Below are 43443 nucleotides of genomic sequence, written 5' to 3'. Positions count from 1 at the left end.
TCTTCGATGTCCACCACCAGCTGCTCGATCGGCTCCATGGCCTGGCCGTCGATCTGCTTGATGATCACTTCCGGGCGCGACACGGCCAGCTCGTAGCCTTCACGACGCATGTTCTCGATCAGCACCGACAGGTGCAGTTCGCCACGGCCGGAGACCAGGAACTTGTCGGCGTCTTCCAGCTGTTCGACCTTCAGGGCCACGTTGTGGACCTGCTCGCGGTCCAGGCGGTCCTTGATCTGGCGGCTGGTCAGGAACTTGCCACCGGACAGGTCCTTGTTGCCGGCGAACGGCGAGTTGTTGACCTGGAAGGTCATCGAGATGGTCGGCTCGTCGACGGTCAGTGCCGGCAGGGCTTCCGGGGTTTCCGGGTGGCACAGGGTGTCGGAGATGGTCAGCTCCGGAATACCGGAGATGGCGACGATGTCACCGGCTTCGGCGGTGTCCTGCTCGATGCGCTCCAGGCCCAGGAAGCCCAGCACCTGGGCAACCTTGCCGTTGCGCTTCTTGCCTTCACGGTCGATCACCGCGACCTGCATGTTCTTCTTCAGGGTGCCGCGCTGGATGCGGCCGATGCCGATCACGCCCACGAAGTTGTTGTAGTCCAGCTGGCTGATGCGCATCTGGAACGGACCTTCCGGGTCCACTTCCGGCTTCGGCGCGTGCTGCATGATCGCTTCGTACAGCGGGGTCATGTCGCCGTCGCGCACGGTGTCTTCCAGGCCGGCGTAGCCGTTCAGGGCCGAGGCGTAGACGATCGGGAAGTCCAGCTGCTCATTGGTGGCGCCGAGCTTGTCGAACAGGTCGAAGACCTGGTCGATCACCCACTCCGGACGCGAGCCCGGACGGTCGACCTTGTTGACCACGACGATCGGCTTGAAGCCCATCGCGAAGGCCTTCTGGGTGACGAAGCGGGTCTGCGGCATCGGGCCGTCCATCGCGTCGACCAGGATCAGCACGGTGTCGACCATCGACAGCACGCGCTCGACCTCGCCGCCGAAGTCGGCGTGTCCGGGGGTGTCGACGATGTTGATCCGGTTCTTGATACCGGTCTTCTTGTCTTCCCAGGTGATGGCGGTGTTCTTGGCCAGGATGGTGATGCCGCGTTCCTTTTCCTGGTCGTTGCTGTCCATCACGCGCTCGGCGAGGACGGTACGCTCGGACAGGGTGCCGGACTGCTTCAGCAGCTGGTCGACCAGGGTGGTCTTGCCATGGTCGACGTGAGCGACGATGGCGATGTTGCGAAGGTTTTCGATGGACATACGAAAGGGGGCCAGTCGGCGCCGGATTTGGAAAAAGAAGTCCAACATTATACGTCGAACTTGACGATTGGCGAAAACCTGGATTTCAGGACCGCTGAGGCCCCCATTCAGCCTGCCCCCCGGCGCTGCCCGTCCGCAGGCTGAAGACCCTGTCTGCGCACATGGTCGAAGCCGCCCATGCCACGGGGGAGGTGTATCCTTATGGGGCTGATTACACACCCCGCATCCCAAGGATCTGCATGTCCCTCATCGCCACTTTCGACACCACCCAGGGCCCGATCAAGGTCGAGCTGTTCGCCGACAAGGCGCCGCTGACGGTCGCCAACTTCGTGAACCTGGTCAAGCGCGGCTTCTATGACGGCCTGATCTTCCACCGCGTGATCCCCGATTTCATGATCCAGGGCGGCTGCCCGCAGGGTCGTGGCACCGGCGGCCCGGGCTACAAGTTCGAAGACGAGAAGAATGGTGTGAAGCACCAGATCGGCTCGCTGTCGATGGCCAACGCCGGCCCGAACACCAATGGCAGCCAGTTCTTCATCACCCACATCAAGACCGATTGGCTGGACGGCAAGCACACCGTGTTCGGCCAGGTCCTGGAAGGCCAGGCGATCGTTGATTCGGTCAAGCAGGGCGACGTGATCCATTCGATCACCCTGGAAGGCGACACCGACGCCGTGCTCGCCGCCCAGGCAGAGCGCGTGGGTGAGTGGAACAAGATCCTCGCCGCCTGATCCAATACCCGGACGGCCCCCTGCAGAGGGGGCCGTTTCCATGTTGCGGCCGCCCCGCCAGGCCTGTCCCCGCCCGCGCGGCCATCTCCCACAACGCTACTTAGCTTCTTAGCAGAGGAAATCCCCATGAAAGCACCTGTTCGTGTTGCCGTGACCGGCGCCGCCGGCCAGATCGGCTACGCCCTGCTGTTCCGTATCGCCTCCGGTGAAATGCTGGGCAAGGACCAGCCGGTCATCCTGCAGCTGCTGGAGCTGCCGGTCGACAAGGCCCAGGCCGCCCTGAAGGGCGTGATGATGGAGCTGGAAGACTGCGCGTTCCCGCTGCTGGCCGGCATGGTCGGTACCGACGACGCTGAAGTCGCCTTCAAGGACGCCGACATCGCCCTGCTGGTCGGCGCACGTCCGCGCGGTCCGGGCATGGAGCGCAAGGATCTGCTGCTGGAAAACGCGAAGATCTTCACCGCCCAGGGCGCCGCACTGAACAAGGTCGCCAAGCGTGACGTGAAGGTGCTGGTGGTCGGCAACCCGGCCAACACCAACGCCTACATCGCCATGAAGTCGGCGCCGGACCTGAACCCGCGCAACTTCACCGCCATGCTGCGCCTGGACCACAACCGTGCGCTGAGCCAGCTGTCGACCAAGCTCGGCAAGCCGGTCGCCGGCATGGAGAAGCTGGTGGTGTGGGGTAACCACAGCCCGACCATGTACCCGGACTACCGTTTCGCCACCGCCGATGGTGCGTCGATCGCCGATGCGATCAACGACCAGGAGTGGAATGCCAACACCTTCATCCCGACCGTCGGCAAGCGCGGCGCGGCGATCATCGAAGCCCGCGGCTCGTCCTCGGCAGCTTCGGCGGCCAACGCAGCGATCGACCACGTGCGTGACTGGGTGCTGGGCAGCAACGGCAAGTGGGTCACCATGGGCGTGCCGTCCGACGGTTCCTACGGCATTCCGGAAGGCGTGATCTTCGGCTTCGCGGTCACCACCGAGAACGGCGAGTACACCCTGGTCAAGGATCTGCCGGTCGACGACTTCAGCCAGAAGTACATCGACAAGACCCTGGCCGAGCTGGAAGAAGAGCGCGCCGGCGTCGCCCACCTGCTGGGTTGATGCGGTCGGTGCCGGCACCCTGCCGGCACCTTTCCATCAGGATAGGTACCGGCCGTTGGCCGGTACGCAGGAAACGGGGAGGCTTCGGCTTCCCCGTTTTCGTATGGAGTACCTGGCAACGATATGATCCTTCTGCATTACATCGACGACGCGCTGCTGGTGGCCGAGAAGCCGGCCGGCCTGCTGTCCGTGCCCGGCCGCTCGGCGGAGAACCAGGACTGCGTGGTCGCACGGCTGCAGGCGGTGTATGCCGATGCGCTGACCGTGCATCGCCTGGACCAGGTCACCTCTGGCCTGCTGCTGCACGCGCGCGGCAAGGACATGCAGGTAGCGCTGTCGATGCAGTTCGAGAAGCGCCAGGTGGGCAAGCGTTATGAAGCCATCGTGCAGGGGCTGCTGGAAGATGATGCCGGTGAAGTGGACCTGCCGCTGATCGTCGACTGGCCGAACCGGCCCAAGCAGATGGTCGACCACGAACGCGGCAAGCCGGCACTGACCCGATGGCGGGTACTGTCGCGTGACACCGAGGCGCAACGCACGCGCGTTGAACTGGAACCGGTCACCGGCCGCAGCCATCAGCTGCGCCTGCACATGGCCAGCCTGGGTCATCCAATCGTCGGCGACGTGCTGTATGGCGCAGAGGCCGCGCAGCGCGTGTGCCTGCATGCGCGCAAACTGCAGTTCACTCATCCGGTGACGGGCGAGGCGCTCGCGTTCGAGTCTACGACTCCGTTCTAGAAGGGTAGGGTGTTCGGCAGGGCTGCGCCCTGCACCCTGCTACGAACCGAAGCAATGTCAAAAGCCAAGGCAGCTCTGGATTTCTGCGTGTTGGGCGGGGCGGTGTGGGTTGGCAGGACACGCCGTTAACCCATCCATGGGGGCTCGATGGCGCCATCCATGGCGCCAACGGTCCTGCCAACCCGCACCGCCCCGCCTTCGGCAGATCTCCGGTGACGGAGGTCTGTCCGCGCTTTGCGTGGATCAAATCCATCGGAATCGAATATTTCGACAGTTCATCGAAAAGCATCCACGCATGGCGTGGATCTACGTGTCGACCAAGGTCGACAGCTACCAACAGCAGCCCAACAGCAGCGGGAAACTGTAGCCCAACAGCAGCGGGAAATTGTCGAAGGCGGGGTGGGTCCGGTTGCGGGGGCGTGAGCGCCATGGATGGCGCGACCGAGCCTMCATGGACGTATTCACGGCGTCCCCCGCAATCGGACCCACCCCGCCATCCCAAGGAATACTTGCTGTTGCTGTTGCGGTTGCGGTTGCCGTTGCTTCGGCGGGTGCAGGGCGCAGCCCTGCCGGCAACACACCCCCTACCAAGGTAGGGCGGCCCACGCGCCAGCGCCGGACTATGCTCGAAGCCATGACTTTGTCTGGGAGGGCTGCGTCATGAACTACGAGGAAACCTACCGCCGTTCGATCGACGAGCCGGAGGCATTCTGGGGCGAGGAAGCCAAGCGCATCCATTGGCACACGCCGCCGCAACAGGTGCTCGACTACAGCAACCCGCCGTTCCGGCGCTGGTTCGTGGGTGGTGAAACCAACCTCTGCTACAACGCCGTCGACCGGCATCTGGCCGACCGCCCGGACCAGCTCGCACTGGTCGCCATCTCCACCGAAACCAACAGCACCCGCGAAATCACCTATCGCCAGTTGTATCGCGAAGTGAACGACTTCGCCGCCGTGCTGAAGCACCTCGGCGTCGGCCACGGCGACCGCGTGGTGATCTACATGCCGAACATGGCCGAGGCCGTGTTCGCCATGCTTGCCTGTGCACGTATCGGTGCGGTGCACTCGGTGGTGTTCGGTGGCTTCGCTGCGCACAACCTCGCGCTGCGCATCGACGATGCCAAGCCGAAGCTGCTGATCGCTGCCGATGCCGGCATGCGTGGCGGCAAGCTCATTCCGTACAAGACGATGGTCGATGCCGCCTGCGCCGAAGCCAGCAGTCCGCCGCCGCACGTGCTGATCGTTTCGCGCGGGCTGGACCCGGCCGAGCCACGCATCGAAGGGCGCGACGTCGAGTACGCCACCCTGCGTGCGCAGATCGGGCAGACCGATGTGCCGGTGCAATGGCTGGAATCGAGCGAGCCCAGCTACCTGCTGTACACCTCCGGCACCACCGGCAAGCCGAAGGGCGTGCAGCGCGATGTCGGTGGCTATGCGGTGGCGATGGCGCAGTCGATGCAGACCGTGTTCGACTGCAAGCCGGGACAGGTGATGTTCTCCACCTCCGATGTCGGCTGGGCCGTGGGCCATTCCTACAACGTGTATGGCCCGTTGATCGGCGGCTGCACCTCGCTGCTGTACGAAGGGCTGCCGACCAACCCCGATCCGGGCATCTGGTGGGCGCTGTGCGAGCAGTACAACGTGCGCACGATGTTCTCTTCGCCGACGGCGATCCGCGTGCTGAAGAAGCACGATGCCGATTTCATCCACCGCCACGACCTGGATGCGTTGAAGTATCTGTTCCTGGCCGGCGAGCCGCTGGACGAGCCGACCGCGCACTGGATCAGCGACGCGCTGGGCAAGCCGATCATTGACAACTACTGGCAGACCGAAACCGGTTGGCCGGCATTGACCCTGCTGCCTGGGCTGGACATGAAGCCGGTGCGGTTCGGCTCGCCCRGGTTCCCCAACCTCGGCTACCGGATGAAGGTGATCGACGAGAACACCGGTGAAGAGGTGGCTGCCGGGCAGAAGGGTGTGCTGGTGATGACGCCGCCGTTGCCGCCGGGCTGCATGAGCACGGTCTGGAATGACGACAGCCGCTTCCTGCAGAGCTACTTCAGCCACTTCAAGGAACTGCTGTACAGCTCGCTGGACTGGGCCATCCGCGATGACGATGGCTATACCTTCATCCTCGGCCGCACCGACGATGTGATCAACGTGGCCGGGCACCGTCTGGGCACGCGTGAGATCGAAGAGGCCATCTCCAGTCACCCGCGCGTGGCCGAGGCAGCGGTGATCGGGGTGAAGGACGAATTGAAGGGGCAGGTGCCGCTGGTGTTCGTCACCCTCAAGCAGGGGCTCGATGGCGAAGACCCGGCCGCAGTGGTGGCCGAGATGATGGCCACGGTGACCGCCTCGCTGGGTGCGGTGGCGCGACCGGCGCACATCCATGTGGTCAACGCGCTGCCCAAGACCCGTTCGGGCAAGCTGCTGCGTCGCTCGCTGCAGGCATTGGCCGAGCAGCGCGACCCCGGCGACCTGTCGACGCTGGACGACCCGGGCGCGCTGGAAGAGATCCGCCGCGCGCTGGGACGCTGATCGGGGTGGTAGCGCCGGGCCATGCCCGGCGAGCGCAAAGCGCGGAAAAGCCGCCAAGCATGGCCTGGCGCTACCCAGGCCTGCCAGGACATGCGCTAAGCTCCGCCTGTCATCGACCTGCAACACGCGTCACGCGCCGGGGAACGCGCGTGCCACCCGGGGATGGCGAACAGGGGGCGTGCCCGCAAGGGCGCGCATGCGTATCGCATCGTGGGAAGGGGGAGCTATGGCACTGCTGCATGCCAAGACGGCCGCTGGCCGCAAGGAAATCGAAGATCGTGCCCGGCGCCTGCCGGCGGCGCTGCGTTCGATCCTGTTGATGGTTGACGGCCAGCGCGATGAAAGCGAACTGCGCGGCTTGTTCGAGGGACTGCGCGCGCCGCCGGATGCGCTGCAGCAGCTGGCTGCACTGGGCCTGATCGAAGTGGTCGGCGGCAGGGCCGAACCTGTACCGCAGCGCGGGCTGTGCAGCGGCCGTGAGCAGGATCCGGCGCTGTACCAGCAGTTGTACGACGCGATGAGCGATGCCGTGCGCCGCCATCTGGGCCTGAAAGGCTACTTCATGCAGTTGAAGATCGAGCGCTGTACCGACGCGGTCGCCCTGGAAAAACTGTGCCCGGAAATGATCGCCGCGATCGGCAAGGCACGCAGCCCGGCGCTGGCCCAGCGCTGGTGGCAGGAGATCCAGATCTCGATGGCACCGGTCACTGCCGAGGTCGTGCCCGGCTGACGCGCGGGGTAAAGTGGTCCGCTCTTTTTCCGCCCAGGAGCCCCGCATGCAGGACGACACCGATACCCCCGGTTGGGATGCGATCAATGCCGCGCTGGCACCGCTGTACGCCGGCCAGGAGCCGCGTCACTTCGGTACCGCGCTGCCGTACACGCTGGGTGGCCAGGATCCGCTCGATGGCATCAGCGTGTACTGGGCGGAATCACCGGTTCCGCATTGGCACTACGTCACCTACGGCCTGTCAGAACTGTATGCAAAAGAGAGCAGTGATGCGGCCACCASTGGCTATGGTTTCGAGCTGACGTTCCGCCTGGCTGCGGACAAGGGGGAGGATGCAGGCAGCACGCCGCCTGCGTGGCCGATGAACCTGCTGCAGAATCTGGCGCGCTATGTGTTCAGCAGCGGCAATGTGTTCGAGGATGGCCACCACCTCAACGCCAATGGCCCGATCGCGCTGGAGACCGACACCCGTCTCTGCCATCTGGCATTCGTTGCCGATCCGCAGTTGCCACCGCGCGACACCGCCAATGGACATTTGCAGTTCCTTCAGGTGGTGGGGCTGACCGACGAGGAAATGGACGCGATCAAGCGCTGGTCCACGCGCGGTGTCCTGCAGGTGCTTGAGGAAGCGATGCCGCTGTGGATCACCGATCTGCATCGCGGCAATCTGCTGGACGATCCGGCGCTGGCCGCGCGGGTGGAGGCTGGCAGCGAGCGTGAGGGATCCAGTACCGGCATGTTGTTCATCGAGACGCTGGACTGGCGGCAGACGGCGGGTATCACCACGCTGGTGTTGGGGGCCGGGCAGGTCGGCAGTGTGGGTGAGCTGCTGCCACTGCGCCTGCGCCACGGCAAGGCACTGACGCTGGTCAGCCGCGAACGACAATGGGAGTTCATGCCGACCACCGATGGCGCGGTCGCGGTCGAGGACGACAACGTGCGCTGGATACTGGATGAGGCGGCGTTGCAGGCCTGGCATGACGTGCGGCCGCAACGCGGGACCTACCCGGTGTCGAATACGTTGCAGGTTGAAGTGGTGCCGACGTTCCTGCGCGATGCGAAGGGCGAAGTGATCCGCGAAATCGGCTGACCGCGCCGATGGCACCGATGGGGTCGGAGCCGCCTGCTGCGCAGACGGATCCGACCCCGATTCCATCAGGCCAGGCCTTCGGCCTTCAGCACCGCCTGCACGCCCGGATCGGCATCCATGCGCGCCTTGTAGGCGGCCAGGTTGTCCAGGCCCGACAGGTCGACCTTGGTGCCGGCCGCCCAGCGCAGGGTGATGTAGAAGTAGGGATCGGCGAAGCTGCGGAAGCCGGCCAGCCACGGCTTGTCGGCCAGCTGCCTGTCGGCGGTCTCGAACAGGGCGCGCAGGCGCTTGTGCGCGGCGGCGCGGATCGCGTCGTACTGGCCTTCATCGGCGATGAACTTGCCCGGCGCGAACAGCGGCGAGAACGCCGGGTGCACGTCGGAGTTGACGAAGGCCAGCCAGCGGGTGGCTTCAGCGCGCTGGCGTGGGCTGCCATCGCCGCCGAGACCGGCCTGCGGGTAGCTGTCGGCGATGTAGCCCATGATCGCCGCGTTCTGCACCAGCACGAAGTCGCCATCGACGATCGCCGGTACCGCGCCGGCCGGATTGATCTTGAGGAATTCCGGACCCTTCAGGGTGTCCTTGTTCAGCAGTTCAACCTCGAACGGCTGGCCGGTCCACTGCAGTGCGATGTGGTCGGCGGTGGAACAGGCACCGGGCTTGCTGTACAGCTTCATGGGAACTCCAGGCGGGGTGTGGCGGGAAACCACCACTATCCCAGAGCCCAGCCGCACGCGGCAACGCTGCCACCGGCAACGGATCGTTACGACTGCCGGGGCTTGAGGTTCTGCACTTTGTAGAAGGTGTGATCGCCGATGGTGGCCACCTGGTAGGCGTTGCGCCAGTTCGGGCTGGCGATGGCCAGCGCAGCGAAGTGGCTGGCGCCAGGCACGATCTCGCGGCGCTCGCCGGCCGGCAGCGCCCAGTTGCGCTCGGCGTCGAAGGCCACGTCCATCGCTTCACTCCACGCCGCATCGTTGCCCAGCTGGGTGCCGGGGGAGACGATGGTGGGGGCGAACTGCTTGCGCGCGGTCACCACCTGGCACATCGAGTCGCCCCACAGGCCACTGTCGAGGCGACGCAGGGCGACCTCGGCCACGGCCTGCTGGCCACGCAGGGTCTGGTCGCGGGCTTCCAGGTAAACGGTGGTGCTCAAACACAATGAATCAGCGGCCGGCTGCGGCAGCAACTGCGACAGCCAGAGAATCCAGGCCAGTTTCATATAACTCCTTGCTCCGTGTGGGACGCACCTGGCGGTTCCGGCAGCGCAGGCTGCTGGAGGCGGGGTACGACTTGGCGTCATGGGGAGGCGRCCATCGGGGCTGCCCCGTGGGCGGCCCCAAGAACACGATCGTGGATCGATCGGCGGGGTCCGCACCGGCTCACCGGAAACTGGCTGGTGAGCAGAAAGTCGGCGCAAGGTAGGGGGGCATTGCCGAACGCATCCTGAATCGTCTGGCTTGACATTCAGCTTGGGGGCCGGTGACGGAAATCACATTCCGGTCCCCATTCAGGTGCTCATCAGAGCGCGGCGGCGAGCCGGCTGCCCTGATCGATCGCACGTTTTGCATCGAGTTCGGCGGCCACGTCTGCACCACCGATCAGGTGAGAGGCGATGCCTGCTGCCTGCAGTTCGGCCTGCAGCACGCGCTGCGGTTCCTGGCCGGCACAGATCACCACGTGGTCGACCGGCAGCAGCTGTTCGCTGCCGTCCACGCGGATGCGCAGGCCCGCATCGTCCACGCCGAGGTACTCGACACCACCCAGCATGCGCACGCCCTTGGCCTTCAGCGTGGCGCGGTGGATCCAGCCGGTGGTCTTGCCCAGGCGTGCCCCGGGCTTGCCGGCACTGCGCTGCAGCAGCCACAGCCTGCGCGGCGACGCCTCCACGGYCGGGCGGGCCAGTGCACCGCGGGCCTCGAAGGTGGCATCCACGCCCCATTCGGCCATCCAGCGTTGCGGGTCCAGCGATGGCGAGGGGCCGTCATGGGCAAGGAACTCGCCGACATCGAAGCCGATGCCACCTGCGCCGATGATGGCGGCGCTGGCACCCACCTCGACCCGGCCCAGCAGCACGTCCAGGTAGTTGACCACCTTGGCGTGGTCGGCACCGGGGAAGTCGACCTTGCGCGGCAGGATGCCGGTGGCCAGTACGACCTCGTCGAAGCCGGCCAGGCTGGCCGCGTCGGCACGGGTGCCCAGGCGCAGCTGCACGCCGGTCTCGCCCAGCTTGTGGCGGAAGTAGCGCAGGGTCTCGTGGAACTCTTCCTTGCCGGGAATGCGCTTGGCCACGTTGAACTGGCCACCGATCTCCTCGCTGGCGTCGAACAGGGTGACCTGGTGGCCGCGTTCGGCAGCGACCGTAGCGCAGGCCAGGCCGGCCGGGCCGGCGCCGACCACGGCCACCCGCTTCGGTGCGGTGGTCGGGGTGTAGACCAGCTCGGTCTCGTGGGCGGCACGCGGGTTGACCAGGCAACTGGCCAGCTTGTTTTCGAACACGTGGTCCAGGCAGGCCTGGTTGCAGSCGATGCAGGTRTTGATGGCTTCGGCGCGGCCGGCGCGGGCCTTGTTCGGCCACTGCGGGTCGGCCAGCAGCGGACGGGCCAGCGACACCATGTCGGCACCGCCATCGGCGAGGATGCGTTCGGCGACCTCGGGCATGTTGATGCGGTTGGTCGCCACCAGCGGCAATGACACATGCGGCTTGAGCTTGGCGGTGACCGCGGCGAATGCGCCACGCGGTACCGACGTGGCAATGGTCGGAATGCGCGCTTCATGCCAGCCGATGCCGGAATTGAGGATCGTCGCACCGGCGGCCTCGATGGCCTGGGCCTGCTGCACGATCTCTTCCCAGTTGCTGCCGTCTTCGACCAGGTCGACCAGCGACAGGCGGTAGATGATGATGAAATCCGGGCCGCAGGCTTCGCGGATGCGGCGCACGATCTCCACCGCGAAGCGCATGCGCTGTGCGGCATCACCGCCCCAGCGATCGTTGCGCTTGTTGGTGCGCGGGGCGATGAACTCGTTGATGAGGTAACCCTCCGAGCCCATCACTTCCACGCCGTCGTAGCCGGCTTCGCGGGCCAGCTTCGCGCTGCGTGCATAGTCGGCGATGTGCCGCTCGACGCCGCTGGCCGACAAGGCGCGCGGGGTGAACGGATTGATCGGCGCCTTCAGCTTCGACGGCGCTACCGACAGCGGGTGATAGGCGTAGCGCCCGGCATGCAGCAGCTGCAGGCAGATCTTTGCGCCGTGCTGGTGCGCGGCGGCGGTCAACTGCCGATGCGGGCGCACTTCCCAAGGCCAGGACAGCTTGCCGCCGAAAGGCTTGAGCCAGCCGACCACGTTCGGCGCGAAACCACCGGTGACGATCAGGCCGACGCCACCCTCGGCGCGCTCTGCGAAGTAGGCGGCCAGGCGCGGGAAGTCGCGTGCGCGGTCCTCCAGGCCGGTATGCATCGAGCCCATCAGCACCCGGTTGCGCAGCTGGGTGAAGCCCAGGTCCAGCGGGGCGAACAGGTGGGGGTAGGCGCTTTCGTTGGCTGGCGACATGTCGATACGCTTGCGTACGGAAGCGCGAAGGGTGCCGCGAAACGGCTCCCGGGGCAAGGGCTGCTCGCGCGGTAGCGCCGGGCCATGCCCGGCCTACCGGTCAGCTCAGGGCGATTGCGGTTGCCGGCCAGCGGCCGGCACTACCGGTGTGCGGCCGATCCCGAACCAGCCAAGCGTGACCCCGCACAACGGTCCGATCAGCAACGCGAAGGCGAGCGTGCCGACGCCGACATTGCCGCCCAGCCACCACCCCAGCAGCAGCACGCTGCCTTCGATCAGGCTGCGCACCTTCCAGATCGGCCAGCCGGTGCGCGCGTGCAGTCCGGTCATCAGGCCATCGCGCGGGCCAGGGCCGAGCTTGGCGCCGATGTACAGGCCGGTGGCCAGCGCCACCAGCAGCATGCCGGCGCAGAACATCGCCACCTGCCAGCCGAGGCCGACGGCCGGGGGCAGCAGCCACAGTCCGAACTGGGCCGAAGGGCCGATCAGCATCACGTTGAGCACGGTACCGACACCTGGCTTCTGCCGCAGCGGCCACCACAGCAGCAGCACCAGCGCGCCGATCACGTTGGTGGCCAAGCCGAACGACAACGGGGTCTGTGCAGCAATGCCCTGCGACAGCACGTCCCACGGCGCGACACCGATCGCGGCGCGGATCATCAGCGAGGCGCCGAAGCCGTAGAGGAACAGGCCGATGATCAGTTGCAGCAGGCGCAGGGGCAGGGCGGAGGGCATGACGGGCTCGGGGGAGGGAAATCTGTTTCCACCCTATCCCCGAAACGGAGCGTTCAATAGATACAGATGCCGGCCAATCCACTGCGACAGGCTGTGGGCGGTGAATCAGTCGTCCCAGCCGGCCAGCGCCAGCTTGCCGATGGTGCGGCCGCCGGCCAGACGCTGATGCGCGGCATCCAGGTTGGCCGCATTGATCGGGCCCAGCACTTCGCTCAGCGTGCCGCGCAACTGGCCCGCGTCGATCATGCTGGCGGCGCGGTTGAGGATGCGGTGCTGCTCAATGCGGTCGGCGGTGGCAAAGCGCGCGCGGGCGAACATGAATTCCCAATGGATGCCGATGCACTTGGCCTTGTAGGGATCGCCGATGCGCAGCGGGCCGCGGGGTTCCACGATCAGGCCTACATGTCCCTGTGGTGCCAGCAGCTGGCCCAGTTCGTCCCAGTAGTGATCGGTGTCGGCCAGGTTGAGTGCCACCTGCACTTCGTCGAAGCCAAGCGCCTGCAGCTGCGGCAAAAGGGGCTGGCGATGGTCGATGACATGCTGGGCGCCCATCCGCCGGCACCAGTCGATCGAGGCTTCACGCGAGGCGGTGGCAATGACCTCAAACCCCGCGTGGTGGGCCAGCTGGATCGCCATCGAGCCGACGCCGCCGGCACCACCGATCACCAGCAGGCGCTGGCCGGCGTGGCGGCGATCATCAAGCTGCAGGGGCATGCGCTGGAACAGCAGTTCCCAGGCAGTAAGGGTGGTCAGCGGCAGTGCGGCCGTTTCGGCGAAATCGAGGGTGGTCGGTTTGCGTGCCACCAGCCGCTCATCCACCAGCTGATACTGTGCATTGCAGCCAGGGCGGGTGACATCTCCTGCGTAGTAGACCTCGTCACCGGAGGCGAACAGGCTGGCCTCCTCGCCCATCGCTTCGACCACCCCTGCCGCGTCCCAGCCGAGAATGCGCGGGGTATCCAGCGACGCKGCCGACGTGGCTGCACGCAGCTTCCCGTCGACGGGATTGACGGAAAGTGCTTCGACGCGGATCAGCAGGTCACGGCCACGTGGCGGCTGCGGCGGTGGCAGCACCAGATCGCGCAGGGCAGGGGCGGAGTCACGGCACAGGGCGACGGCTTTCATTGCAGCTCCAGCTCGGTTCCTGTCTGCATCATAAGGTTCCTCACCTCGATGGGCGCGCGCTGAATCGCTTTGTGACAATCAGCGTCAAAACTGTCGCATCTGGCTCTTAAACCCTTCCAAACCCTTGTGGTGTGTGGGTCTTGCGGATTTTCATCATCCTGTATAGGGTTTCAACGTCGGGCCGGTAGCCGGTCGCGCACGACGCTTCACATGTTACGGGACTGTTAACATGACCTTCACCCGCCCGAGCATAATGTTCGCGGCGGTGGCGTGCTGAATCGGCTGTCTGAACATCGACGCAGTAGTGCTGGCCCATGCCTCTACCGGTTTCATACCCCCGAAATAGGAGCTGTACTCAATGAACAAGAAGATCCTTACTGCCGCGCTGCTGGGCGGTCTGGCTTTCGCCCAGGCTGCGTCGGCGCAGGAGTTCGATGACCGCTGGTACCTGACCGGTTCGGCCGGCTTCAACTTCCAGGACAACGACCGCCTGACCAACGACGCTCCGTTCGTGACCCTGGGTCTGGGCAAGTTCATCAGCCCGAACTGGTCGCTGGATGGTGAGCTGAACTACCAGAACCCGAACTTCGACGCCAACCAGGACAAGAACTGGTCGCAGTACGGCGTGTCGTTCGATCTGCGTCGCCACTTCATCAAGGAAGGCCGCGGCTGGAACCCCTACATCGTGGGCGGCCTGGGCTACCAGAAGTCGGAAGAAGAGTACAACCCGATCGCCGGTGGCCTGGCTGACCGCAAGGACGGCAACCTGGCTGCCAAGCTCGGCGTCGGCCTGCAGACCACCTTCGACAAGCGCGTTGCTGTCCGCGCCGAAGTGGCCTACCGCGCTGACTTCGACGACCAGAGCATCGCCGCGCGCGACGAAAGCTGGTTCGGCGACGTGCTGGCTTCGGTCGGCGTCGTGATCCCGCTGGGCCCGGCCCCGGTGGCTGCTGCTCCGGCTCCGGCTCCGGTTGCCCCGAGCTGCGCCGACCTGGATGACGACGGTGACGGCGTCAACAACTGCGACGACAAGTGCCCGAACTCGCAGCCGGGTCAGACCATCGGTCCGGACGGTTGCCCGGTGCCGGTCTCGATCGACCTGAAGGGCGTGAACTTCGACTTCGACAAGTCGAACSTGCGTCCGGACGCTGTGGCCATCCTGAGCGAAGCCACCGAGATCCTGAAGCGTTACCCGGATCTGCGCGTTGAAGTTGCCGGTCACACCGACTCGAAGGGTACCGACGCTTACAACCAGAAGCTGTCGGAGCGTCGTGCTACCGCTGTGTACAACTACCTGACCAAGAACGGCGTCGACGCTGGCCGTCTGGCCGGTCCGATCGGCTACGGCGAGAGCCGTCCGATTGCGCCGAACACCAACCCGGATGGTTCGGACAATCCGGAAGGTCGCGCCAAGAACCGTCGTACCGAGCTGAACGTCCAGAACTAAGTTCTGACGCTCTGCCAGTAAGACACAGCAGGACCCGGCTTCGGCCGGGTCTTGTTGTTTGTGCGGTCCGCAATGATGAATCAGCGCTGGAATGGTGACCGTTCGTCGGTAATTTGCTTATTAAACCAATGAGTTGCCGTATTCATTGAAAGTGGCGCTTGAAAGATGACGCGGCATTGCTAAACTCGCCGCGTCACTTCCTTTCGTGGATGCCCTCATGCTGCGCTCTGCATCGGCTGCCGTTCTGGCGCTGGCCCTGGTTCCTGCTGCTCACGCTGCGGTCGATTGCTCGGTCAACACCAGCGCTTCGCCGCTGCCGTTGCCGGCCACGGCCGTCGCCCCGGTGGCCGACGAGCTGTACATCCGCAGCAGCCAGCTGGGCATGTCCAGCGGCGTGCTGGGCAGCAGCTACGATCCGTCGCAGTCGCTGGACCAGGTGCTGCAGCGCTTGCGCATCGATGGCTGCCAGAACATCGCCAAGGCGATTCCGAGCGCGCCGGCGGTGAAGCCGAATGATCCGGCCGCGTACAAGCCGCAGACCGAGTTCGACAACACGCCGTGGCGCTTCGACATGAGCCAGAACGGCAAGCGCATGACCGCCGAAGAGTTCGACGCCTGGATGAAGGCGCGCGGCGTACGCGTGGTCAAGGCGCGTCCGGTTCCGGCAGCCACCCCGGCCGCAGCCGAAGTGCCGGCTGAGACCAAGCCGGTCGACAAGAAGTAAGCGCGGCGGGGAGCAGAKGCTTGCGCACGCGCCGCCCACCTGCCGCCCCCGCTGCCCGCTCCCACGCTGCGCGTGGGCGTGCGAATCCCCCTGCGGTTTCCGCTGGCGTGCGCCATGGCCTGGCGCGCGTGCTGTCCAAGGCGGGTGTGTGCTCGCGCAGCGAGGCCGCGCGCTGGATCGCCGATGGCCGCGTTCGTGTCGCCGGGCGCATCGTCCGTGATCCGGAATTCCCGATTGCCAGCCCGGCGCCGCCGATCGAGGTCGACGGCCAGCCGATGGGCGCACCGCAACGCCTGTACGTGATGCTCAACAAGCCGCGCGGAGTGGTCACCACCGTGCAGGATGAGCGTGGCCGCGACACGGTATACCGCTGCTTCGATGGTGCCGGCCTGCCGTGGATCGCGCCGGTCGGTCGCCTGGACAAGGCCAGTGAAGGCCTGTTGCTGTTCAGCAATGATCCGCAGTGGGCTGCGCGCCTGACTGATCCGGAGACCGGCCCGCACAAGACCTACCACGTGCAGGTGGATCGCCTGCCCGACGAGGACACCCTGGCCGCGCTGCGCGCCGGTGTCGAAGACGAGGGCGAGTTCCTGCTTGCCCTGGCCGTGCGCGTGCTGCGCAGCGGCGACAAGACCGCCTGGCTGGAGGTGGTCCTCGACGAAGGCCGCAACCGCCATATCCGTCGCCTGCTGGCGGCCTTCGACCTGCAGGTGCTGCGCCTGGTCCGCGTTGCGATCGGAGAGCTCACGCTCGGCGATCTCGGCAAGGGCCAGTGGCGGGCGCTGGAGGTCAGCGACCAGCAGCGGCTGGGGGCCGCTGCACCGGGCTGAGTGATGCCCACGGCCGGCGCTCGCCGGCCACCGTTCCAGGCGTAGGGGGCGCCTGGTTGTCGAATGTCCAGAACGGAGCCTGCCATGTATCACCCGACCCTCAAGCAAACCCTGCGCTGCGCCAGCCTGTTGTTGCCGATCGTGCTGTTGACGGCCTGCGGCGGCCACAAGAAGGCGGCCAAGGCCGATCGCCCCGCCGAAACCCCGGTGGTTGAAGTGAAGACCCCGGAGCTGGATGGCCGCGGCAGCTATCGCTTCATGATGAGCAACGGCGACCAGAAGATGACCGCCGACCAGTTCGATGCCTGGATGAAAGCCAATGGCATCCGCGTTGCCAAGGGCAACGGGCAGGATGCTGTCGCCAAGCCGGTGGTGGTCGCCAGCAAGGACGAGCCCAGGGACAAGAAGAAAAAGAAGAAATAAGGCCTGGCAGGTGCCGACCTTGGTCGGCACGCCCTGATGGGTAGCGCCGGGCCCGTGCCCGGCGAGCGCATGGCGCGGCTATCGGGAACCCGCCGGGCATGGCCCGGCGTTATCCGTGGATGATCAGCCCTTGATCACGCCCAGCTCGACACCGATGCGGGTGAATGCATCGATCGCGCGGTCCAGGTGCTCGCGGCTGTGCGCGGCGCTGATCTGGGTGCGGATGCGGGCCTGGCCCTTGGGCACCACCGGGAAGAAGAAGCCGATCGCATAGATGCCTTCTTCCAGCAGCCGCTCGGCGAATTTCTGCGCCAGCGGTGCGTCGTACAGCATCACCGGGCTGATCGGATGCACGCCGGGCTTCACGTCAAAGCCGGCAGCGGTCATCTTCTCGCGGAAGTAGGTGGTGTTGGCGGCCAGGGTGCTGCGCAGGTCATCGGCCGCGGCCAGCATCTCGAACGCCTTGATGCCGGCGGCGACCACGTGCGGCGGCAGCGAGTTGGAGAACAGGTACGGGCGCGAGCGCTGGCGCAGCAGCTCGATCACTTCGGCGCTGGCGCAGGTGAAGCCACCCAGCGCGCCGCCCATGGCCTTGCCCAGGGTGCCGGTGATGATGTCGATCTTCTCCAGCACGCCCTTGACCTCGGCCGAGCCGCGGCCCGACGCGCCGAGGAAGCCGGTGGCATGGCATTCGTCGATGTGGACCAGCGCGTTGTACTTCTTCGCCAGCGCGGTGATTTCGTCCAGCGGCGCGATGAAGCCGTCCATCGAGAACACGCCGTCGGTGGTGATCAGCTTGGTCTTGCAGCCGGCCGCATCGGCGGCCTGGAGCTGCGCTTCCAGATCGGCCATGTCGCAGTTGGCGTAGCGGAAGCGCTTGGCCTTGCACAGGCGCACGCCGTCGATGATCGAGGCATGGTTCAGTGCATCGGAAATGATCGCGTCGTTCTCGCCCAGCAGCGGTTCGAACAGGCCGCCGTTGGCGTCGAAGCAGGCCGCGTACAGGATGGTGTCCTGCTTGCCGAAGAAGTCGGCGATCTGCTTCTCCAGCTGCTTGTGCAGGTCCTGGGTGCCGCAGATGAAGCGCACCGATGCCATGCCGAAACCGTGGCTGTCCAGCGCGTCCTTCGCGGCCTGGATCAGGTCAGGATGGTCGGCCAGGCCGAGGTAGTTGTTGGCACAGAAGTTCAGCACCTTGCGGCCGTCTTCCAGGGTGATCTCGGCGGACTGCGGGCTGGTGATGATCCGCTCGGACTTGAACAGGCCCTGGGCGCGGATGGCGTCCAGTTCCTCAGCATAGTGGCGGGTCAGGGCGGAGGAGTCGGTCATGGCGTGGGCACGGCTCAGCACGGGAAACCACTGATTCTACCGGGCATCGACGGCTGCGGACCGGGCCGGATGGGGCACCGCCATGGCCGGCACATGTTGCATCGCAATAGCAAACGGGTTAAAAATTCGTGAACCGGGGCTGTCTGGCTCCGGTTGCTGCGCCCGCTGCAGATCCCCGCCTTCCACGCCACCGACCCCACCGGAGACGCTCATGAAGCACGCCCGTGCCTGCCTCGCCATTGCCGCCGCCCTGACGCTCGCGCCGTTCGCCGCCAGCGCCCAGGACAACGAATCTCCGTACAGCTGGAACGTCACCGCCGTCTCGGACTACCTGTTCCGTGGTGTGTCGCAGACCGATGAGGATCCGACCCTGCAGGCCGGCTTCACCTACACCAGCCCGGTTGGCCTGTATGCCGGTGTCTGGGGTTCGGGCGTGGACTTCGGTCCGGGCGATCCGAATACCGAGGTCGACTACCTTATCGGCTACGGCGTGGACGTGACCGAGCGCGTCAACTTCGACGTGCTGTTGAACCGTTACACCTACCTCAAGGCCAGCCACCAGAACTACAACGAGCTGATCACCACCACCACGCTGGACGACACCTACAAGCTGACGGTGGCCTACAGCAACGATGTGTGGAACAGCAGCACCGACGGCTGGTACTTCGGCCTGGGTGGCAGCTGGGGCCTGCCGAAGGACTTCACGCTCAACGCCAACGTCGGCCGCAGCACCTTCGAGGACGGTATCGCCAAGGACTACACCGACTGGAACGTCGGCGTCGCCCGCCAGTTCGGCCTGTTCAATGTCGGCCTGGGTTACTACGGCACCGATGGCAACGGCCGCGACAACTCCGGCAAGCTGGCCCACAGCCGGGTGATGCTGAGCGTGGCCGTAGGCAAGTAACGCCGCAGGCGTTACGGTAGGTGCCTGGCTTGCCTGGCTTGCCTGGCACGCTTCACGAAAAAGGCGCCCAATGGGCGCCTTTTTCGATTCCGCAGCGTTCTTGATCCCATCTGGAGGAGAGCCCCCTTGTTGTTCAAGGGGGCGCGCCGACGGCGCAGGGATAAGGAAACCTGCGGGGGAATTGACCCGAAGGGTCAATTCCAGCTGAGGACCACCTTGCCGGCCTTGCCTTCTTCCATCAGGTCGAAGCCCTTCTGGAAGTCGTCGATCGGCAGCTGGTGGGTCATGACCTTGCCGAGCGGGAAGCCGGACAGCACCAACTGGGTCATCTTGTACCAGGTCTCGTACATCTTGCGGCCGTAGATGCCCTGCACGGTCAGGCCCTTGAAGATGATCTTGTCCCAGTCGCAGCCGGCACCCTTGGGCATGATGCCGAGCATGGCGATCTTGCCGCCGTGGTACATGCAGTCGAGCATGTCGTTGAACGCGCGCGGGTTGCCGCTCATTTCCAGGCCCACGTCGAAGCCCTCCATGTGCAGTTCCTTCATCACGTCCTTCAGCGACGTGTTGGCGACGTTGACCACGCGGGTGGCGCCCATGTCGGCGGCCAGCTTCAGGCGGAAGTCGTTGACGTCGGTCACCACCACGTTGCGTGCACCGATGTGCTTGCAGATGCCCGCCGCGATGATGCCGATCGGGCCGGCGCCGGTGATCAGCACGTCTTCGCCGATGACGTTGAATTCCAGCGCGCAGTGCGCGGCATTGCCGTACGGGTCGAAGAAGGCGGCCAGCTCGGAGGGGATCTGGTCGGGGATCGGCCACAGGTTGCTGGCCGGCATCACCATGTATTCGGCGAACGCACCGTTGACGTTGACGCCGATGCCGACGGTGTTCGGGCACAGGTGCGGACGACCGCCGCGGCAGTTGCGGCAGTGGCCGCAGACGATGTGGCCTTCGGCCGACACGCGCTGGCCGATCTCGTAGCCGGTCACGCCCGGGCCGATCTCTGCGATGCGGCCGACGAACTCATGGCCGATGGTCAGGCCCGGCTTGATCGTGCGCTGGCTCCATTCGTCCCACAGGTAGATATGCAGGTCGGTGCCGCAGATCGCGGTCTTTTCCAGCTTGATCAGGACCTGGTTGGGGCCCGGGGTTGGCACCGGAACCTCTTCCATCCAGATGCCCTTGGCCGCTTCGCGCTTGACCAGGGCCTTCATCGTTTGCTGCGCCATCGGGGTGGAACTCATCAGGGGGAAAGCGCGGATTATAGGGCGCCACGCAGAATTCCCATGCTGCGCTGCGGGCGCAGCGGTGGAACGAAAGCTGTGCGCAGGCGGGCGTTTCGAACAGCGCCACTGCGTTCGCCGGGCATGGCCCGACGCTACCGGCAAATCGTGCGGGTAGCGCCGGGCCATGCCCGGCGGGCCGGGGCCCATGACTTCCGGGGTTCGGGCCGGGGCAGGGCGGCGGGCTACAATCGAGGGTTCCACTACCAGGGGCCGCTCCATGCGCTCGAACCTGCTTGCATTCTCCGTCGTCGCCAGCCTTGGGCTGGTCCAGGTCGCCCATGCCGCTGAAGGCATGTGGGTGCCGCAGCAACTGCCGGAAATCGCCGGCCCGCTGCAGAAGGCCGGCCTCAAGCTGTCCCCGGAACAGCTGGCCAACCTGACCGGCGATCCGATGGGCGCGGTGGTCGCGCTGGGCGGCTGCACCGCCAGCTTCGTCTCCCCGCAGGGCCTGGTGGTCACCAACCACCACTGTGCCTATGGTGCGATCCAGCTGAACTCGACCGCACAGAAGAACCTGATCAAGGACGGCTTCAACGCGCCCAAGCTCAGCGATGAACTGAGTGCCGGCCCGAACGCCCGCGTGTTCGTGCTCGACCAGATCACCGACGTCACCGCCCAGGCCAAGGCGGCCATCGCCGGCGCCGGCAAGGACCCGCTGGCCCGCAGCCGTGCGCTGGACGCTTTCGACAAGGCCCAGGTCGCCGCGTGTGAAGCCGATGCCGGCTTCCGCTGCCGCCTGTACTCGTTCTCCGGCGGCAACACCTACCGCCTGTTCCGCAACCTGGAAATCAAGGACGTGCGCCTGGTCTATGCACCTCCGGGCAGCGTCGGCAAGTTCGGCGGTGACGTCGACAACTGGATGTGGCCGCGCCACACCGGTGATTTCTCGTTCTACCGTGCCTACGTCGGCAAGGATGGCAAGCCGGCCGCGTTCTCGGCCGACAACGTGCCCTACCAGCCCAAGCACTTCCTGAAGTTCGCCGATACGCCGCTGGGCGCCGACGACTTCGTGATGGTGGCCGGCTACCCGGGCCGCACCAACCGCTACGCGCTGGCCGGCGAGTTCAACGAGACCGCCAGCTTCACCTACCCGACCATCGCCCGCCACTACAACGCGGTGCTGAAGATGATCGCCGACGCCGGCAAGGCCGACGCCGACGTCAAGGTGAAGTACGCCGCCACCGCGGCCAGCATGAACAACGTGGCCAAGAACTACCTGGGCCAGCTGGAAGGCTTCAAGCGCATCGATGCCGCCGGCCAGAAGCAGGCCGAAGAAGCGGCGGTGCTGGCCTGGCTGAAGAAGCAGGGCGCTGCCGGCAAGCCGGCACTGGCCGCACACGCGCAGCTGCTGCAGCACCTGGATACCAGCAAGTCGACGCGCGAGCGCGACCTGTTCGTCGGCCAGTTCAACAACACCTCTGCGATGGGCGCGGCCATCACCCTGTACCGCCTGTCGATCGAGCGCAGCAAGCCCGATGCCGAGCGCGAAGCGGGTTACCAGGACCGCGACCTGACCACCATCGAGGGCAGCCTGAAGCAGATGGATCGCCGCTACGTGGCGAAGATGGACCAGCAGCTGCAGACCTACTGGCTGGACCAGTACGTGGCCCTGCCGGCCGCCCAGCGCGACAACGAGGTGCTGAACACGTGGTTGGCCGGCAGCGATGCCACTGCGGTGAAGTCGCTGGTGACCAAGCTGGGCGGCACCGGACTGGGCAGCCTGGACAACCGCCTGAAGTGGTTCAAGGCCGATCGCGCTGCGTTTGAAGCCAGCAATGATCCGGCCATCCAGTACGCGGTGGCCGTCATGCCGGCGCTGCTGAAGCAGGAAGAGCAGAAGAAGATCCGCGAGGGCGAATCGCTGACCGCTCGTCCGCTGTACCTGCAGGCCGTGGCCGACTACAAGAAGAGCCAGGGCGAGTTCGTCTATCCCGATGCCAACCTGTCGCTGCGCATCACCTTCGGCAACGTGATGGGCTATGGCAAGGACGGCGTGAAGTACACCCCGTTCACCACCCTGGAAGGTGTGGCGGCGAAGGAAACCGGTGAGGATCCGTTCGACTCGCCGAAGGCCCTGCTCGATGCGGTCAAGGCCAAGCGTTACGGCGGTCTGGAAGACAAGCGGATCGGTTCGGTACCGGTGAACTTCCTGTCCAACCTGGACATCACCGGCGGCAACTCCGGTTCGCCGGTGCTCGATGCCAACGGCAAGCTGGTCGGCCTGGCCTTCGACGGCAACTGGGAATCGGTCAGTTCCAACTGGGTGTTCGACCCGGTGATGACCCGCATGATCGCCGTCGACAGCCGCTACATGCAGTGGATCATGCAGGAAGTGGCGCCGGCGCCGCAGCTGCTGAAGGAACTGAACCTGGCGAAATAAACCGGTTGCGGTAGTGCCGGCCGCTGGCCGGCAACCTCGACCAGATAGCCGGAGTTTCTGAAACCCCGCGACGTCTGTCGCGGGGTTTTTTCATGCCCCGACCGGCCGGGTCCGCCGAACAGGTATCATCCCTGTTCCGCGCACTTCACAGGATGTGAACAATGCGCCGGAACTCCTCCCCCAAGGACCCCTTGTTCGCATGCGCATCCTGCTTGCCCGTCACGGCGAAACGCCGTGGAACGCCGAAGGCCGCTACCAGGGCCAGATCGACATCCCGCTTTCGCCCATCGGTGAGGCCCAGGCCCAGGCGCTTGGCGCCCGCCTGGCTTCGGTGGACATCACCCGCGCGGTGGCCTCGCCGCTGTCACGCGCCCAACGCACCGCGCAACTGGCCCTGGGTGCTGCACGCGCCGACATGCTGCTGACCGAGCCGGAGCTGCAGGAAATCGCCCACGGTGAGTGGGAAGGCCTGCTGGCCAGCGAAATCAACGAAAAAGACCCGTCGCGCCTGCAGGCGTGGCGCAATGAACCGGACACCGTGCTGATGCCCGGCGGCGAATCGCTGCGCCTGGTGCTGGAGCGCAGCTGGCGCGGCCTGGCCCGCGCCGCCGAAGGCCTTGGCGAACACGACACCCTGCTGGTGGTCGCCCACGATGCAGTCAACCGGGTGATCCTGTGCAAGGTGCTGGGCCTGCCGTTGTCGCGGCTGTGGACCTTCCGCCAGGCACCGACCACGCTCAACCTGCTTGAAGGCGCCGACCTGGACAGCCTGGAAGTGGTGCGCCTGAACGACTGCGCCCACCACACGCCGTTCTTCGGTGAAGCCAAGCACCGCGCACTCTGAATCTTCTGCCCTGAACCACCTGCACCTGTTGGAAGCCTTGCCGTGAAGAACACCCCGACCACTCTGGCCGAATGGCTGGACTACATTGAACGCCAGCATCCAGCCAGCATCGACATGGGACTGGAGCGCGTGCGCACCGTGGCCACCGCGATGGGCCTGGGCACGCCGGCCAGGCACACCATCGTGGTCGGTGGTACCAACGGCAAGGGTTCCACCGTCGCCTTCATCGAGGCCATCGCGCGTGCTGCGGGCTGGAAGGTCGGCGCGTACACCTCGCCGCACCTGCTGCGCTACAACGAGCGCGTGCGCATCGATGGCCAGGATGTCGATGACGCCGCACTGGTGGCCGCGTTCAACACGGTCGAGGCAGCGCGCGGTGATGTGACGCTGACCTACTTCGAGTACGGAACGCTGGCCGCGCTGCAGTTGTTCGCCGATGCCGATCTTGATCTGGCCGTGCTGGAAGTGGGCCTCGGTGGCCGCCTGGATGCGGTCAACATCGTCGACGCCGACGTGGCGGTGATCACCACCGTGGACATCGATCACGCCGAATGGCTGGGCGAGGACCGCGAGGCCATCGGTGCCGAGAAGGCCGGCATCATCCGCGGCTGGAAGCCGGTGATCCTGGGCGAGACCGATCCGCCGTCGAGCGTGCTGGCGCGCGCCTACCTGGTGGGTGCCAATGCGATCCGCGGCGGCAGCGAYTATTTCTACGAACCGATCGACGCGCAGCGTTGGCGCTGGCGCGATGTCGGCACCCGCCTGGAACTGCCGACGCCGACGCTGGCCGGGCCGATCCAGCTGGCCAACGCCGGTGCGGCGATCGCGGCGCTGCGCGCGTTGGACAAGCCGGTGCCGCGCGCGGCATGGGCCGCAGGCGTGGCAGCGGCGCGCATCGCCGGGCGCCTGCAGGCGTTCGAGCGCGATGGCGTGCAGGTTCGCGTCGATGTCGGCCACAACCCGCAGGCAGCCGGCCAGCTGGCGCGCGCGCTGAAGGCCGAGGCATCCCCCGCGCGCACCCTGGCGGTATACGCCGCGCTGCAGGACAAGGACGCCGTGGGCGTGGTGCAGGCCCTGCAGGAGGTGGTGAGCGACTGGACCCTGGCCGGGCTCGATGGCGCGCGTGGGCAGAGTGCGGCGGAACTGCAGGCACGGCTGGCAGATACTGCGGCAGCCACTGCGGCGCTGGCCGGCACGGTCGAACAGGCGATGGCGCAGGTGCTGGCCCGCGCCGAGCGCGGCGACCGGGTGCTGGTATTTGGTTCCTTCCATACCGCCGCCGCTGCGCTGCAATGGCTGCAGGCCCACGCCTGACCGCCGTTCAGCCATTACCGACGCCGTGCGGTCGCGCACCCGTATAATCGACCGCAACGTCCAGCCTGCCGCCTGCCCTACGTGGATACGCCCCTGAAACAGCGTCTGATTGGTGCCATCGTCCTGGTGGCCTTGGCCGTCATTTTCCTGCCGATGCTCGTCAAGGGCCCGGCCCCGGACAGCGGTGTCGCTTCTGTGCCGATCGCCGCGCCCGATGCGCCGGCCGATGGCCAGTTTGAAACCCGTGAACTGCCGCTGGTAGCACCGGCCGGTGGCGCCACCGGGTTGCAGAGTGGCCAGGCCCGCCCCGTCGAGGAGGCCGCCGCCCCGGCGGCACCGCCGACCGTGGACACCTCGCCAGCCGTCGCCGCAGGTAATTACGCGGTGACCTTCGGAGCCTACGGCAGCCAGGCCGACGCCGATGCAGTGATCGCCTACCTCAAGCGTTCGCAGCTTCCGGGCTTCATCGAGACCGCATCGATCAACGGTCGCCCGGCCTGGCGCGTTCGCGTTGGGCCGTATGCCGACCGTGCCCAGGCCGAAGCGGCCCGGCTGCAGGCGGTGAAGGTGCGTGCCGACGTGAAGGCAGAAGTCATCACGCTCGATGCGAAGCCCTCGACCAGCGCACCGGTGGCAAGCACGCCGACGCCCGCGCCGAGCGCCAGTACTCCCGTCGCGGCGGCCACGCCGTCGGCGACCGGCAACCCGGTGCGCAGTGAAAGCCTGCCGCCGAGTACGCCGACCGCAGCAGCGCCGCCGGCCGCCAAGCCGGAGCCGGTCAAGCCGGTGGCCAAGCCGGAACCGAAGCCCGAGCCCAAGCCGGAAGCGACCGCCAGCAAGCCGGCCACGCCGCCGAGCACGCCGGCCGCACCGGCCGCCAGCGGAGTGGGTTTTGCCGTACAGCTCGGCGCATTCGGCCAGGCCAACGATGCCAACGCCCTGCGCGACAAGGTGCGCGCGGCAGGCTTCAGCGCCTTCGTCGAGCAGGTGCGTACCGAAAAGGGCAGCCTGCACCGTGTCCGTGTCGGGCCGGTCGCCAACCGCGCCGACGCTGAACAGTTGAAGGCGCAGGTCGCCGCCAAGGTCGGCGTGGCCGGCATGGTGCGACCGCACCCATGACCTGTACGCAGCCCCGTTGCCAGCGCCGCCGAAGGAGCGGGGCGCCATGATCGACGTGGTGCTGCTGATCGTGATCGCCGCCTCCACCCTGCTTGGGTTGCTGCGCGGCTTCGTGGGCATCGTCATCGGCACCGTATCGTGGCTGGTGGCCGCCTGGGCGGCCTTCGCCTTCGGCAATGACGCCGCACGCTGGTGGGCCGCACCGGCTGCGCCCGGCGGCGAGCATTTCATCGGCGGCTACCTCAGCGTCGGCATCGGCGTGATGGTCGTGGTCGCCGTGATCGGCATGGTCATCAAGGCCATCGTCCACCGCAACATGCTGGGCAGCCTGGACCGCCTGCTGGGCGGGGTCCTCGGTGCCGTGCGTGGCGGGCTGATCGCCGCCGTGCTGCTGTTGCTGGCCGGCTTCACCCCGCTTACCGCCGAACCCTCCTGGCGCGGCTCAGCGCTGCGCCCGGTGCTGAACCCGGCCGTGGCCTGGATGAACAGCAAGCTGCCGCAGTGGCAGGTGCCGGGCACCGACCTGCTGCCCAAGGCCTTGCCGATGGACGCGCTGTCCCCATCTGCGTTGATGGAGCTGGGCAAGAGCGCCGGCTCCGGAGTGGGCAAGCCGGGGGCGACAGGCGATAATGGCGTACTCGGTCAGATAGTGGCGGGCAGCGGATGGCTGCGGCCTGCGAAGGCGGAACAGGGCGAGGCATACGATCCGGCCGAAGTGCGCCCGGACGCCCCAGCACTACCGGGCAGCATCGAGCCGGACGACCCGGCCAATGTCGACCGCAGACGCGGCGACAACTCTGGCCAGGTACGGCCACCTTCCTTGTAACTGGGCACAGCCCAGCGGAGACCTCGCATCATGTGTGGCATCGTCGGAATCGTCGGCAACCAGAACGTCGCCGGGCAGTTGTATGACGGCTTGACCGTCCTCCAGCATCGCGGCCAGGACGCGGCGGGCATCGCCACCGTCAACGGCAGCCGCCTGCGGGTGCAGAAGGCCACCGGCCTGGTCCGCGATGTGTTCGATGCACGCACCATGTCCACCCTGGAAGGCAGCGTCGGCATCGCCCATGTGCGCTATCCGACCGCCGGTTCGGAAGGCATGGACGAGGCACAGCCGTTCTACRTCAATTCGCCGTACGGCATCGCGCTGGCCCACAACGGCAACCTGATCAACACCGAGGACCTGCGCCAGCAGGTGTTCGAGCAGGACCGCCGCAACGTCAATACCGATTCGGACAGCGAAGTGCTGTTGAACGTGTTCGCCTACGAACTGGAACAGCAGCGCCAGCTCAGCCCGGAAGCCGCCATCCGCGCGGTTGCCGGCGTGCACCGCCGCTGCAAGGGCGGCTATGCGGTGGTCAGCGTCGTGCTGGGCCTGGGCCTGGTCGCTTTCCGCGATCCGCATGGCATCCGCCCGCTGGTGCTGGGCAAGCGCAGTCATGCCGAGGGTGACGAATACATYGTTGCCTCCGAGTCGGCCGCGCTGGACGTGCTGGGCTTCCAGCGCGTGCGTGACGTGCAGCCGGGCGAAGCRCTGGTGATCACCGCGCGCGGCGAGTTGTTCTCGGAAATCTGCGCCGAGCCGGCCGAACACACCCCGTGCATCTTCGAGTACGTGTATTTCGCACGCCCCGATTCGATGATCGACAACGTGTCGGTGCACAAGGCGCGCATGCGCATGGGCATCAAGCTGGGCGAGAAGATCCTGCGCCTGCGCCCGGACCACGACATCGACACCATCATCCCGATCCCGGACACCTCGCGCGATGCCGCGCTGGAGATCTCCAACGTACTCGGGGTGAAGTACCGCGAAGGCTTCATCAAGAACCGTTACATCGGCCGCACGTTCATCATGCCGGGCCAGGGCGAACGGGTGAAGTCGGTGCGCCGCAAGCTCAACCCGATACACCTGGAATTCCGCAACCGCGTGGTGCTGCTGGTGGACGACTCGATCGTGCGCGGCACCACCAGCCAGCAGATCGTGCAGATGGCGCGTGACGCCGGCGCACGCAAGGTCTACCTGGCCAGCGCCGCGCCGCCGGTGCGTTACCCGAACRTCTACGGCATCGACATGCCGGCCGCTGAAGAGCTGGTCGCGCACAACCGCAGCATCGAGGAAATCGAAGCGCACCTGGGCTGTGACTGGCTGATCTACCAGGACATCGAAGACATGGAAGCGGCGGTGAGCGAAGGCAATCCGGCGCTGCGCAACTTCGATTCCTCGTGCTTCAACGGCCATTACCCGACGGGCATCGAGCCGGGCTACTTCGAACGCATCCAGCAACTGCGTTCGGACGACGCCAAGCACAAGCGCCGCGCCTGAGGTCCATGCGGTGATCGACGTGCCTGACGTCGGCGGCAATCTGCTGCGCGCCGCGCAGCAGTGCCTGGCCGAGGCCGATCCGCTGCGCAAGGTCGCACTGACCCAGGCCTACGCTGCCGCGTTCCGCGCCGGCCGCTTGAACGTACCGGCCGATGCACCGCCGGCCGATCCGATCCGCATGCCGGGCCGGCCGCAGCAGCTGGTGATGGTGCATCCGCGTGAAGTGCCCCGGCGCGGCCTGGGCGGGGTGGAAGGGCGTGCGGCGTTCATCCATGCCATCGCCCATATCGAGCTCAATGCGATCGACCTGGCCTGGGACGCGGTGTACCGCTTCCGCGGTCTGCCGGCGGCGTTCCATGCCGACTGGGTGAGCTGCGCCGACGACGAATCGCGCCACTTCATGCTGCTGCGCGAGCGCCTGCTGGCACATGGCCATGAGTACGCCGATTTCCCGGCGCACAACGGCCTGTGGGAAATGTGCGAGAAGACCGCGCACGACGGCCTGGCGCGCATGGCGCTGGTGCCGCGCGTGCTGGAAGCGCGCGGGCTGGACGTGACGCCGGGCATGATCGACAAGCTGCGCAACGTCGGCGATGGCGAAACCGCCGACGTGCTGGAGGTGATCCTGCGCGAGGAGGTTGCACATGTTGCCGCCGGATCGCGCTGGTTCCGCTGGTACTGCGAGCGCGCCGGCGTCGAGCCACGAGCGCGTTTCAAGGAACTGCTGGTCGAGTATGCCGGTGGCTACCTGCATGGGCCGTTCAATATCGAGGCACGCCTGCTGGCGGGGTTCGATGCAGATGAGCTCGCCAACCTGGTCGAACAGGCGGGTTGAAGGAAAAGGGGACAGAGGGAATCAAGTCGTTTGTGCCACAAACGACTTGATTCCCTCTGTCCCCTTTTTGGTTCTCATGCGTTCGGCAACACCTGGCGTCTGCCATCCACCGTCGGCCGGTTGATGTAGAACAGCCCCGGCCCGGGGCGATACGGCAGCTCGCTGACACCGGCGTCGGCGGTGTAGGTCAGGGCGGTATCGCCCAGCGCATCGAAATTCCAGTGTGCGGACTGCATCAGGTAACGGCGGCGCAGCAACGCTTCCTGCGTCGGGGTCAACGGCTGGCCGGCAATCAGGCGGCGCGCGATCGGCTGCAGCGCGCTGGGCAGTTCCCAACCCGCCACCTTGGCCGCGTCGGTAGTCCAGGTCACGCCGGCATCGATGGCGTGCTGCTGCATCACCTGCAGCGCAACCAGCTGGTAGCGCCAATCGATGCGCCGGTGCAGCACCACCGCAGCGGTGACGTACAGCACCGGCGACATCAGCACGCTGCGGCTGCCCGCGCGTCGCTGCTGCTGCCACTGGTGCCAGACATCGACCCACACTTCCTTCGGGATCAACCCCAGCTGCTGCCGCCAGCGTTCGGCGTCGGCCTGTGCTTCAGCGTACGCGGTGGTCGCCTGCAGCAGTGCCAGGGGCGGTGTCTGGTAGTCCTCCACGCCAGGCCGCCGCAGTTGCCGCCGACGCGGCCGGCTGAGCAGCTTGGGCCCTTCTTCCACCTGGTCGTAGCCGCCACCGATGTTGGCGTGCACGCCGGGCAGTGCGATTTCGCGATGGGCTGGTGCCACCGTGGTCAGCGCATAGTGCTGGCGATGCTCGTCGCGCGCACTGAGCTGCAGCACGGCCTCGGCGATGCCTGCGGGCAGGGCGATGCGGGGGTGTTCGTCGGCGCGGCCGCCGTTGACGGCGACCACCGTGTCGAACAGGCCGATGAAGCGCAATATCGGCCGCGGCAGGGCGAAATCGGCGCTGCATGAAAGCCCCGCCTGCTGCAGCAGCTGCCGCCAGCGCGCGCCGTCCCATCCGCGCAGATGGTTGGCCACATCACGCGCGGAGGCCGCGCCGCGCGAGTAGCCGAACAGATCCAGCTGCACGCTGTGCAGGGGCGCGTGCCACTGCGTCGCAAGAGCCGACAGTGCCGCCGGCAGCAGCACCTGCAACGCACGCTGCACCTTCGCCTGCACGCCACTGGCGCCGATACCGAAGGCCAGGCCGATCAGGTCGTCCTCGGCATCATCGCGGGTGCCGACGCCTTCCACGTAGATCGCCAGCGAAGGTGTACTGCCGGGCGTGCGCCGGCTGTCCGGATACAACTGATGCAGGCGCGCGATGTTGGTGGCGCCGTTGTCGTAGCTGCTGGTCAACCGGCTCTGGTAGGTCGAATCATCATCGGCACGGAGCAGGGCGGGGCGCGGTCGCGGCACCTGCCGGTGGCCCTGCGCCAGGTTGTGGGCGTTGTTGCGGGTGCCATCGAAGAACAGGCCGATCCGCAGCAGGCCCGGATCAGCCGTCGTGTCACCGCTGTGCTGCGCTGGCGCCATGTGCATCCCCTGTCGTGGCCACGTCACGGTAGCGCGAAAGCCGTGTGTTGGCGAAGTGTACTGACGCTTTTGACCTGACTGAACGCAGATGCGGTCGATCACAGATCGCGATTTCCATTCCTCTCGTCTATTGAATTCACACGCCCTGCGCAGGCCTGATGGCCGGACCCGGCACCCCGGGTCGTGCTGCATCAACGCTGTCCACTTCACTTCAAGGAGCGACAAGATGATGTCCAGATCGATAGGTAAAGCGACAGGTGGTCTGTTGTTGGGATTGTCGGTAGCGGCGGCCGCCAATGCGGCGCCGCTGTTCGAGCCGGTCACCGTGCTCAGCCGTGCATCGGCCACCAGCGAGCCGGCACTGGGGCGATTGCTGGCCACCCCGTCCACCGCCGCCGTACAGGAAGTGCGTGTCGATGCTGCCGCCACCGCGCAGCCGCAGCTGGAATTCGAGCTGCTTGGGCAGAAGGTGCAGGCCGTTCGCAGCAAGGTCGAGGCGCTGCCCGATGGTGGCAGCATCTGGTACGGCCAGTTGCGCGCGCCGTCCGATCGCCTGCAGGCGGCCACGTCCAATGGCCAGGACGATCCGGGCAATTCGCTGATCCTGGTGCGCTCGGGCAATACCCTCACCGGCTCGATCCGCAAGGACGGCAAACTCTATCGTCTGCGTCCGCTGGGCAATCGCCACGTGCTGGTCGAGGTGGATGAATCGCGGATGCCGGCCGATCATCCGGCCGACTACAACCAGTTGYCGAAGATCGCCATGCCTGCCAATGATCGCCTCGGCACTGCGCAGGCCTCCTCAGGCAGCCCGGCGACCATCCGCGTGCTGGTGGTGGCAACCAACGCTGCAGTGACCGCCTACGGTGGCAACATGCAGTCGCTGGTGCAGTTGGCGGTTGCCGAATCCAACCAGGGTTACACCAACAGCAACGTAGGCCTCACCCTGCAGCTGGCCGGTTATGAAACCACCAACTACACCGAGTCCGGCAATTTCACCACCGACCTGTCGCGCTTCCGTGGCACCAGCGACGGCTACATGGACAGCATCCACACCAGCCGCAACAACACCGCCGCCGACGTAGGCGTATTGCTGATCAACAACACCAGTTACTGCGGACTGGCGTCGGGCATCGGTTCCACCGCATCGACCGCGTTTGCTGCGGTGTACTGGGATTGCGCCACCGGCTATTACTCGTTCGCCCATGAAATCGGCCACCTGCAGAGCGCACGGCACGACATCGCCAGTGATCCGAGCACGTCGCCGTATGCCTATGGCCATGGCTATCGTTATGAGCCGGCCAGCGGATCGCGCTGGCGCACGATCATGGCCTATGACTGCTCGGCCGGCTGCCCGCGGCTGAACTACTGGTCCAATCCGAACATCAGCTACAACGGCGTGCCGATGGGCATCGCCAGCAGTGCCGACAACCAGCGCGTGCTGGTCAATACCAAGGCCACCATCGCGGCCTTCCGCTGAGTCCAAGCGCCGACCAGGGTCGGCGTCTACCAGGGCGCGTGCACCTGCTCTGGTAGATGCCAACCTTGGTTGGCATCCTGTGATCCATCATGCGCGGCTGAGCGTATCCAGGGTCCAGCCGTTGGCATCCACGCGCAGCACCGAACCCTGTTCGTACCAATCGCCCAGCACGATGCGGGTGCAGCTGCGTCCGCCGGCCTGCAGGGTGTGGATCGCCGGGCGATGGGTGTGGCCATGGATCATCGTGTCCACGCCGTGGCGCACGTAAGTGGCTTCCACTTCGGCCGGGGCCACGTCGGTGACCGTTTCGAACTGCGCACGGTCGCCCTGCTTCATTTCCGACTGGCGCGCCTGGCTGGCATCACGCGCCTTCTGCGCGAAGGCGATACGCGCTTCCAGCGGCTGCGACAGGAACTGCGCCTGGAAGACCGGGTCGCGGGTCTGGGCACGGAACTGCTGGTAGGGGATGTCATCGGTGCACAGCAGGTCACCGTGCTGCAGCAGCACCGGGCGGCCGTACAGCTCGATCATGCACGGGTCCGGCAGGATGCGCAGGCCGGCGCGGCGGGCATAGTCTTCGCCCAGCAGGAAGTCACGGTTGCCGCGGATGAAGAAGACCGGCACGCCGCTGTCGGACAGTACCTTCAGCGCATCGGCCACCGCGTCGGCTGCGGCCGAGGGGGTGTCATCGCCGATCCAGGCTTCGAACAGATCGCCGAGGATGTACAGCGCATCGGCGCCAGGCGCTTCCTCGCGCAGGAAGCGCAGGAACAGGTCGGTGATGGCCGGACGGCTGGGGTCCAGATGCAGATCGGAGATGAACAGCGTGGTCATGCGGACATTCTAGGGCATCACACCGGCAACGGCAGCCAGGCCAGGCTGGCCGAGGCCAGCAGTGCAGCGATGCCGGTGGCAGCCAGAACGTCGCTTGGGTAGTGCAGGCCCAGCACTACGCGCGACAGGCCCACGCCGAAGGTGAACGGCACCAGCAGCGGCGCCAGCCAAGGATAGTAGGCCAGCGCGACGATGGTGAACGACACCGCGTGCAGGGTATGGCCGGACGGGAAACTGAACTCATCCAGCGGCGCCACCCAGGCACGGATACGCAGGTCGGCCGCGTACGGCCGTGGCCGCCGGGTCCAGCGTTTCAGGCCCTTGTACAGCAGCAGCGCGGCCAAGCCGGTGGCGGCCATGTGCACTGATGCGCGCAGGCCGTCGAAGCCATCGATGAGCACCAGCGCGCCCATCAGCACATACCAGAACACGCCATCGCCGAGCCGGCTGATGATCGAAAAGACGCGCCGCACGCGGCGACGTCGGCAGTAGTGGTTGGCGCGGCGGCACAACCGGGCTTCGCGACCGGCCAGCAGCTCAAGCGGCGTGGTGCGCATGTCCGCTCCTCCGCGCGCTGGCCAGTTCCGCCAGCAGGCTTTCGAACTCCGCCACCACCTGCTGCGGGTGCAGCCGCTTCATCGCCCGTGCCGCGTTGCCACCCAACCCGCGGCGCTGGGCATCATCGGCAGCCAGTTGCACCGCTGCCTGCACGAACTGCTCGTCGTCATCCACTGCGGCACCGTTCTCGCCGTTGCGCAGGTACTCGCGGGCCGCGCCGTAGTCGAAAGCGACCGTGGCCAGGCCGCTTGCCATGCTTTCCAGGGTCACGTTGCCGAAGGTCTCGCTGCGGCTGGGGAACAGGAACAGATCGCCACTGGCGAAGTGTCGGGCCAGGGCATCGCCGCGCTGGATGCCGCAGAAGATGAAATCGGGATTCTCATGCGCCAGTTTCTCGCGCGCCGGGCCATCGCCGACCCAGATGAAACGCGCTTTCGGGCGCACCTGCTGTAGCTTGCGGAAGGCCTTCACCGCCAGGCCGAGGTTCTTTTCGGCGGCGATGCGGCCAACGTAGATYGCCGCCAGGCCCGTGCCATCGAYACCCCATTCCTCGCGCAATGCCGGGTCGCGGCGTGACGGGTCGAACTGCTGGCTGTCGACCGCACGGGCGAGCAGGCGCACGCGCTCGAAGCCCTGGTCGCTCAGGAATTCCTGCAGTTCGCGGGTGGGCACCAGGGTCGCGTCGGCCTGGTTGTGGAAACGGCGCATCCAGCGCATTGCCGCCGACTGCAGCCACGCCACGCCATAGTCGGGCAGGTATTCGTCGAAGCGGGTGTGGAATCCGGTAGCCACCGGAATGCCGAGGCGGCGCGCGGTGCGTAGTGCCGACCAGCCCAGCGGACCTTCGGTCGCCACGTAGACCGCATCGGGGCGTTGCTGTCGCCAGTGCCGGCCCAGCCGGATCGGTGCCGGCAGGCCGAAGCGCAGGCCGGGGTAGCGCGGCAAGGCCGCGCCCGGTACCAGCAGGGTGCCCGGCGCCGCATCCAGTGCTTCGCTGACCTGTCGCGGACGGATCAGGTCGACCTCGTGGCCGGCGGCGCGCAATCCCTGCTCCAGGCCCTGCACGGTCAGTGCGACGCCGTTGATCTCCGGCGGGTAGGTTTCGGTGACGATGGCATAGCGCATGGCGGGCCTCCGGTTTTACGCATGCTCGGGCCTGGCGATGTAGCCGACATGACCGCTTTGCGACAACGCGATGACGACCGGGCGAGGCGGTGCCTGCGCAGCTCAGCGGCACAAAAAAAGCCACGGCCCCGAAGGGCCGTGGTCGTGGTGTTGCGACAGCGCGTGGATCAGAAGCGCTGGGTGTACTTCATGTAGATGAAACGACCGATGTCAAAGCCGCCGTAGTAGGAGAAGTTGGAACTTGGCTGGCTGTACAGGATCGGGCCCCGGCGGGCGAACACATTGTTGGCGCCGATTGAAACGGTGGCGCTCCAAGGCAGGTTGTAACGCGCCTGGACATCATGGAACGTGACTGATCCGCGTCGGTTGTAATCGCGGYTGCCGCTGTACCAGGGCGCGCGCTGGTCCGGATGGGAACATTCGTCCGGATGGCTGCTTGCGTCCAGGCAGCGTTCCTTGACTGCGGAGAAGTAACGCAGGCTCCAGGTGAGCCCGACATTGCCATGCTCCCAGCCCAGCGACGCGTTGGAGCGGACCCGGAAGCCGATGCCTCCGTTGGTGGCGATGCCATTGCTGGGAATCGGCGGCACATCCGCCTCGTTGGTGGTCCGTTCCTCGGCGGCAACCACATAGGTGGTCTTCCAGTCGGCGCGCAGCGTGCCCCAGCCGGTTTCGATCCGGTGGCCGATTTCCAGATCATAGCCCTCGGCCTGGCGGAACCCGCTGTTGCGGTTGCCGTAGCTGAGCTTGTCGACGATGCCCAGTTCAGGATCACGGGTGAAACTGTCGCAACGTTCGGTGATGCCCAACTCGTAGCAGTCGCGGAGGATGTTGTTGGGATGGTCTGCGACGATGGTGTTCTCGATGCGGATCTTCCACCAGTCCAGCGCGATGTTCAGTCCTTCGGCGAACGTGGGGCTCCAGACCAGGCCTAGTGTGCGGCTGGTCGAGGTCTCCGGCTGCAGGTCGGGGTTGGATCCGTTGGTGAAGGGCCGCGGCGTCTGCCCGCTGCTGCCAGTGATCGGCTCGTTGCCTTGGCCGAGCTGGCGGTAGCTGTCGGCGTTGGCGATGTCGGCGGCGCAGCGTGCACGCACCTCCGGGCTGCTGGCAGCTGCACCGTAGACGGTGTCGCAGGGATCACGGAAGCCGGTGGTGAAGGTCTCAGAACCACCGCCATACAGATTGGAGATGGTCGGCGCGCGGAACCCTTGGGCCCAGGTGCCGCGGACCAGCAACTGGTCGATCGGTTTCCAGGTGAAGCCGAACTTGCTGTTGAGGGTGCCGCCGAAGGTGGTGTAGTCCGAGTATCGGGTGGCGGCGCTCAGGCTCAGCTCGCGCGCACCTGCAAGGTCGCGAAGCACCGGCACGCTCAGCTCCAGGTAGGCCTCGTCTACACGGTAGCCACCGCCGGTGGGGCCTGCGGCCAGGTTGGTGGTGGCACCGGTCTGTGCCAGCGCATCGGGGATGAAGCGGCCATCCTCGCGGCGGCTCTCCGCACCCACCGCGAAGCCCAGTTCGCCGGCCGGCAGCGTGGCGAGGCTGCCACTGAGGCTGGCGAACAGGTTGCGGGTTGTCGTGCGGCCGCGGCTGAGTTCCTCCGGGAACAACCAGTCCTGCAGTTCCGGGTTTCCGGTCAGGCCATAGGGATCATCCTGGCCATAGGGCACCAGCGGGTTCCAGGGTCTGCACCCGGCGATCGGTGCATCCGGTGTACCGCACTCGACCTTGCCGGTTGCCGGATTGTGGAAGGACGGCCCGGTGGCATCGGCGACGCGTTGCTTGTGCAGGTTGCCGGTGGCGCGTTGGGTCAGTTCGCTGCGGTTGTACTGGTAGCCGGCTTCCCAGTCGAAATCGCGACCGCCGAACGCGAAGCTGCCATCGAACGCCGCCACGCCCTGCCAGGAGGTCAGTTCGCTGGTACTGACGCGCGGAATCTCCCAGGTACGGCGGTTCCAGTGCACGTCGCTGGGCGTTTCGTAGCCGTGATGGCTGCCGAACGGGTTGAACCAGCTGTCGGCGGACATCGGCGTGATGCCGGCTGCGCCGGACTGGAACGGGTAGCCGGCGACCTGGCGCTTGGTGGTGCGTTGGTTGTAGGCCAGCTGGGTGTTGAAGCGGACCTGGTCGTTCAGATCCACGCGGGCGTCAACGAAGATCGAGTCACGCTTGATCGGTGTCTGCAGGTGCATCTGCTCGTTGCTGTTGCTGACGTCACCGGTGAATGGCGTGTTGTCGCTGAGATGGAAGCTGTCCGGCCCGCCCGGCTGACTGCCACGGTCGAGCGAATAGCTGCAGCCACGGCTGTTGCTGCAGCCCGGGCCCTTGAAGCCGGTAATGCGGCCCCACTGGCCGACCGTAGTCCAACCATCGTCGGGATGACGGTCGGTATAGGTGTAGGCACTGAAGCCTCGGTCCTTCGCCCACACGCCCTTTTCTTCGACGTGCTCGGCGGCGAGGCTGATCGAGGCGCGTTCATTCGACCAGCCTGCAACCACGTCGTACTGGGTGCGGGCACCATCGCCTTCGCTGAACTGGCCATGGTAGACGCTGGCGGTCACGCCCTCGACGTTGCGGCGGGTGATGATGTTGACCACGCCGGCCATCGCGTCGGAACCGTAGATGGCCGATGCGCCATCCTTCAGAACTTCCATGCGCTCCACGGCAGCGGCAGGAATGCTGGAGACGTCCTGATACCCACTGGTGGTCATGCCCAGGCGTTTGCCATTGATCAGTACCAGCGTGCGCTGCGCACCCAGGCCGCGCATGTCCACGTAACTGCCACCGGCGGTTTCGCCAGCGCTGAGCGGGCTGGCGCGGCTCAGTGCCGGGCTGCCGGTCGCGCTCAGGTTCTGCAGGATGTCGGCGACGGAATTGAAACCCTGCCGCTCGATGTCAGCGCGGCTGATGGTCAGCACGGGCTGCGCGGTTTCCAGATCGACTTGGCGGATGCGCGAGCCAGTGATTTCGATGCGGTCCAGGGTGGTGGTTTCAGYCGAATGCTGGGCGAATGCAGGAACGGCCAATGCGGTGGTTGCGGTCATCGTCAGCGCGCGACGGATCGCCAACCCAAGTTCGGGAATACGGATGGTCATGGCTCTCTCTCTCTTCCAAATCATCGGTGCGCGGCCAAGCAGGGCTGCGCCAGTTCCACCGCGGGCGGTGGACGTTCAAACCTAGTGAAGGCCCGTAGAGAGGAGTAGAGGAACGCGAGGAGAACGCCTGGATCGGCGATGACGCTTTTGTACAAAGCGGAATCGAATCAATCGATTGCCAGGTCATGGTGTGCTCCGGCTTATGGAGTGCCCGGGCTCGCGTGCTGGATTGGAAGCGTCAAGAGCGATGTAGATGGCGACAACCTGCGCGGGCATAAAAAAACCACGGCCCCGAAGGGCCGTGGTCGTGGTGTTACGACAGCGCGTGGATCAGAAGCGCTGCTGGTACTTCATGTACATGAAACGACCGATGTCGTAGCCACCGTAGTAGGAGAACGACGAATTCGGCTTGCTGTACATCACCGGGCCTTCCTTGCCGAACACGTTGTTGGCGCCAACCGACACGGTGGCATCCCACGGCAGGTTGTAACGGAACTGCACGTCGTGGAAGGTGACCGCACCACGCTGGTTGTAATCGCGGGTGCCCTTGATCCACGGTGCGGTGAAGCCCGGATCGGAGCACTCATCCGCGTAGCGGGTGGCGTTGAGGCAACGCTCCTTCACGCCGGAGTAGTAACGCGCGGTCCAGCTGACGCCGAAGTCACCGATATCCCAACCCAGCACCAGGTTCGAACGCACCCGGAAGGCCAGGCTGGTGCTGGTGCCGATGGTGTTGGCCACGCCGTTGATCGGGGTGGGAACCACGCCGGTATCGTTGGTCGAACGGTACACGTTCTTGCTGACGTAGGTGCTGGTCCAGCCAGCGCTCAGCTTGCCGTAGCTGGTATCCACGCGGTAGCTGACATCCAGGTCGTAGCCTTCGGTCTCGGCGAAGCCGGCGTTGCGGTTGCCGAACTTCAGGCCAGTGACGATGCCGGTGGCCGCATCACGGGTGAAGCGGCCGCAACGCGCTTCGATACCCTGCTCGTAGCAGTCGGTGAGGATCTGGTTCGGGCTGTCATCGACAATGGTGTTGTCAATGCGGATCTTCCACCAGTCCAGCGCAACGTTGAGGTTGCTGACGAAGGTCGGGCTCCACACCAGGCCCAGCGTCTTGCTGGTCGAGGTTTCCGGGGTCAGCTGCGGGTTGGAACCGGACACGAACGGCGTCGGCGTTGCGTCCTGCGCGGTGGTCACCGGCGTATTGCCCTGCCGCAGCTGACGGAAGTTGCCGGCGTCGGCGATGTCGCGAGCGCAACGTGCGCGGACTTCAGCACTGTTCCTGGAAGCGCCGAACACGGTGTCGCACGGGTCGCTGAACTGGGCGAAGGTTTCCGAACCGCCACCGTACAGGTCACTGATGGTCGGTGCACGGAAACCTTCGGCCCAGGTGCCGCGGACCAGCAGCTGGTCGATCGGCTTCCACTTGAAGCCGAACTTGCTGTTGAGGGTGTTGCCGAAGGTGTTGTACTCGGAGAAACGCGTTGCGGCGCTGAAGCTCAGTTCCTTGGCGCCCGGCAGGTCGGCCAGGATCGGCACGTTGAGCTCCAGGTACGCTTCCTTCACGGTGTAGCTGCCACCGGTCGGACCAGCGGCCAGGTTGGTGGTGGCACCGGTCTGGGCCAGCGCGTCAGGCGTGTACTGGCCATCTTCCTTGCGGCTTTCGACGCCGAAGGCAAAGCCCAGGTCGCCGGCCGGCAGGGTCATGATGCTGCCCGACAGATTGGCGAACGCGTTCTTGGTGGTGGTGCGGCCGGTGGTTTTTTCGGCCGGGAACAGCCAGGACAGCAGCTCTTCGTTGCCGGTCAGGCCATTCGGGTCATTCTTGCCATACGGCACCAGCGGGTTCCACGGCTTGCAGCCATCGATGACCGCGCCCTGGCGGCCGCACATCACCTTGCCGGTGGTCGGGTCGAGGAACGACGGGCCCACGGCATCACGCACGCGCTTCTTGTGCAGGTTGCCGGTGGCGGTGGCGGTCAGCTCGTTGCGGTTGTACTGGTAGCCCACGTCCCAGTCGAAGTAGCGCTGGCCGATCTCGAAGGTGCCATCCAGCGACACCACCGCACGATAGGTCTTCAGTTCGCTGGTGCTCACGCGCGGCACTTCCCAGGTGCGGCGGTTCCAGGACACTGCAGTCGGGTTGGCGTAGCCGTGCTGGCTGCCGAACGGGTTGAAGTAGCTGTCCCTGGACATCTGGCCAGTGGCGTTCGGGTCGTTGGGAATCGACACCGAGCTGGACTGGGTCGGGTAGCCGGCGATCTGGCGCTCGGAAGAACGCTTGTTGTAGCCGAACTCCGTGCGCAGGTTGATGTCATCGGTCAGCTTGAAGCGGCCATCGAAGTACACCGAATCACGCTTGATCGGGTACATGACGTGCATCTGGTCGTTGGCATTGCTGACGTCACCGGTGAACGGCGTCGCATCGGTCAGGTGGTAATTGGCCGGGTTGGTCGGGTCGGCACCGCGGTTGAGCGAGTAGCCGCAGCCCAGCCTGGTATCGGTGCAGCCCGGGCGACCCTTCAGGCCGGTGATCTGGCCGTACTGGCTCAGCGTGGTCCAGTTGGAGGGGTCATTGGGGTTGTGGTCGCTGGTACCGTACTTGCTGAACCAGCGGTCGCGTGCCCACACGCTCTTTTCTTCGGAGTGTTCCAGCGCAAGCGTCAGCGACACGCGGTCGTTGCTCCAGCCACCCACTACGTCGAAACGATCGCGTGCGCCGTCACCTTCGCTGTACTGGCCGTGGTAGACGTTGGCGGTCACGCCGTTGACGTTGGAACGGGTGATGATGTTGACCACGCCGGCCATCGCATCGGAACCGTAGATGGCCGAAGCGCCATCCTTCAGCACTTCGATACGCTCTACCGCCGACACCGGCAGCGAGGACACGTCCTGCAGGCCCGAGGTGCTGATGCCCAGACGCTTGCCGTTGACCAGCACCAGGGTGCGCTGCGCGCCCAGGTTGCGCATGTCGATGTAGGTGCCGCCGGTGTTTTCGCCCGAGCTCAGCGCGTTTGCGCGGCTGATCGCCGGGCTGCCCATCGCGGTCACGTTCTGCAGGATGTCGGCAACGGAGCTGAAGCCCTGGCGTTCGATATCGGTACGGCTCAGGGCCAGCACCGGCTGCGCCGTTTCAACGTCCACCTGGCGGATACGGGAACCGGTGATCTCGATGCGGTCCAGGTTGGTCGGCGAAGCGGTGCTGCTGCTCTGGGCGAACGCCGGCAGCGCAGCCAGCGTCGCGGTGGTTGCCAGGGCGTAGCGGATGGCCTGCCCCAGTGCGGTGGTGCGTGAAGTCATGACGAGCTCTCTCTCTCGGGTCGTGCAAAGGACGCCAAAACGGGCGTCGAAGGAATCGGCAGGTCCATGACCGAGCCGATGACCCGATAGTAGTCTCGTTGGTTAATGCTCTGTAAAAAGCGCGTGTCGGTTTGTGTCATTACGCATCACACGCTTTCACCAAACGTGAACAAAAGCAGGGGTTTACGTCAGGACGAGGCGCATACCGTCTCCGCCAACTGCTGCGTTGCAGCAGAAATTGGCGGTCGATTGCGCGAACTGTAACGAAATGTAATCGGGCGCCGGTCAGCGATCGGACGGCGTCCCGTCGCCCTGCTCAGACCACRAACGGACGGAACTGGATGCCGAGTCCAGCGATGCCCTCGGTCTCGCCGATCAGGTCGGCGCGCAGCAGCGGGCGCGCATCGATGAAGTCCTGCGGCACGATCAGCGACAGGCGGCTGTCGTCGGCAGTCAGTTCCAGCACCGGCAGCGGTGCGTCCTCATGCGCGCGGTTGAGCAGGACCGCCAGGCGCAGCAGGGYAGCCAGGCGCCGTGCGGTCAGCAGCAGGCGTTCGGGAATGGCATCGAAGGCGGTCTTGCTGATGCCGCGGCGGTGATTGCGCACCAGCGTCGCCAGCATCTGCTGTTCCTGCCGCGAGAAGCCGGCGATATCCGAGTTTTCCAGCACGTAGCTGCCATGCACGTGGTAACCGCTGTGGGCGATCATCAGCCCCAGCTCATGCAGGCGTGCGGCCCAGCCGAGCATGCGTGCGTCATCGGCATCCAGCTTCCAGCGCTCCTGCACCTGCTCCAGCAACGACAGTGCGGTGTCCTGAACGCGGCCGGCCTGCACCGTGTCGATGCCATAGCGATGGGTGAGGGCGGCCACCGATTCATCGCGCGGGTCGTTGTCGCCGGCACGGCCAAGGATGTCATAGAGGATGCCCTCGCGCATCGCGGCCTTGCTGACCAGCAGCTTCTGCAGGCCCAGCGCTTGGAAGGCGGCCTCCAGCACCAGGATGCCGCCGGCGATGATCGGGCGGCGATCGCTGGACAGGCCAGGCAGCACGATGTCGTCGATCTTCTTGGCCTTCAGCAGCTCATCGCGGAGCTGCGGCAACGCCTCGGCGGTGATCGCACCCTTGCTCAGCTTCATCGTCGCGCAGATTTCGCTGATGGCCTTGTGGGTACCAGACGACCCCAGTGCTTCCTGCCAGCCCAGCGCGCGGTATTTGCTGGCGAATGGCTGGAACTCCCGGCCAATCTCGGCCAGTGCGTCCTTCCAGCGCTTCTTGCTGAGTTTGCCGCCCGGGAAGAAGCGACGGGTGCTGGCGATGCAACCGGCCTGCAGGCTCTCGCGCTCCAGGGTCTRCATGCCCTTGCCGATGATGAACTCGGTAGAGCCGCCGCCGATGTCGATCACCAGGCGATGCTGGTCGGGCTTGGGCGGTTGCGCATGGGCCACGCCCAGGTAGATCAGGCGCGCTTCCTCGCGGCCACTGACCACTTCGATGGCGTGCCCGAGCGCGGTTTCGGCCGGCATCAGGAACGCCTGCGGCGAGCGCAGCTGGCGCACGGTGTTGGTGGCCAGAGCACGCACGCGATGCGGCGGGACGTTGCGGATGCGCTGGCCGAAGCGGGCCAGGCACTCCAGCGCGCGCTGTCGCGCTGCTGCGGAGAGTCCGCCCTTGCCGTCCAGGCCGTCGGCCATGCGCACGGTTTCGCGCAGGCGGTCGATCACCCGCAGCTGGCCAAGCGTGTAACGCGCGATGACCATGTGGAAACTATTGGAGCCAAGGTCGATGGCGGCCAGCAGGTCGCCATCCTGCAATGCGGGCGGAGTCGTGGTGGTATGCGGCATGGGCGAATGTTAGCCGAAGGGGCGGTGAACTCGTCACCGCGCGGCCTTCACATTTTGGAGGGGGAGTGCGGCAGGGCTGCGCCCTGCACCCGCCGAAGCGGTAGTGCCGACTGCTGGCCGGCAACCTCAACGTAACAGCAACAGCAACAGCAACGGCAACAGCTGGCTTCCTGTGGGATGGCGGGGTGGGTCCGGTTGCGGGGGACGCCGTAAACCCCCAGACCGGCCCAGCCGCTGGCGGCTGTGCGTTCGGGCGCTTGCGAAGCAGTGCTTCGCAAGCAAAGCGCCCTCACCC

The 43443-nt window shown here is 66.0% G+C and carries 34 protein-coding genes; 19 read left to right on the top strand and 15 right to left on the bottom strand.

Annotated elements, in window-relative coordinates; translation table 11 throughout:
• Positions 1-1259: GTP-binding protein (locus AC1DJN_RS02240; protein ID WP_478038726.1), on the bottom strand; the 1259-nt coding region annotated here is incomplete at its 3' end.
• Positions 1260-1498: 239 nt separating this feature from the next.
• Between AC1DJN_RS02240 and AC1DJN_RS02235 the strand changes: the two genes are divergently transcribed.
• The 6 genes from AC1DJN_RS02235 (at position 1499) to AC1DJN_RS02210 (ending at position 8202) form a co-directional block, all read left to right on the top strand.
• Positions 1499-1990: a peptidylprolyl isomerase gene (locus AC1DJN_RS02235; RefSeq protein ID WP_025879436.1), complete on the top strand. Its 492-nt coding sequence runs from the start codon at positions 1499-1501 to the stop codon at positions 1988-1990.
• 126 nt (positions 1991-2116) lie between these two features.
• Positions 2117-3103 (top strand): malate dehydrogenase, encoded by a 987-nt coding sequence (locus AC1DJN_RS02230; RefSeq protein WP_025879435.1) that lies wholly within the window; start codon positions 2117-2119, stop codon positions 3101-3103.
• 123 nt (positions 3104-3226) lie between these two features.
• The gene (locus AC1DJN_RS02225) at positions 3227-3841 is read left to right on the top strand and encodes an RluA family pseudouridine synthase (protein WP_025879434.1); all 615 of its coding nucleotides are present in this window, start codon (positions 3227-3229) and stop codon (positions 3839-3841) included.
• A gap of 660 nt (positions 3842-4501) precedes the next feature.
• Complete coding sequence (gene prpE / locus AC1DJN_RS02220; protein WP_478038724.1) at positions 4502-6382, top strand: propionate--CoA ligase; 1881 nt, start codon at positions 4502-4504, stop codon at positions 6380-6382.
• 226 nt (positions 6383-6608) lie between these two features.
• The gene (locus AC1DJN_RS02215) at positions 6609-7112 is read left to right on the top strand and encodes a hypothetical protein (RefSeq protein WP_032977431.1); all 504 of its coding nucleotides are present in this window, start codon (positions 6609-6611) and stop codon (positions 7110-7112) included.
• A 46-nt stretch (positions 7113-7158) separates the two neighbouring features.
• Positions 7159-8202 carry a suppressor of fused domain protein gene (locus AC1DJN_RS02210; RefSeq protein ID WP_478038721.1) on the top strand — a complete coding sequence of 348 codons (1044 nt, stop codon included), beginning with the start codon at positions 7159-7161 and terminating at the stop codon, positions 8200-8202.
• 65 nt (positions 8203-8267) lie between these two features.
• On the opposite strand, the gene AC1DJN_RS02205 is transcribed toward AC1DJN_RS02210, so the two are convergent.
• The 5 genes from AC1DJN_RS02205 to AC1DJN_RS02185 form a co-directional block, all read right to left on the bottom strand.
• A complete protein-coding gene (locus tag AC1DJN_RS02205) occupies positions 8268-8879 on the bottom strand; it encodes a glutathione S-transferase N-terminal domain-containing protein (protein ID WP_099841973.1) in 612 nt (203 codons plus the stop codon).
• 86 nt (positions 8880-8965) lie between these two features.
• Positions 8966-9424: a cell wall hydrolase gene (locus tag AC1DJN_RS02200; protein ID WP_025878087.1), complete on the bottom strand. Its 459-nt coding sequence runs from the start codon at positions 9422-9424 to the stop codon at positions 8966-8968.
• Between the two features lie 299 nt (positions 9425-9723).
• Positions 9724-11754 (bottom strand): FAD-dependent oxidoreductase, encoded by a 2031-nt coding sequence (locus AC1DJN_RS02195; RefSeq protein WP_478038719.1) that lies wholly within the window; start codon positions 11752-11754, stop codon positions 9724-9726.
• Positions 11755-11859: 105 nt separating this feature from the next.
• Positions 11860-12489, bottom strand: coding sequence for a membrane protein YczE (yczE, locus tag AC1DJN_RS02190; protein WP_032977425.1), 630 nt, complete (start codon positions 12487-12489; stop codon positions 11860-11862).
• 105 nt (positions 12490-12594) lie between these two features.
• Complete coding sequence (locus AC1DJN_RS02185) at positions 12595-13614, bottom strand: zinc-binding alcohol dehydrogenase family protein (RefSeq protein WP_442251717.1); 1020 nt, start codon at positions 13612-13614, stop codon at positions 12595-12597.
• Positions 13615-13972: 358 nt separating this feature from the next.
• On the opposite strand from AC1DJN_RS02185, the gene AC1DJN_RS02180 reads away from it, so the two are divergent.
• The 4 genes from AC1DJN_RS02180 (at position 13973) to AC1DJN_RS02165 (ending at position 17038) form a co-directional block, all read left to right on the top strand.
• The gene (locus AC1DJN_RS02180; protein ID WP_478038715.1) at positions 13973-15061 is read left to right on the top strand and encodes an OmpA family protein; all 1089 of its coding nucleotides are present in this window, start codon (positions 13973-13975) and stop codon (positions 15059-15061) included.
• A gap of 217 nt (positions 15062-15278) precedes the next feature.
• Positions 15279-15785, top strand: a complete 507-nt coding sequence (locus AC1DJN_RS02175; protein ID WP_025878093.1) for a hypothetical protein — start codon at positions 15279-15281, stop codon at positions 15783-15785.
• Positions 15786-15805: 20 nt separating this feature from the next.
• Positions 15806-16615 carry a pseudouridine synthase gene (locus AC1DJN_RS02170; protein WP_442251716.1) on the top strand — a complete coding sequence of 270 codons (810 nt, stop codon included), beginning with the start codon at positions 15806-15808 and terminating at the stop codon, positions 16613-16615.
• 84 nt (positions 16616-16699) lie between these two features.
• Positions 16700-17038 (top strand): hypothetical protein, encoded by a 339-nt coding sequence (locus AC1DJN_RS02165; RefSeq protein ID WP_442251715.1) that lies wholly within the window; start codon positions 16700-16702, stop codon positions 17036-17038.
• Between the two features lie 123 nt (positions 17039-17161).
• Here the strand turns inward: AC1DJN_RS02165 and kbl are convergent, their stop codons facing one another.
• Positions 17162-18367, bottom strand: a complete 1206-nt coding sequence (gene kbl, locus AC1DJN_RS02160) for a glycine C-acetyltransferase (protein WP_032977415.1) — start codon at positions 18365-18367, stop codon at positions 17162-17164.
• 211 nt (positions 18368-18578) lie between these two features.
• On the opposite strand from kbl, the gene AC1DJN_RS02155 reads away from it, so the two are divergent.
• On the top strand, positions 18579-19271 hold the full coding sequence (locus tag AC1DJN_RS02155) for a TorF family putative porin (RefSeq protein ID WP_025878097.1): 693 nt from the start codon (positions 18579-18581) through the stop codon (positions 19269-19271).
• A 194-nt stretch (positions 19272-19465) separates the two neighbouring features.
• Here the strand turns inward: AC1DJN_RS02155 and tdh are convergent, their stop codons facing one another.
• Positions 19466-20488, bottom strand: coding sequence for an L-threonine 3-dehydrogenase (tdh, locus tag AC1DJN_RS02150; RefSeq protein WP_032952044.1), 1023 nt, complete (start codon positions 20486-20488; stop codon positions 19466-19468).
• Positions 20489-20777: 289 nt separating this feature from the next.
• On the opposite strand from tdh, the gene AC1DJN_RS02145 reads away from it, so the two are divergent.
• The 7 genes from AC1DJN_RS02145 to AC1DJN_RS02115 all read left to right on the top strand — a co-directional run bounded on the left by AC1DJN_RS02145 (position 20778) and on the right by AC1DJN_RS02115 (position 29375).
• The gene (locus tag AC1DJN_RS02145; protein ID WP_478013612.1) at positions 20778-22940 is read left to right on the top strand and encodes a S46 family peptidase; all 2163 of its coding nucleotides are present in this window, start codon (positions 20778-20780) and stop codon (positions 22938-22940) included.
• Between the two features lie 199 nt (positions 22941-23139).
• Entirely contained in the window at positions 23140-23784 is a 645-nt protein-coding gene (locus tag AC1DJN_RS02140) for a histidine phosphatase family protein (RefSeq protein ID WP_025878100.1), read from the top strand.
• 42 nt (positions 23785-23826) lie between these two features.
• Positions 23827-25098: a bifunctional tetrahydrofolate synthase/dihydrofolate synthase gene (gene folC / locus AC1DJN_RS02135; RefSeq protein ID WP_442251713.1), complete on the top strand. Its 1272-nt coding sequence runs from the start codon at positions 23827-23829 to the stop codon at positions 25096-25098.
• Between the two features lie 81 nt (positions 25099-25179).
• Positions 25180-26217, top strand: coding sequence for an SPOR domain-containing protein (locus tag AC1DJN_RS02130; protein WP_025878102.1), 1038 nt, complete (start codon positions 25180-25182; stop codon positions 26215-26217).
• Between the two features lie 46 nt (positions 26218-26263).
• Positions 26264-27043 (top strand): CvpA family protein, encoded by a 780-nt coding sequence (locus tag AC1DJN_RS02125; RefSeq protein ID WP_312962167.1) that lies wholly within the window; start codon positions 26264-26266, stop codon positions 27041-27043.
• A 30-nt stretch (positions 27044-27073) separates the two neighbouring features.
• A complete protein-coding gene (purF, locus tag AC1DJN_RS02120) occupies positions 27074-28540 on the top strand; it encodes an amidophosphoribosyltransferase (RefSeq protein ID WP_478038712.1) in 1467 nt (488 codons plus the stop codon).
• Between the two features lie 10 nt (positions 28541-28550).
• The gene (locus AC1DJN_RS02115; RefSeq protein WP_442251712.1) at positions 28551-29375 is read left to right on the top strand and encodes a ferritin-like domain-containing protein; all 825 of its coding nucleotides are present in this window, start codon (positions 28551-28553) and stop codon (positions 29373-29375) included.
• Between the two features lie 74 nt (positions 29376-29449).
• Here the strand turns inward: AC1DJN_RS02115 and AC1DJN_RS02110 are convergent, their stop codons facing one another.
• Positions 29450-30916 carry a DUF2235 domain-containing protein gene (locus AC1DJN_RS02110; RefSeq protein ID WP_442251711.1) on the bottom strand — a complete coding sequence of 489 codons (1467 nt, stop codon included), beginning with the start codon at positions 30914-30916 and terminating at the stop codon, positions 29450-29452.
• A gap of 226 nt (positions 30917-31142) precedes the next feature.
• On the opposite strand from AC1DJN_RS02110, the gene AC1DJN_RS02105 reads away from it, so the two are divergent.
• Positions 31143-32396, top strand: a complete 1254-nt coding sequence (locus tag AC1DJN_RS02105; protein ID WP_478038708.1) for a zinc-dependent metalloprotease — start codon at positions 31143-31145, stop codon at positions 32394-32396.
• 87 nt (positions 32397-32483) lie between these two features.
• On the opposite strand, the gene lpxH is transcribed toward AC1DJN_RS02105, so the two are convergent.
• The 6 genes from lpxH to ppx form a co-directional block, all read right to left on the bottom strand.
• Positions 32484-33230, bottom strand: a complete 747-nt coding sequence (gene lpxH, locus AC1DJN_RS02100; RefSeq protein WP_025878109.1) for a UDP-2,3-diacylglucosamine diphosphatase — start codon at positions 33228-33230, stop codon at positions 32484-32486.
• 17 nt (positions 33231-33247) lie between these two features.
• Positions 33248-33787: a phosphatase PAP2 family protein gene (locus tag AC1DJN_RS02095; RefSeq protein ID WP_025878111.1), complete on the bottom strand. Its 540-nt coding sequence runs from the start codon at positions 33785-33787 to the stop codon at positions 33248-33250.
• The gene (locus tag AC1DJN_RS02090) at positions 33768-34913 is read right to left on the bottom strand and encodes a glycosyltransferase family 4 protein (protein WP_478038706.1); all 1146 of its coding nucleotides are present in this window, start codon (positions 34911-34913) and stop codon (positions 33768-33770) included. Before AC1DJN_RS02090 ends, AC1DJN_RS02095 begins: the two co-directional genes overlap by 20 nt.
• Before the next feature lie 167 nt (positions 34914-35080).
• Entirely contained in the window at positions 35081-38005 is a 2925-nt protein-coding gene (locus AC1DJN_RS02085) for a TonB-dependent receptor domain-containing protein (RefSeq protein ID WP_478038704.1), read from the bottom strand.
• A gap of 330 nt (positions 38006-38335) precedes the next feature.
• The gene (locus AC1DJN_RS02080; RefSeq protein ID WP_333622808.1) at positions 38336-41305 is read right to left on the bottom strand and encodes a TonB-dependent receptor domain-containing protein; all 2970 of its coding nucleotides are present in this window, start codon (positions 41303-41305) and stop codon (positions 38336-38338) included.
• A gap of 316 nt (positions 41306-41621) precedes the next feature.
• The gene (gene ppx / locus AC1DJN_RS02075; protein WP_478038702.1) at positions 41622-43148 is read right to left on the bottom strand and encodes an exopolyphosphatase; all 1527 of its coding nucleotides are present in this window, start codon (positions 43146-43148) and stop codon (positions 41622-41624) included.
• Positions 43149-43443: the final 295 nt, after the last annotated feature.

It is taken from the genome of Stenotrophomonas sp. 05L414_2 (assembly GCF_056397905.1).
The sequence above is the reverse complement of the archived record's forward strand: the minus strand, read 5'-3'. Positions and strand labels throughout refer to the sequence as shown.

Bases quoted from the DNA above. Each gene is read 5' to 3' on its own strand.
- AC1DJN_RS02235 (WP_025879436.1), top strand. From the start codon at position 1,499: ATGTCCCTCATCGCCACTTTCGACACCACCCAGGGCCCGATCAAGGTC.
- AC1DJN_RS02230 (WP_025879435.1), top strand. From the start codon at position 2,117: ATGAAAGCACCTGTTCGTGTTGCCGTGACCGGCGCCGCCGGCCAGATC.
- AC1DJN_RS02225 (WP_025879434.1), top strand. From the start codon at position 3,227: ATGATCCTTCTGCATTACATCGACGACGCGCTGCTGGTGGCCGAGAAG.
- AC1DJN_RS02215 (WP_032977431.1), top strand. From the start codon at position 6,609: ATGGCACTGCTGCATGCCAAGACGGCCGCTGGCCGCAAGGAAATCGAA.
- AC1DJN_RS02205 (WP_099841973.1), bottom strand. From the start codon at position 8,879: ATGAAGCTGTACAGCAAGCCCGGTGCCTGTTCCACCGCCGACCACATC.
- AC1DJN_RS02200 (WP_025878087.1), bottom strand. From the start codon at position 9,424: ATGAAACTGGCCTGGATTCTCTGGCTGTCGCAGTTGCTGCCGCAGCCG.
- yczE (WP_032977425.1), bottom strand. From the start codon at position 12,489: ATGCCCTCCGCCCTGCCCCTGCGCCTGCTGCAACTGATCATCGGCCTG.
- AC1DJN_RS02175 (WP_025878093.1), top strand. From the start codon at position 15,279: ATGCTGCGCTCTGCATCGGCTGCCGTTCTGGCGCTGGCCCTGGTTCCT.
- AC1DJN_RS02165 (WP_442251715.1), top strand. From the start codon at position 16,700: ATGTATCACCCGACCCTCAAGCAAACCCTGCGCTGCGCCAGCCTGTTG.
- kbl (WP_032977415.1), bottom strand. From the start codon at position 18,367: ATGACCGACTCCTCCGCCCTGACCCGCCACTATGCTGAGGAACTGGAC.
- AC1DJN_RS02155 (WP_025878097.1), top strand. From the start codon at position 18,579: ATGAAGCACGCCCGTGCCTGCCTCGCCATTGCCGCCGCCCTGACGCTC.
- tdh (WP_032952044.1), bottom strand. From the start codon at position 20,488: ATGAAGGCCCTGGTCAAGCGCGAAGCGGCCAAGGGCATCTGGATGGAA.
- AC1DJN_RS02145 (WP_478013612.1), top strand. From the start codon at position 20,778: ATGCGCTCGAACCTGCTTGCATTCTCCGTCGTCGCCAGCCTTGGGCTG.
- AC1DJN_RS02140 (WP_025878100.1), top strand. From the start codon at position 23,140: ATGCGCATCCTGCTTGCCCGTCACGGCGAAACGCCGTGGAACGCCGAA.
- AC1DJN_RS02125 (WP_312962167.1), top strand. From the start codon at position 26,264: ATGATCGACGTGGTGCTGCTGATCGTGATCGCCGCCTCCACCCTGCTT.
- AC1DJN_RS02110 (WP_442251711.1), bottom strand. From the start codon at position 30,916: ATGGCGCCAGCGCAGCACAGCGGTGACACGACGGCTGATCCGGGCCTG.
- lpxH (WP_025878109.1), bottom strand. From the start codon at position 33,230: ATGACCACGCTGTTCATCTCCGATCTGCATCTGGACCCCAGCCGTCCG.
- AC1DJN_RS02095 (WP_025878111.1), bottom strand. From the start codon at position 33,787: ATGCGCACCACGCCGCTTGAGCTGCTGGCCGGTCGCGAAGCCCGGTTG.
- AC1DJN_RS02080 (WP_333622808.1), bottom strand. From the start codon at position 41,305: ATGACTTCACGCACCACCGCACTGGGGCAGGCCATCCGCTACGCCCTG.